The organism is Intestinimonas sp. RTP31139st1_F5_RTP31139_211217, from assembly GCF_040226735.1.
Lineage (GTDB): Bacteria > Bacillota > Clostridia > Oscillospirales > Oscillospiraceae > Intestinimonas > Intestinimonas butyriciproducens.
In genome coordinates, this window is the sequence record NZ_JBCOAQ010000001.1 from 329,460 (window position 1) to 385,047 (window position 55,588).

Below are 55,588 nucleotides of genomic sequence, written 5' to 3' on the forward strand. Positions count from 1 at the left end.
CCCTGGGGCGCCGGGGCGCGGCCGTTCCCCGGCTCACATGCTGGGCCGGGAGGTCGTCCAGAAAGGGGGAGGGCTCCGGGCCGGTGAGCAGAATCAGCTCCTCCCTGGCCCGGGTCATGCCTACGTAGAAGAGCCGGCGCTCCTCCGCCTCATCCGTGGGATGCCGCTCCGACTCCAGCGGAATGGTCCCCTTGTTCGCCCCGCAGAGAAACACCACTGGGAATTCAAGGCCCTTGGAGCCATGGAGCGTCATCAGCGTCACCGCCCCCGACGCATACCCCAGTCCGGCGCTGCGCAGCAGGTCCCGCTCCTGGCCCAACGTCAGATTTTGAAGCAGGTCCGCCATATCCCGATAGAAAACCGCCATATTCAACAGCCTGCGGATTGGTTCCGCCCCATCGCAGCCTGCGCCTTCCGCCCAGTGCTCCAGCAGTCTTCCAGGCTTTTCCCGCCGGAGGCCCGGCAGCGCTTTCAGCGCCAGACGGCTCCAGCTCTCCACCCAGGGAGCCTGGGCGTATCTCTCCCCCAGCGTCTGGACGCGCTCCTCCACGGTCCCCTCCAGCATCGTCCACTGTGTGGGGACGGCCTCCGCCAAGTCCGCCGGGCAGTCCAGCCCCAGCGTCAGGGCGGAACGGAAGGACAGCGTGTCCTCCGGCTCCATCAGGTGGCGAAAAAAACACAGCGCGCCCCGCACCCGTCCGTCGTTCAGGAAATCCTCCCGGCCCGCCACCACACAGGGGATACCGTCCCGACTCAGGCACTGCTCCAGCAGCTCCGCCTGCCGCCGGGTGCGGTAGAGCACGGCGATGTCCCCAAAGGCACGCACCGCCTCCCGGTCCGGCGCACCGCCCCTCTGGGCCGCCAGCATATCCACGCCTCCCACCATGCGCCCGATCTCCTTGGCCACAAAGATGGCTTCGGAGAGGGGACTCTCCGCCGTGAGGACGCGGACAGGCGCGCCTGTGGGCCGGACGGCCTCCAGCACCCTGGGCGCACCGCCGTTTCGTCCGATGACCGTCAACGCACAGCCCACGATCTCCGGCGTAGAGCGGTAATTTTTGACCAGTCGAACGGCGGCCAGGTCTTTCAAATCCTCCTCCACCCGCTGGAAGCACCCCGGGTCGGAGCCACGAAAACCGTAAACAGACTGGTCCGGGTCCCCGATGACAAAAAGGCTCTTTCCCTTCCGCCCCCAAGCGCGGAGCAGCCGGCTCTGCACAGTGTTGCAGTCCTGGAACTCGTCTACCAGCAGGTGCGTGAAGCGCCGCTCCGCCGAGGCCCTGGGGCCGTCCTTCTCCCACAGCTCCAGCGTCTCCAAGAGCAGATCGTCAAAGTCCAGAAGTCTTAACTCCCGCAGATGAGCGCAATAGGCGTCGAATACCTCGTTCTCCAGCTCCGTGTCCAGGCCGTTTTTCCGCCGGGAGACCTCCTGGAGAAGCTTCCCCGGCTTGATATCCACGCCCAGCGCACATCTCACATCCTCCGCCGCCTCCAGCGCCTCATAGCTTCCGATCAGCCTGACGCCCTGGGGCCGTTTGGAGAGAAGGTCCAGACAAATGGCATGGAAGGTCCCGATGGTCATCCCATGGACCGCCCGCCTGCCTCCCAACCGCTCCTCCAGCCGTTCCCGGAGCTCCCCCGCGGCCTGATTGGTAAAGGTCACAGCGGTGATCTCGCCGGGCTTCACGCCCCGCTCCTCTATCAGATAGGCGATGCGGGCCACCAAGGTCTTGGTCTTGCCCGTACCCGGCCCCGCAACTACCTCCACCGCCCGTGCCTGGGCGGTCACGGCTTCCCTCTGTTCCGCGTTGAGGCCTTCGCCGGCGGGCGCTGCGTACACCGGCTCCGGCTCCGCCATCCGCTTGGCCGCTTTGGCCGCCCGGCCTCTGTGGGCCGCAGGCGCCTCCCCCAGGCCAAAAAGGCTCACCTGGCCGTTCAGCGCCTCCCGTTCCGCGGGCTCCAGCAGGCCGATCACGCCATAGGCTCCGTCATAGCCGGGCATCCGGCGTACCTCTCCCTTTCTCAACCGGCGGATCCCCTCTGCCACCAGGGGACCGGCCACCTCACCGATGTCCGCCTCCGGCACCTCCCGCAGGATGTGAAATTCCGGCCCCAGCTCCCGCAACATGCGCTCATACTTACGGTTCACCTTGCCGCCGGCGGCTGAGCCCCCTTCCGAGGCGGCAATGACCTCCGGCAGAGGCACCAGGCTCTCAAAACTCTTGGCATCCGGCTTCACATAGTCCTCCGCCCGGTCTGCCAGCTCTTCGACCCGATGTAGAACACCGATGGTCAGCTTTTTCCCGCATATCGGACAGCGTCCCCCGGCGGCCTCCGTCTCCTGTGGAGACAGGCACATCCGACAGCTCCGGTGCCCGTCCAGATGATATTTCCCCTCCTCCGGGAAGAACTCGATGGTGCCCGCCAGGCCCTCTCCCGTCTCCAGCGCTTTTGCCAGTTCCGGATAGGAAGGCCGGATGTCCAGCAGGTTGGCCTCCCGCCCCAGCTTGGCCGGGGAGTGCGCATCTGAATTGGAGACCAGCTGATATTTGTCTAGGGCGGAGAGCCGCCAGTTCATGGGCGGGTCGGAGGAGAGCCCCGTCTCCAGGGCATGGATGCAGGGCGTCAAATCTTCGAAGCAGTCTTCTATGGCGTCAAATCCGGAGAAGGCTCCGAACAGGGAGAAATGGGGCGTCCAGATATGGGCCGGAATAAAGACGGCCTCTGGGCAGGACTCCAGCGTGATCTCCAGCAGGTCCCGGGTATCCAGGCCCAGAATGGGTCTCCCGTCGGAATGGATGTTTCCGATGGCCTCCAGCTTCCGCGCCAGGACATCGGCCGCCTCCAGGGAGGGCAGCAGGATCAGGCTGTGGACCTTCCGCGTTCTGCCGTTTTTCTTATAGATGGTACTGATCTCCCCCGTGGCCACAAAGCGCGGCTGGACCTCCGGGGCAGTGTCCTCCCGAAAACGGACGTCCTCCCGCAGCGTATAGAGCCCCTCCTCCGCCGGGACCAGCTTCTCCATGAGCTCGGCCCGCCAAGCCGGGTGGGTGAAATCCCCGGTCCCCACCAGAGAAATGCCCTTCCGTCTGGCCCAGAAATCCAGGTATTCCGGCACACAGTCCCGGCTGGTGGCTCTGGAGTATTTGGAGTGGATATGCAGATCGGCGATCAGCATGGCGACCATCCTCCTCATGGGAGTTTTTTCTCATCATACCCTTTTTTCGCCTTTCCTGCAAGGGCTGGACAGCGCGAGGTGGGTGTGGCATAATAAGGGGCAATACATCCGCTCGGAGCGGCGTGTCAAAAAATCTTTCCATCCAATGACACGCCCTCTCAGCAGAAGATCGTGGGGGATCGCGATGGATCGGATTCGTATGACAGACCCTGAGAGCCCTTATTATAGGCAAGCCATGGAGCTGTACGCCGCCGGCTTTCCCCTCCATGAGCAGCGCAGGCCGGAGGAGCAGATTCAGGCCATGAAGGATCCCGCCTTCCACTGCGATGCGCTGGTGGAAAGTGGGACTTTCATCGGGCTTCTCTTCTATTGGGAGGCAGTGGGCGTCACCTATGTGGAACATTTTGCCGTGGTGGAGGCCCTGCGGAGCTCCGGCGCCGGCTCCCGTGCCTTGGCCGCGTTCTGTCCCGCCCACGCCCCCGTGGTATTGGAGATCGATCCGCCTGAGGACGCCGTCTCCACCCGTCGGAAAGGCTTTTATCAGCGGCTGGGCTTCGCCGAAAACTCCTATGCACACCGCCGTCCGCCCTATCGTACGGGATTCGCGCCCCACCCGCTGGTCGTCATGTCCTGGCCCGAGGCCCTTTCGCCAGAGGCTTACAGCACCTTTTCCCGTATGCTCTCTCACCGAGTCATGCGGTATGCCCAGGTGGGAATCAGCCAGCTTGCAGTAACCTAACCCAGGGCCACATCCAGCACCATCATAACAAGGAAGCCCGCCATAACGCCCAGCGTGCCCACATTGGAGTGCTCGCCCAGATGGGCCTCCGGGATGAGCTCCTCCACCACCACATACATCATGGCGCCGGCGGCAAATGCCAGCAGCCAAGGCATCACCGGCGCAATACCGCCCGCCACAAGAACGGCCAGGACGCCGAAAATCGGCTCGACCACGCCGGAGAGGCTCCCGCAGAGGAACGCCTTGAAGCGTCCCATCCCCTCCTGCCGCAGCGGCAGGGATATGGCGGCCCCCTCCGGGAAGTTCTGAATACCGATCCCGATGGCCAAAGCCATCGCCGCGGTATAGAGGGCCGCGTCCCCTCCGTGCTGGGCCGCCAGGGCGAAACTGAGTCCCACCGCCATGCCCTCCGGGATGTTGTGCAGGGTGACGGCAAAGACCAGAAGCGTGGTCCGCTTCAGATCCGTTCTGGCCCCCTCCGGGTCTTTGGCGCCGGGGTGCAGATGGGGCAGCAGCCCGTCCAGCAGCATGAGAAACGCCACGCCCAACACAAAGCCGCCCGCCGCCGGGATCCACCCCGGCCAGCCCGCCGCCTCCGCCTCTTCTATAGCAGGGATGAGCAGGGACCAGACCGAGGCCGCCGTCATCACACCCGCCGCAAAGCCCAGAAAGATACGCTGCATCCCCGCTGTGGTCCCCTTCTTGAAGAATAAAACGACAGAAGCGCCCAAGGTGGTCATCAGAAAGGTGAATCCTGTGCCGCCCGCCGCCCAATAGACAGATTCCATTGTTCTGCCTCCTTTCTTCTCACAGTATAACAGAATCGCCGGGGGGCGGAAAGCTCCGACTCCCGGCGATTCCATACCTGTCTGGGCTCTTTTCCATCATGCCCCGGACGCCTGCAGAATAATCGGTTCCCGGGCCTCCTTCTGAAGGGCCCTGCAACAGATGTGTTCGATGCTCTCCTCCGAGAGCGCGAACAGGCAGGACACCGCGTCCCGGCGGGCGATCTGATCGTCTACACCCAGCTCCTGAAGGAAAAATGCCTCTAACAGCGCCGCTTTTGTATAGAGCCGGTTTGCCGTCCGAATCCCTTCCCCGGTGAGCTGGACCTGTCCATAGCGGCGCTTCCGGACAAAGCCGCCCTGAGACAGCACGCCCATCATATGGACCACGCTGGCCGGAGAGACCTCCATCATCCGCGCAATGTCCACGGAGCGCACAGCGCTTCCACCGTCGCTCAACTCATAAACCGCAACCAGATAGCGCAGGGCCGCATTGGAAAATTCCATCTCAGGACCGTCCTTTCTCAGAATCCGGCGAACCCGCCGCCGAAGCTTCTGCACTGCTCCAGGCCGGCGTCGTCCGGGGTCTCATTGATGATCAGCCCCTCGTCGCCGTACAGCTTGGCGCCATCCTTCCCCGCGCGGTCCCACCAGTCCCGCATCCACTGCCCGTCGCCCCAGCCATAGGAGCCGAAGAGGGCCACCTTCTTCCCCGAGAGGCTTCCCTCGATACTCTCGAAGAAGGGCTCGAACTCGGACTCCTCCAGCACTTCGGCGCCCATGGCCGGACATCCCAGGGCCAGCAGGTCGCAGTCCTGCACATCGCTCCCCGAGGCCTGAGAGACCTCCAGCACCTTCACCTCCGCGCCGGCGGCCTGAGCGCCCTCCGCGACGGCGCGGGCCATGGCCTCGGTGTTACCGGTCTGGGACCAGTAGATAACAGACATCTTGCTCATAACATTACCCTCCACAATATATTGTTCATCTTGGGAAACTCACATTTTTTCAGGCCGCCAGAAATACCTCGGACAGGGTCATGCCCCGGGCAACCCGCCTGCACAGAACCTCCCGGCATCGGTCATAGAGCCGGAAAAGCACCCGCGCCCGGTCCACATCGGAATAGACCTTCCAGTATCCGCACAGCTTGCAGTTTTGCCCCCGGTAGCGCTGGAAGCCCAGCACATCTTCCGGCGGATAACCCAGAAACAGCCCGATCTCGTGGGGAAATTCCTTCCCCATCCGCAGCCGTGTACTCAGCAGCTCCAGCAGGCGTTCCACGTCCGCTCCCTCGGGATATCCATCCCTCCGCAGCAGCTCTGCCGCCAGCGGCTCCCTGAGCTGCCGTGCAAGCTGCTCCTCCCGATACACCAGGAGCAGCGCCCGTTTCCCGCACCCGCACAGCAGCCGGAATGATACGCCCTTTCCCTGAAACAGCCTGTTGTACTTCGCCGCCGTCTCCCGCAGCTCCGGAAACTCTTCCAGGGAAAGGGAGACGAGATTTGCCGCCTTCACTCCCGCCAGCGCGGGCCCGCAGTGATAGGCCAATACCTGGTCCAATTCTCTGTACATTCTGTTCCCTCATTTCTATTTCCACATCAGTTAGTCGAAGCTAACCAATGTGGAAATATAGAAGGGATTAAAATCCCCTTTGGTTAGCTTTTGCTAACTTGCATATATGCTACCATGTCGCTGGGTCATTGTCAAGAGAATTTTTGCGCGGGAGGGCGCCTCCTCCTCACACTTTGCCCCGCAGTCCATTCCGGACGCTATCTCTTCCTCAGCTTGCTGAGGGGGCGCCGCCGTCAGGCGCCGCCCCCTTTTCCCTCATTTTTTGCGATGTGTTCCTTCAGCCTCAGAAAGGTCTCTTCGCTGATATCATGTTCGATCCGGCAGGCGTCCTCAGCCGCCACCTCCGGCGAGACGCCCAGCTCGGAGAGCCACTGGGTGAGCAGCCTGTGGCGCTCATAAATCCGGGAAGCGATGGTCATGCCCGCCTCTGTCAGGGTCAGAAAGCCCTCCTTGTCCATCTCCACATAGCCGTTTTCACGCAGCAGGCTCATCGCCCGGCTCACACTGGGTTTGGAATATCCCATATGATGCACCACATCGATGGAGCGCACCAAGCCTTTTTTCTCCTTCAAGATCAAGATAGACTCCAGATAGTCCTCGGCGGATTCCTGCACCTTCACGGACTTCCCTCCATTCTTTCCAAAAATATACGCCTGATGGGCGACTGCTTTTTTTGCTATTTTAGCACAAAAAACGGGGATACACAAGGGGCCCGTTTTTTGCCAAATGGGGATTGACAGAAATGGTTAGCCGTGGTAAACTACCAACGTAAGAGGGGTTAGAAATAGCTAACCCCATATTATACGGGCACTGGTTAGCATTTTCTAACTTTCCTGCCCTGCTATTTTTTAAGAGAGGTGGTCGTTATCATGCCGTTGACTATGGCGCCTTCCGGGACTGTAACCACGGTAAAAAAAATCCACGGGAAGGACGAAACCCGCCGCTTCTTGGAAAGCCTGGGTTTTGTAGAGGGCGGAAAGGTCACCGTCGTGTCCGAAATGGGCGGGAACCTTATCGTCAACATCAAGGACGCCCGCATCGCCCTGAGCAAGAGCATGGCCGGTCGCATTATGGTCTGACCGGCCTGGAAAGGAGGAAGGAATCGATGAGCACACTGCGAAATGCAAAGATCGGACAAACCGTCACAGTCACCCGCCTGAACGGCGAGGGGGCGCTGCGCCGCCGCATCATGGATATGGGGATCACCAAAGGCACCCCCATTTACGTCCGCAAGGTCGCTCCCCTGGGGGATCCCGTGGAGGTCACGGTCCGCGGCTACGAGCTCTCCATCCGTAAGGGTGACGCCGAGAGCATCGAGGTCCAGTGATGGTTTCTTTGCAGCCAAGAGTTAGCCTAAAATAACCAGCCTTCAAAGACTGATTTTTGTCAGCGGGACCTCCATCCCGCAGAGGAGGAAATGAAAAAATGTCCATAACCATTGCCCTTGCGGGCAACCCGAACTGTGGCAAGACCACCATGTTCAACGCCCTCACCGGGTCCAATCAGTTTGTCGGAAACTGGCCCGGCGTTACAGTGGAAAAAAAGGAAGGCCGTTTGAAGGGGCACAAGGATGTCTCCATCATGGATCTTCCCGGTATCTACTCCCTGTCCCCCTACACCCTGGAAGAGGTCGTGGCCCGGAACTATCTGCTGCATGAAAGTCCCGATGTCATCTTGAACCTGGTGGACGCCTCCAACATCGAGCGGAACCTGTACCTCACTACACAGCTTCTGGAGCTGGGGCTTCCGGTCGTGATCGCCCTCAACATGATGGATGTGGTGAAGAAAAACGGCGACAAGATCGATACCGCCAAGCTCTCGGCCTCCTTGGGCTGCCCGGTGGTGGAGACCTCCGCCGTGAGGGGTGAAGGCTGCATCGCCGCGGCCGAAAAGGCTGCGGAGCTGGCCCGTTCCGGAAAGAACTCCGTTCCCCTGCATACCTTCTGCCAGAGCGTGGAGACCGCCCTCTCCACCATTGGGGATCTGGTAAAGGACGTGGTTCCTCAGGAGTCCGCCCGGTGGTTCGCCATCAAGCTCTTTGAACGGGACGAAAAGGTGATGGAGGGCTTTACCCTCTCCGCAGATGTAAAGGATCGTCTGGAATCCGCCATCCGCGTCTGTGAAGAGACAATGGACGACGACAGTGAAGGCATTATCACCGGTGAGCGCTATGAGTACATCTCTAAGTTGGTGGGCCACTGCGTCCGGAAGGGCAAGACAGGGCTTTCCACCTCGGATAAGATCGACCGCATCGTCACCAACCGCTGGCTGGCGCTTCCCATCTTTGCCGTGGTCATGACGCTGGTTTATTACATCTCTGTCTCCACCATCGGCGACATCGTCACCGGCTTTACCAACGACACCTTCTTCGGCGAGTGGATCTCCCCTGCCGTCGAAAATTTCCTGGTCGGCATCGGCTGCGCTGACTGGCTCACCGGCCTCATTGTAGAAGGCATCGTGGGCGGCGTGGGTGCTGTCATCGGCTTCGTGCCCCAGATGTTGGTTCTCTTCCTCATGCTGTGCATCCTGGAGGACTGCGGCTACATGGCCCGCGTTGCTTTCATCATGGACCGCATCTTCCGCCGTTTCGGCCTCTCCGGCAAGAGCTTCATCCCCATGCTCATCGGCTCCGGCTGCGGCGTCCCCGGCATTATGGCCTCCCGCACCATCGAGCAGGACCGCGACCGCAAGATGACCATTATGACCACCACCTTTATTCCCTGCGGCGCCAAGATGCCCATTGTGGCGCTGATCGCCGGCGCCTTCTTCGGCGGCGAGTGGTGGGTGGCCCCCTCCGCATACTTCATTGGCGTGGCCGCCATCGTGGTCTCCGGTATTCTGCTGAAAAAGACCAAGCGATTTGCCGGTGAGCCCGCCCCCTTCGTCATGGAGCTGCCCCCCTATCATGCCCCCAAAGCCGTCAATATCCTCCGCGGCACCTGGGAGAGGGGCTGGTCCTTCATCAAGCGCGCCGGCACCGTCATTGTCCTGGCCTCTATCTTTGTCTGGTTCACCTCCAGCTTCGGCTTTGTGGACGGCCATTTCACCATTCTTACAGAAGATGCTCTGGCCGCCATCAACCCCACACTTCTGGACGACACCACCGATTTTATGGATCTGTCCATCCTGGCCACCATTGGCTCCGCCATCGCCATTATCTTCCAGCCCTTGGGCTTCGGCAACTGGCAGGCCAGCGTGGCGACTTTCTTGGGCCTGGTGGCCAAGGAAGAGGTTGTTGGCTGCTTCGGTACACTGTTCGGCGTGGCCGGAGACGCGCTGGAGCTGGTGGATGCCGGTGAATTCGAGGCGCTTACCCCCATCGCAGCGGCTTTTGGCGGTTCTTCTCTGGCCGCTTACTCCTTCCTGGTCTTCAATCTGCTCTGCGCTCCCTGTTTCGCCGCCATCGGCGCCATCAAGCGGGAGATGAACAACGCCGGCTGGACGCTCTTCGCCATTGCCTATCAGTGCGTCTTTGCCTATGCCTGCTCCCTCATGGTCTTCCAGTTTGGCAGCCTCTTCCTTGGCGGAGGGTTCACCGTCGGTACCGTGGCCGCCATCATCGTTCTGGTCGCCATGCTCTATCTCCTGTTCCGCAAAGGATATCAGGGCGAGGGCTCCAAGCTCCGTGCCGTGGACGCTGTCCACGCGTAAGAAAGGAAATCACCCCATATGGCAACTTACATCGTCGGCGGCATTCTGCTGGTCGTGGTGGCGCTCATTGTCTACCATCAGTGGAAGAGCCGGAAAAAAGGCGGCTGCTCCGCCTGCGGCGGCGGCTGCGATCACTGCAGCGGCGGCTGTCACTGACCCTTCAACTGAAATTGCCCCTCCTTTCAAAGGAGGGGCAATTTTTCATGCTTGCCGGATGCGCTAAGTCTCCCGTTCCTCCCGCTCCACAGCGGACATGGCGTTTTCTGCGATCCGGTTCAGCAGCGTCCGCGCCATTTCGGCCTCTTCCGGCGTCATGCCGCGGGTCAGGTACTCGTTCCACTGTTTTCTCGCCTCATTCACCGCCTTGGCGATGGGCTCCACCATATCGGTGGTATACAGCCGCCGCACCCGTTTGTCCCGTTCATCCGGTACACAGCGTACATATCCCTGTTCTTCCAGCTTCTGAACGGCCCGTGTGACGGTCCCTTTGTCGAACCGCCCCATCCGGGCCAGGTCGTACATACTGATCCCCTGGTTCTCATAGATTCTCAGGAGGAAGAACTGTTGTCCGCAGCCGATTTGATAGGGCGAGAGCACCCGGTCATAAAACCGGTTGCTCAGACGATAGGCGATGGAAATATTTCGCCCCAAATATGTGGACTCGCTCATGACCGTCCGCCTCCTTACGATCCGATGTTTTTTGTATTTTGGGGACCTGCTTGAAAATTTCCGGCCCCTAGAATACCACAGTATGCTGGGATGGGTCAACCAAAATGTGGGGCTCTCCGACCATCCCCTACCCCGAATGCTCCGCGAAATAAATCAGATTGTGCTGGTAAGCGGGGTCCTCCGGCTTGTACTGTCCAGCCCGCAGGTTATACGCCTCGGCCAACTCCCGCCGGCCCAGACGATCGTAGCAGACACACAGCTGAATACAGGGCAGATAGCCGTAGCAGTCCGGCTGGACGAAGGCCCCGCTCCTGTCCTCCCGTTCCCTGGTAAGGGCCAGCTCATACCAGAACGCCGCGCGGCGGTATTCTTCCCGGTCGAGAAAGTGTTTCCCCAGGTCACAGCAGGTCTCCGCCCGGGGATCATCGAAGCGGAAGCTCTCCAGCAGAGCCTGGAGCGCCTCATCCTGTTTTCCCATCTGATATGCGCAGTAGGCCAAGAACCGGCAGGCCTCGATCTCATTCTCTACCCAGCCTCCGCCCTCGTCCAGAAAGGTGCGAAGCTCCCGTTCCGCCGCCTCATACCGGCCATGGTAGTAGAGCTCCCGGGCATAGTAAAACCGCTCTCTCGGCTCCGGATGGAGCCCTGCGGCCCGTCGCGCCTCAAAGATGCGCAGATTCCGGTCCGGGTCACCGGCGCCCTCCTTTTTGTGGGTCACCGCTACATCGGACCAGACCACCTGGCCAAAGGGCGGAATCACTTCATGGACCGCTCCCACCCACATGGGCCGTCCCGTATTTCGGATGATGCGCTCCCGATAATAAGAAAACGTAGGATTCCCGGCCCTGTCGAAAGCGGTGTGATACTTCATCATGACCACGTCCACAGAGGCCGGGAGAGATCGCTTCAGGTCCAGAAACTTTTCCCGGTCCTGCATCAGCAGTACATCGTCGGCATCCAGCCACATGCAGTATTCCATGCTCGCCTGGGCGAAAGCAAAGTTCCGCGCCGCCGCGAAGTCGTCTATCCAGGCAAACTCGCATACCCGGTCCGCATATCGCGTCGCGATCTCACGGGTGGCGTCGGTGCTCCCCGTATCCACCACCACAATCTCGTCTACCAGCCCCGCAGCGCTGTCTAGGCATCGCCCCAGTACCGCCTCTTCGTTTTTGACGATCATACACAGGCTGATCGTAGCCATCCGGCACTCCCCCTTTTCCGCCATCCTATGTGTGGGAGAGGTCGGATGTGAAAGGACCGCGCCCAGACAGGGGCACGGTCCTTCTGTCTTTTACCGTTCCATACGGGAGAGGCCTATGACCTCATCCACCGGCAGAGAGAAGAGCACGCCGTGGCTCTCGGTGGCGATCCCCGCCTCGCGGTTCACCGCCTCCATAATGGGCTGGCGCAGTTCTCTGGGGGCCAGGATCGCCACGATATCTTTTTCAGGCCGGACGCCGCTGCCGCCAGGCTTCTCACCTTCCGCCCCCAGTCTGCGGCCGTGGAGGATCGTGCCCCCCCTGGCCCCTGCGGACTTGGCGGCGGACATCACTGCGTCATCGCATCCGCTATTGACCACGACCACGATCAGGTCGTCTTTTTCCTTCTGCTGCATCGGCTCCTCCTTTTCCGCTCCGGTCCTCTGGACCTCTCGGTTCACAATTTGGGCGACCGCCCCACTCACCGCGGACAGGGGCATTGTAAAGAGTATCCCCTTGCCGGGCGTTGCCAGTTCCAGCTCCTTCCCCGCCGCCGCAAGCAGGGGCGGGACGGCATGCTCGGGCAGGAGGGTAAGGAGCACGTCTTTTTCCGTCTCCCCCAGACCCAGATAGTCCAATATATCCGAATTGGCGGTCCCCCTGCCCGGCGTGGCGTAATGCTGCCGGATTCCTGCGCCCGCAAAGAGTTCCACCGCCCGTGCGCCCCGGCCCCGGTCCAGGATGGTGACCATCAGCTTGATTCTCGACTGTTCTTTCATCAGGCGTCCTCCAGGCGGACTGTCTCCTGGTCCGCGTCGTCATAGATGATGATCTCGTCCGCTTCCACCGCGGTCAAAAGGGCGCGCTCCGCCTCCAGGGCGGATTTCTTCTGGTAGACCAGACCCAGGACCTGGATGGCTACCAGAGGGGTCATGGCTACCATGGCCACGATGCCGAAAGCATCGGTCAGCACGTTGCCCCCCAGCGCCTCACAGGCGCCCATGGCGAAGGGCAGCAGAAAGGTCGCCGTCATGGGGCCGGAGGCCACGCCGCCGGAGTCGAAGGCAATGGCGGTAAAGACCTTGGGCACCTGAAAGGAGAGGCTCAGGGCCAGCACATATCCGGGGACCAGGAACCAGAGGATGGAGATCCCTGTCAGCACCCGCACCATGGCCAGGCCCAGCGCCGCCGCCATACCCAGGGAGAGGGCCAGCCCCATGGCCTTTTGAGACACGGCACCGCCGGTGAGGTCCTCCACCTGCTGGTTCAGCACGTGGACGGCGGGCTCCGCCGCCACAATAAAGTAACCCACCACCATCCCGATGGGGATGAGGACCCAGTGATAGGGCAGCTTGGCGATCTGCGCGCCCAGGAAATGCCCCGCGGGCATGAAGCCCACGTTGACCCCCGTGAGGAAAAGCACCAATCCCACATATGTATAAAGCATCCCCACGATGATCTTGATGAGCTGCCGCTGGCGCAGATGGAGAGAAACGATCTGAAACACGGTGAAAAAGGCGACGATGGGCAGCAGCCCCAAGGCCACCTCCTTAATATAGGTAGGGAACCCAGATGCAAAATAGGCCCCCACATCGGCGGTGGTCTCCAGGTCCGGGATGGAAAAGGGTGTATAACTCAAGTCCGGGGCGTTGTAGCACAGTCCCAGGATCATAACAGCCAGAATGGGCCCGATGCTGCACAGCGCCACCACGCCGAAGCTGTCCGCCTCCGAGTCCTTATGGCTGCGCAGGGCGGTCAGCCCGGCACCCATGGCCATAATAAAGGGCACGGTAATCGGCCCCGTGGTAACGCCGCCGGAATCAAAAGCCACGGCCAAAAATTCCTTGGGCACCAGAAAGGCCAGCAGAAAAACCAGAGCGTAAAAGCCAATTAGCAGCTTATTGAGGGGCCACCCGAAGCGGGAACGCAGCAGCGCCACCGCCAGGAAAATGCCCACGCCCGCCGCCACGGTAAGGATGATCACCATGTCCGGCACAGCGGGAACCTGGTGGGCCAGCACTTGGAGGTCCGGCTCCGCAATGGTGACAAACACCCCGATGACAAAACACAACGGCACCATGGCCCACAATTTGCTCCCTCTGGCCACCTGCTCACCGATCCCATCTCCGATGGGCATCATCGCCATGTCCACGCCCAGAGAAAAAAAACCTACTCCCACAATGAGGAGCAGGGCCCCGACCAGGAAAAGGATCAGAGAGGCCACAGGCATGGGCGCCATCGTAAAGCTGAGCAGCAGGACGATGGCTGTGATCGGTACGACCGAGGAGAGGGCTTCCATTACTTTTTCCTTCAGTTTCTTATTCATTGACGCCTCCTTCAAAAAGTATATTATTTTCCCGTTTTATTTTACCAGATTTTTGCTGAGCTGTAAATCTATTTTTCGCTAAGAATACGCTAAGAATGTGAAAAGCATGTGGAAGAAGCCAGCCTCTCCCACATGCTTTTCACATCTCTCTTCCCGTATTCACCTCAGCGGCCGGCCGCACGGTCCTCCTGGATCAACCGCTTCAGGGCCTCCACCCCCACCTCGATGGCAGCGGCGAGGTCATGGCTCTCCTTCTGGTCCAGCCCTGCCGCCTCCCGCTCCTGGTTCCAAATGACATGGAAGCAAGAGCCGCATCGGACCCCCAGAGCGCTGGCGCAGCAGAAGAGCGCGGCAGATTCCATTTCGGAGGCCAGGACCCCCAGACGTTTCCATGCCTCCCACTTGTTCTGAAGCTCATAGCTCACCGGCATCCGCCTCGGGTCATGCTGTCCGTAAAAAGAGTCCTTGCATTGGACGACACCCGCGTGCCACGGCTTTCCCAGCGCCTTTGCCGCAGCCACAAGCGCCTCCTGTACATGGTAATCCGACACCGCCGGAAATTCGATGGGAGCATATTCCCGGCTGGCCCCCTCATGTCGGACCGCTCCGGTGGCGATCACCACATCGTCGCTCTGGACCTGCAATGCGATACCGCCGCAGGTCCCCACCCGAATAAAGGTATCCGCCCCTATGGCGGCAAGCTCCTCCATGGCGATGACGGCGGAGGGCCCGCCGATCCCGGTGGAGCAGACCGAAACCTTTTCCCCAAGCAGCGTCCCTGTATAGGTGGTGTATTCCCGATTGGACTGCACCTTCACGGGATCGTCAAAGTAGGCGGCAATCTTCTCGCACCGCCCCGGATCGCCGGGGAGGATGCAGTACCGCCCTACATCGCCCTCTTTACATTTGATATGGAATTGCAATTCATGCTTCTGCATTGGCTCACCTCCAAAATAACCGATAGCCATTTTTTATTATAGCGCCTCTTCAGGCTTTTTGCAAGGAATCCGGCATATCTTGGTTTGTAACCATTTGTTCTTGCAATTTGTATTGCCCTTGAGTAGAATAGCTACAGATCAGGCTCTGATTTGGAAAGGAGGCGGCCATGAAAAAAAATGCACCGCTCTGTGTCCTCTGCCTGCTGCTGGGCTGCCTCGCCGGTCTCGCGCTCAACTTCTCCCTCTGGGACGGTGGCGGACTGTTCTCCGCTTACATTCCCTCCGGGGCCGCTGTCCCCGGCGCGGAGGCCCCGTCCCCGGAGTCATCCACGGATACCTGTGACCCCACCGACAACGCTCCCCTGCTGGAGGCCGGAGACGCCGTGCTGGAGGCCCTCAAAAGAGGGGATATCCAAGTCCTTGCCTCTCTCATCGACACAGAGCGCGGGGTGACCTTTACTCCCTACTCCACCGTGAACCCCCGCAGCGATCTCACCTTTTTGCCCGACCAGTTCACCGAGGCCGGCATCAACGGCACACGCTATGTCTGGGGCGCCACCCAGGGAAAGGGGGACCCCATCGAGCTCACACTTCCCGAATATCTGAAACGCTATGTCTATAACGCGGAATATACCCGGGCTCCGGTCATCGGCGTGGATCATGTGTTCTCCTCCGGAAATTCTCTGGAGAATGTGGCCGAGGCCTATCCCGACGCCCGCTTCCTGGAGTATTATTTCCCCGGGGTGGATCCGTCCAACAACGGCTTTGACTGGTGTGCGCTCAAACTGGTCTTTCTCCCCAGAGACGAGGGGTATCGACTGGTCGGTATCATCCACAGCGAATGGACCATATAGAGATTTCAGGCATCATCCCCACGCCCCGGTGGAGCCGGTGATGTTATGCGCTCATGCCAACCAAAAGAAATCTCGGCAAATTTCAGTAGGCCCTTGTCGATGCTGCCTCCGGTAGACATCCAAAATTTCCGGCCCGCATCCTGCTCCCGGGAACCCAGGCGTTTTCGAGAGCGTAGAGGGGTGACGGGAGATACGGGATCGAGTGTGTTTGACAAAAAAGGCGTGGCCCATTTTTGAGCATAAATATGCGGGGCATCCATAAGCGGATACTCAGATCCTCTATAAAGGACGCTCCGCGGTAAACACAGCGAGACTGAATGTGGCGAACGCAGTCATTTCAAGGCTTCAGACAGGGTGTTGTTCAATGAGAGCAACACCCTGTTCTATTGCTTTTTAGGCTCATTCTGGTATATCAGAAGTGTGTCCTATTAAGCTTCACGAACAATACTATTATCAGTTGCAGAACGATAAATAGATTTACCATACACCACAATACTTAATATCTCATTTGTTGTTGGAATCTGATTCCCAATAATTAGTTGAAAGGCTTTGAACTCCATCGTAACTCCTTCCACGCCATACATTTCCATGGTATCTATTTTAGCAGTTCATCAAACGATGTATCCAATAATTCTTTAATTGCTTTTAATTGAGTAGCGTAAATATGTTGGACTCCACGTTCAATCTTTACAAGGGTTTCTCGTGTCATTGTAATACCCCTGAGTTGGATTTTTCGAACGAGTTCCGTTTGTCCCATTCCCTTAGATATTCTTATTTCCCTAATATTTTTTCCAATGCAGATTTGATCCTGCTTTATCTTTGTATCCATCATACGTTCTCCAATCGCCGGACCAATTTCGGTCCATTTTTTACTTTATTTTACGATTGAAGTGTGATACAATGGGACCAGTATCGGTCCATATGTGAATTCGGATGCACAATATGTAATGGAGGCATAGGTAATGAAACAAAGCGGAATAGCTAGAAAATTGGATAAGCTTGGGCGAATTGTTGTACCTATTGAAGCTCGTAGAGTATTAGGGTGGGAAGATACTACACCTATTGAAATTAGTCTCTTTGGACATTACATTCTTTTGCATAAGTATGAAGATAGTAGTGCTGCATCCATTGAATTAAAACAAGGTGGACCTATATTAAGCGAATTATACGAAGCACTAAACAACCTTTCAGACAAAGACGCACTGATGGTATTAGAACTTTTGAGGCGATTCACGACGCCAAAAAACAATAATTAAAATAAGCGAAGTCCAAACTGGACCAAGTTGCAATGATACATCTCAAATTGAGACATATTTCGCCAACGTGTCCCAACTTAGGACGCAATTCGATGGTCAAAGATTACAACGGGGGAGCCTGCCGGATGGCAGGCTCCCCCGTTACCCGCCGCCACAAGGACGGCGCAAGCTGTTGTTTGAGGTAAATGGCGTGGGACGCTGTATTTTGCGTCCCGCCCAAGTCAGACAGCAAAACGCGGTCGGAAATCTGTTTGCCGTCCCTCTGCGGACCTCAGGAAGGTTACCGGTGCGCTCTAAAACCATTCAGCAACAGATTTGCAGTAGCATGATTTTCAGCAAGATTTTAAAAGCCAAGATAAAATAAAAAGTGCTGAGAAATTTGAAAAACTCCAAATTTCTCAGCACTTTTTGGTCCGAGTATCACTAAATAACCTGGAAAAATACATTAAAACAGTGCTTTGCCAGCAGCAAGAGGTTTTTATCCAGAAAAAGAAAGTCGAAAAGCTGCCGCTTATAAAAACTTGCGGATGTCTACAGCAAGCTGCTCTTCCAAATTGATGAGCCGTTTCGCAATATCCTTTGAAACTTCATCTGCTGCCTCATATTGGTTCAGATACTTGTTCAGCGATTTGACACCCATATTACAGCCGTCCGTCATCAGGTCTGCAATAGTCTGATCGGAGTTATCCATGCCCATTTTCATGTTGGTTTTAATCCAAGACATCCCCTTGGCAATGGGGGTTGGCTCTTTTCCATCATCATGGTATTTTTCCAGTAGGGTCTGAATCTCATTCTTTAGCTGTTCATGTTTCTTTTTGCACTCCGTCAGATATTGATTAAGCGCTCTACTGTGCACTTGATCAAGAACATCGTCAATGGACGCGACCCCCATTTTAACGCCTGCGTCACATTCTCGAAGCAGTTTTATCGTGTCCTGTTCAATCATAGAAATTCGCCCCCTTTAATAAGGTAAAGTTAGTCTGCACAGTTTTGCATTTCTTATTCTCTGACCCAACACCCAAGCTAGAACCATATTGACACCCATTTCTTGGTTAGACACCACACAGAGCATTGGACGTACAAAAAGTAAACCCCTTAGGGACGGTGTAGCAGGTAGCACGATAGAATTGAGATAGAGTTCTGGCCCGGGTCCTACTCCCGGAGATACAAGCCTTTTTCGAGAGCGAGGAGGGACAGCGGGAGTTTGCCGAGCGGAAAGCACGGCGGGACGCTGACGAGGCCAAACAAGAATAATGTGAAGGCGGGGACATCTTAAATGATGTTCCCGCCTTTGTTTGCAAGTGCGCATTATACCCAAGAAGGCGTAGTAGATCAACCTGACAACCTGAATTGTCACTTGAAATAATCATTGCAGGCGTCTCGCAAGGCAAAGCAAAACGCTCTCAGTTCGGTTTGGTCTATGCTGTTCTCAAATTCAAGTGTATGTTCATTGCCAGCTCTGTTCCCGCCATGTAAAAGGCCTTTGACGGAAATATGACCTTTTCCATCGCCTATAAATTGCAGATACATATGCAAACCATATGGTTCTTCAATCCTCGCCTCGCCGGACAGCGTATCATATACCTGGCACAATTTTTCAGAAAATACAGCTAGTTCCCTTATATCTATATCCATTGATGTGCTTGCACAAAATCCGTCACTATAGACGTTCACACCCATTATTGTATTAGTTGGATATGTTATATCCTCAATATAAAAATCCGGTGACAATTTGAGTTCAAGGTTTTCTGTAAGCAATTCAAATTCCATTTTTAGCACCTTACAAACCGAATTTTAACTAGTACGCATTTTTCTGTCTAAGCGTACCACGCTCTGCTTGTCAAGTAAATTATATCATTATTCCAGAAAGCAGGTAAGGGCAGGAACTCACGTTCCCGCCCTTGCTTGCTAAAGCACATTTTCAATAGAAATGATAAATCCGAACACATTACCCACCTGGATAATGTAGTTCGGATTATCATTGTTTGGTCCGAGTGACTGGATTCGAACCAGCGGCCTCTTGAACCCCATTCAAGCGCGATACCAAACTTCGCCACACCCGGATGTCGTCTTGCTTCAGGCGACTCATATATATTAGCATAGATAGCACGCCAAAGCAAGTATTTTCTTCATATTTTTTGCAAAATTTTTTCTCATTCACTGTTTATGAATCTCTCGCTTTCATCAAAAAGTGGGAGGGCAAGTATTGCCCTCCCACTTCTCAGTACTCGTTCCCTTATGCCTTTCCGTCGCAGCCCAACACATCCACGATTTTGTGGGCCACCAGCTTCTTGATGTTTTCACGGGCGGGCTTCAGATACTGGCGGGGGTCAAAGTCCGCAGGATGGTCATTGAAATACTTCCGAATGGTTCCGGTCATCGCCAGACGCAGGTCGGAGTCAATGTTGATCTTACAGACCGCCATAGATGCGGCCTTGCGGAGCTGGTCCTCCGGTACGCCAATGGCGCCGGGCATGTTCCCGCCATTTTCATTGACCATCTTTACATACTCCTGGGGCACGGAAGAAGAGCCATGGAGCACAATGGGGAATCCGGGCAAGCGCTTGGAGACCTCTTCCAGAATATCAAAGCGGAGCTGAGGCTTCGTACCGGGCTTGAACTTATAGGCGCCGTGACTGGTGCCGATGGCGATCGCCAGAGAGTCGCATCCGGTCTTGGTCACAAACTCCTCGACCTCCTCGGGTCTGGTATAGGAGGAATCCTCGGCATTGACCTTTACCTCGTCTTCAACGCCGGCCAGAGTGCCCAGCTCGGCCTCCACTACCACGCCGTGGTCATGCGCATAGGCCACGACCTGCTTGGTGATCTCAATATTCTCGGCAAAAGGCTTGGAACTGGCATCGATCATCACGGAAGTAAAGCCGCCGTCAATACAGCTCTTGCAGAGCTCATAGGAGTCGCCATGGTCCAGATGCAGAACAATGGGAAGTCCGGTCTCCTCCACCGCAGCCTGAACCAGATGGATCAGGTAGGTATGGTTTGCATAGGCACGGGCGCCCTTGGAAACCTGGAGGATTAGGGGGGCATTGAGGTCCTTGGCGGCCTCGGTAATACCCTGGACGATCTCCATATTGTTGACATTGAATGCGCCAATGGCGTATCCGCCCTGATAGGCCTTTTCAAACATTTCCTTCGATGTGACCAGAGGCATACGTCTCACTCCTTATTAAATATTGAACAAGGAAAGCGGAAAGAAGTCCCCTTCTCTTTTCACTCTTGATTTTAACAGCAATAGTTGATAAATGCAAGAGGCTATGATATTATATTTGGGCAATAATCGCTTTCACACGAAAGTCAAAAAATTGTGAATGGAGGACCAATCATGAGCGAACTTCGAGGAGCATGTATCATCGGTCAGTCCGGCGGCCCCACTTCCGTCATCAATGCCAGCGCCCAAGGCGCCATCCAGGCGGCGCTGAAAGCTGATTGTATCACCCGCGTACTGGGCGCCGCCCACGGGATCAAGGGCGTGCTGGAGGACAAGCTGTATGATATGGGCCAGGAATCCCCCGAGGAGTTGGAGCTTCTCCAGAACACCCCCTCCTCTGCACTGGGCTCCTGCCGGTATAAGCTTGCCGACCCTGACCAAGACGATACGGACTATCAGCGCATTTTGGAGATCTTCCAAAAATATGATGTGCGTTATTTCTTCTATAACGGCGGCAACGACTCCATGGATACCTGCAACAAGATCTCCAAGTATATGCAGAAGGTGGGCTACGAGTGCCGCATCATGGGCATCCCCAAGACCATCGACAACGACCTCAACGGCACAGACCACTGCCCCGGCTTTGCCAGCGCCGCCAAGTATATCGCCACCTCCTGTATGGAGGTCTGGCATGACGCCCACGTCTATGACACTGGCATGGTGACCGTCATCGAGATCATGGGCCGGCATGCCGGCTGGCTGGCCGGTTCCGCCGCTCTGGCCACCTGGGCCGGATTCGGCCCCGATCTGGTCTACCTGCCCGAGGTGGATTTCGACATGGAGAAGTTCATCGCCGATGTGCAGGCAATCTATGACAAGACCGGCAAGTGCATGGTCGCGGTGTCGGAGGGCATCCACTACGCCGACGGCTCCTTTGTCTCCGAGGCCAAGACCTCCGCCACCGATGGCTTCGGCCATGCCCAACTGGGCGGACTTGCCACCATGCTTGCCGAGGTCATCAAGCAGAAGACCGGCGCCAAGGTCCGCGGTATCGAGCTCTCCCTCCTTCAGCGCTGCGGTGCGCACCTTGCCTCTCACACTGATATTGAAGAGGCAAAGATGGCCGGGCGTGTGGCGGTGGAGGCCGCCGTGGCGGGAAACACCGACAAGATGGTGGCCTTCCAGTGCACCAGGGACGGCGGAAAGTACGAGTGCAAAACCGTGCTGGAGCCCCTGGATATCGTGGCGAACTTTGAAAAGAAGGTTCCCCGGGAGTGGATCAACGCGGAAGGGAACGGCGTCGAACAGGCCTTTATCGACTATGTGCTGCCCCTGATCCAGGGAGAGCCCGAGCGCCCCAAGGAGCATGCCCTTCCCCGCTTTGCAAAACTGAACAAGGTGCTTACCACCGATCTGTAATCAATCGCCAAAAAGCCGCCGGATAAGAATGTATCCGGCGGCTTTTCTTCTATCTCTGCTCCACTCCGGTCAGTGCCCGCATGACCGTATAGGTCTGTTCATCCAGCCCCTTCTTCATCTTCAGGGCCTCGGTGATATCGTAGTCCACATAGGTGTCCCCCTGCACGCAGACCACGCGGTTGCTCTTGCCTTCGGCCAGCAGGCGCACCGCCTCATACCCCATGTAAGTGGCCGCTACCCGGTCCCGGGCCGTAGGTGCGCCGCCCCGCTGGACATGGCCCAGCACAGTGACGCGGGTATCCAGCGATGTAGCCTCCGTGATCTTTTTGGCCACATCATAGGCGCTGCCCACGCCCTCGGCCACAATGACCATAAAGTGGGTGCGGCCACCCAGCCGGGCCCGGCGGATCGGCTCCACCACATCCGCTTCAAAGTCCACGGGGCGCTCCGGAACCAAGACGCAGGTGGCCCCGCAGGCCACGCCCACATAGAGGGCCAGATGCCCCGCGTGCCGCCCCATGACCTCTACCACGGAGCACCGTTCATGGGACTGCATGGTGTCCCTCAGCTTGTCGATGGAATCCAGCGCCGTATTGCAGGCGGTGTCGAACCCGATTGTATACGTGGAACAGGCGATGTCATTGTCAATGGTCCCCGGGAGCCCGACCACCGCCACTCCACGGCGGGAAAGCTCCAGCAGGCCGCGGAACGTGCCGTCGCCGCCGATCCCCACTACGCCTTCCAGCCCCAGCAGTTTGCAGGTTGCCACGGCCTTCTCCTGCCCTGCCTCGCCGCGGAAATCCTCGCTTCGGGCAGAATAGAGCATCGTGCCGCCCCGGCGGCTCAGGCCGCTCACGCTTTCAAAATCCAGTGGAATGAAATCGCCGTTTACGAGCCCGTTATAGCCTCTCCGGATCCCGATGCACTCGATCCCCATATGAAGCGACGTCCGCACAACAGAGCGGATCGCGGCGTTCATCCCCGGCGCATCTCCTCCGCTGGTAAAGACCCCGATGCGGCGCACTGCGTTCGCCATAGAACCTAATCCCCTTTCGATCAGACTTTGAGTTCCACATCTTTTCCCCTCAGCGCCTGAGGGTATTTTTCAAACACGGGCCGGACCGCCCCCTCCAAGAATTCCTCCACCTGCTCCGGGCACCGCCCAATATAGCGGGATGCCTCCAAGTGAGCGGTCAGTTCTTCTCTGGTCATCCCAAACATGGGATCTGCGGCCATGAGATCGATGAGATTATTGGTGAGGCCCAAATCCTTTACATTTTGTCCCGCCTCCTGGGAGAGCACGCGGATACGCTCATGGAGCTGCTGGCGGTCTCCCCCCCGTTTCACCGCATCCATCATGATATTCTCCGAGGCCATAAAGGGGAGCTCTTCTTGGATGTGGCGGTCGATGACCTTCTCATGGACCACCAGTCCGGCACACACATTCTCATAAATATTGAGGATGGCATTGACCGAGAGGAATGCCTCGGGCACAGAGATACGCTTGTTAGCGGAATCATCCAGCGTCCGCTCAAACCACTGCGTAGCGGCTGTGATCGCTGGATTCTGCGCGTCGGCGATCACATAGCGCGCCAGAGAGCAAATGCGCTCACAGCGCATGGGATTGCGCTTATAAGGCATGGCGGAAGAACCGATCTGGTTCTTCTCAAAGGGCTCCTCCACCTCCTTCAGATGACACAGCAGCCGCAGATCCGTCGCAAATTTGCTGGCGGACTGTGCAATGCCGGAGAGGGTCGCCAGCACATTGGCGTCCACTTTACGCGAATAGGTCTGCCCCGACACGGGCACCACCTCTGTAAAGCCCATCTCCTTGGCGATCTTCTCCTCCAGCAGTTTGACCTTTTCATGGTCGCCTTCAAAGAGCTCCAGGAAGCTGGCCTGGGTACCGGTCGTTCCCTTGGACCCCAGCAGCTTTAAAGTGGAGATCCGGTGCTCCACCTCCTCCAGATCCATCAGCAGCTCATTCATCCATAGCGTGGCTCTCTTCCCCACCGTCACCAGCTGCGCTGGTTGAAAATGGGTAAAGCCCAGGGTCGGGAGCGCCCGATAGGTTTCGGCAAAGCGGGCAAGGGTGTGGAGGACGCGGACCAGTTGATCCCGAATCAGGATCAAGCCCTCCCGCATCAGTATAATGTCTGTGTTGTCCCCCACATAGCAGCTTGTGGCGCCCAGATGGATGATGGGCATCGCCTTGGGGCACTGTGCGCCGTAGGCGTGAACATGAGCCATGACGTCGTGGCGCAGCTTCTTCTCTTCTTTCGCCGCCACCTCGTAGTTGATATCGTCTATGTGGGCCTCCAGCTCCTCCACCTGCTCCTTCGTAACAGGCAGACCAAGCTCCATCTCCGCCCGCGCAAGAGCCACCCACAGCCTGCGCCAGGTCGTAAACTTTTTGTCGGGTGAAAATAGATAGAGCATCTCGTCGCTGGCGTATCGAGAGGACAGCGGACTCTCATAGATATTTGTATTACTCATGTTCGACCTCCCACACAATCTTTCGATTGAAAGCATCATACCACAAAAAGGGAGCGGACACAAGGTCCGCTCCGCAAGTGTTGCTCACTCTGCCAAGAATTTTTCCAGCCGGTCCAGCCCCGCATCGATGTTCTCCATAGAGGTGGCATAGGACCAGCGCACAAATTCCGGCGCGCCGAACCCATTCCCGGGCACGACGGCTACCAGCCCCTGTTTGAGGAACACGTCGGCAAAATCGTCGGCATCGTGGATCGGAGTTCCGTGTAGCGTTTTGCCAAGCAGCTCTCTGAGATTCATCATCACGTAAAAAGCCCCCTCCGGCTTGAGGCAGCTTACGCCTGGAATACGGTTCATCCGTTCCACAAGGTGATTCCGTCGCGTCTCAAATGCCTTCCGCATGGCCTCCACAGTATCCTGGGGACCATTCAGCGCCTCCACGGCGGCCTTCTGCGCAATCGAGCAGGGCGCTGCGGTGGAGTGACTCAGATAATTGGCCATGATCCTCGCGATCTGCTCCGGCGCCGCAGCATATCCGATCCTCCAGCCGGTCATAGCGTAGGATTTGGACACACCGTTAATTACGATGGTCCGTTCCTTTACATCCTTCCCCAAGCTGGCGATGCTGGTAAAGCTCCGACCGTCGTAAACCAGGCGATAATAAATCTCATCCGCAATAATATAGATATCCTTTTCAACGCACACAGCCGCCAACGCTTGGAGTTCCTCCCTGCTGTACACCATGCCCGTGGGGTTGGAGGGATTGTTTAAAAGGATGGCTTTGGTCTTGGGCGTCACGGATGCGGCAAGCCGTTCCGGTGTGAGCTTAAAGTGTTCGGACTCATCGGCGGAGACAATGACGGGAATCCCCCCCATCATACGGACCATTTCAAAATAAGTGACCCAGAAAGGGGCAGGAACAATGATTTCATCTCCCGGATTCACCAGCGCATGGAGCGCGGCATAGAGAGCATGCTTGGCACCGCTGGCCACCACAATCTGGGCCGGCACATAATCGAGACCGCAGTCTGCCTTCAGTCTGGCACAGACCGCCTGACGCAGTTCCGGAATACCAGGCGTCGGCGTATAACGGGTAAAATTCTCCCGGATCGCGGTGATTCCCGCCTCTTTGATGTTATCCGGGGTAGGAAAGTCCGGCTCTCCGGCGCCAAATCCGATTACATCCACGCCGTCCGCCTTCATCTGCTTGAACATAGCATCAATTGCCAGGGTGGTCGAGGCGCGGACCGCCGAAGCAATTTGGGATAGCTCCTTCATTGCGACTCCTCCAAACGCAGTTTTCCTCACAACTTGCTTCATTATATGATTTCACCTGTCAAAATGCAAGTGCCCGCCGGTACAAATTCGCGGTTTTTGAGAGAAATCAGGCGCTTGGGCTGGGAGGCGTCGAAAAGCGATTCTTGAGGCTTCCCCGCAGGGTCTTTCCATGGAATCAGACCTCTTGTTTGGAGAGCATCCTTTTACGGATTATCATTCCTTTAGAAACGGAACACTCTCTTTCAGTATATTCAGTATTACTGCTAACTGATTATCTGAACAGGTATCTAATATTTCATTTATTTCCTGTAAATATATGTTGTTTTCTCTATCCATTCTTTCCGTTGTATTGTGAATTGGAATAATATCATTTGCAGTAATACCAAAGTATTCTATTAAGTCTATTAACTTATCAAGGCTAAAACGACGCTCTCCACGCTCACATTGACCTAAATAATTTGTTTCTGTTTCTAATACTTCTGCTAATTTTTCAAGCGTTAGTCCCTTTAGTTTCCTATACTTTCTTATATTCTTTCCAATTTCAAAAGATAAGTTATCCATAATATCATCACCTTTTTATTTTACATAATATAGCGATGATATAGTTTTAACGAGTCACGCAATGCAATTCAAAGCATTGCAAAATGCAATGAAATTTGTTGACACAGCAATTTGCTTGTTATATAATTGCACAAAGCGCACATTGAAACAAAACACAAGGGGGACAAGAAAAACAATGAAAAAGCTACTAATTCTCATGCTCGCGGCGGTTCTTGCGCTTTCACTTGCGGCCTGTGGCGGCGGGAACGATACGCCAAGCGGCGAAAATCCCAGTACATCAAGCGGGAGCAGTGGACATACCCATACTGAGGAAGTACTTCCAGCGGTAGAAGCAACTTGCACAGAAAGCGGTTTAACTGAGGGAAAGCGTTGTTCTGAATGTGAAGAAATCATCGTTGCCCAAGAAACGGTTGCCGCATTAGGACATACAACGGATACAGGCACTTGCGAGAGGTGCGGACAATCTTTAGGTATCTGGCAAACAGCCTATTATGTTGATGACTTTAATCAGCCTACGGAAGATTGGTATGTTGTTAACAATACACAGTTTATTGGGACTTTCAGTAATAGTGCCGTAACTGACGCCGCATTAACAGCTGATGTTGTCATCGATTGTGAAAAAGACATTGCTATTTTCCTCTATGAATATGGAAGAAGTCCGGTCAAGAATGCTTCTGAAAGTTATGTCGATGAATATAGCATTACCATGAGAACGGAAGATGGAGCAGACCATAATATGACTGGAACGCTTTACTGTGGTGGTGACAGAATTTATATTGATGATAAGTATATAGATGAAGTATTAACAGCATTGCAAGGAGAGGGAAAGGTTTTATTCCGCATTGTTAATGCAGAGAGAACTGTTGAGAGTTATTTGCTACCTGTCATAACATCTAATTTTGCGGATGAGTATGCTGCTGTAACAGAAAATTAAATGTTTAAAGGAAAAGCGGCGGGTAATACCGCCGTTTTTTCTATTTCACCTGAATTGTTCCGCATTTCGTGCCCTCACCGTACCGCAGATATTCCGCAAATTCAATTCTATGTGAAAAATGTAAAAACCCGCAAACCCCTTAATATTAAAGGGCTTGCGGGTTCGGTTTTTAGGATTTTCCCTAAATATTACTCCCACTCAATGGTCCCCGTGGGCTTCGGCGTCAGGTCGAAAAGGACGCGGTTGACGCCCTTCACCTCGTCGGTGATTCGCTGGGTGATATGCTGAAGCAGGTCAAATGGCACGTTCTCCACAGTGGCGGTCATGGCATCCACAGTGTTGACGGCGCGGATGATGACACACCACTCGTCGGCCCGCTTATTATCCCGGACGCCGACGGACTTGATGTCGGGGATGGCGGTGAAGTATTGCCACACCTTGCCCTCCAGGCCGTTCTTGGCGAACTCCTCCCGGAGGATGGCGTCAGACTCCCGGACGGCCTCCAGCCGGTCCCGGGTGATGGCGCCCAGGCAGCGCACACCCAAGCCGGGTCCGGGGAACGGCTGCCGGTACACCATACTGTCCGGCAGGCCCAACGCCTTGCCGCATGCGCGCACTTCGTCCTTAAAGAGCATTTTCAGTGGCTCCACCAGCTGGAATCCCAGGTCCTCAGGAAGACCGCCCACGTTATGATGGGATTTGACCGCCTTCACCGTCTTGGTCCCGGATTCAATGATGTCAGGATAAATCGTCCCCTGCGCGAGGAAGTCGATCCCCTCCAGCTTTCGGGCCTCCTCCTCAAAGACACGGATGAATTCCGCCCCGATGATCTTCCGCTTCTGCTCCGGATCATCTACTCCGGCCAGCTTGTCCAGGAAGCGGTCCACGGCATCAACATAGACCAGATTGGCATCCATCTGGTGCCGGAATACTTCCACCACCTGCTCCGGCTCACCTTTCCGTAGCAGTCCGTGGTTCACGTGGACACAGGTGAGCTGTTTCCCGATCGCCTTGATCAGGAGGGCCGCCACCACGGAGGAGTCCACCCCGCCGGAAAGCGCCAGCAGGACCTGCTTATCCCCTACCTGCTGCCGAATCAGCTCTATCTGGTCAGCAATGAAATTGTCCATGTTCCAGTTGGGCTGGGCACCGCAGATGCCAAAAACAAAGTTGGAAAGCGCTTCTTTCCTCTCCTGCACATCCTCCGGCCAGGGCTTGTCCCCCTTGTGATCGGCCAGGAGGACGGGCACCTCATAGTTATAGATATCCTTGCTGACGTCGATCTCTACCCCATCCACCACACGGTTTGCCCCGCCGTTGAGGATGATTCCCCTCACATTTGGGAGGGCTTTGAGCTCCTCCAGTGTGATGTCATGGGGGTGGATCTCGCTATAAACGCCCAGAGCGCGAATCTCCCGGGCCAAACGGGGGTTCTCCTCGCTGCCCAAATCCAACACCAGGATCATATCCTGCCTCATTGCAGTTCCTCCTCATCTTTGAAATATACGTCCAAACGACGCGCCCCCTCCCTGTATCGGACACACTGCGGCGCGTCATCTTTTCTCCTATGGTAACATATGTGCCGCACTTTCCGCAACACTCAAAGCGTGACCGGGGCCCACGCTGCATTTCTCAGCGGACTGCGGCGGGCGGCATAACCGCTCCAGATTGTGAGTGAGTCCCAAATGCGGGTCCGGTCTGCCGTTCCCGCGCCCCTGTCTACCGGATCCAGGTGACCGAATTTCCTTTCCTTCTCAGCGGTGTGCGCGGCGGAAGGCCGTCCTCTGTATCTGCATATCCAATCGCCACAGAGCCGCAGACAGTCTCCGCCTCCCCAATCTGGAAGTTCTTCAAAAATGTCCGGAGCGCAGCGTTTTCATCCAACCACCGGAGCTGATTGATCCAGCAGCTTCCCAGGTCCAGGCCGTTTGCCATCAGCATCATATTCTCTATCGCACAGGCGCTGTCCGCCACCGCGTTTCCATAGCCCTTTTGATTGGTGACGATGATCAGCAGCGGCGCATGGTAATGAAAAGTATAGTTTCCCTGTTTCGATCTCTGGATAGAAGTCACCAGGGACGCATAGGTGTGTGCATCGTATTCCATGCCGCTGAATTCCCTCTGGACCAGTTCAGCAAGTTCGTTGAGCTTCTCCCCGTCCTCTACCACAACAAAGTGACAGCTCTGGTTGTTTCCCCCGCTGGGCGCATATCGGCCCGCTTCGATAATGGCGTCTATTTTTTCCTCTTCCACCGGTCTGCTCAGGAATTTTCTTGTTGACCGGCGGGATTTTATCAGTTCCAACATATCCATATCACATCTCTCCCTTCTCTTGCCCTGCTCACTTTCATCAGGCCCGTTTGATCAGGCTCAGCAGGGTCGCGCACCGCGCGCGCATGTCGGTCGGCTTGGCGGCGTGCGCATTCATTCCGGCCTCCAGCGCGGCTTGAACGTCTTCCGCAAAGGCGTTGGCCGTCATAGCGACAATGGGGATGGTCCTCCAGTTGAATACGCACCTTCTCCAGGATCTCCGCAAAATTCGCCGCATCGATCACGGCGGACATCTGGTTGCCCATGGCTGTGAATTCCTCACGGGTGTAGCCCGTGAATTCAAAAAACTTGTCGTTTGCGTCAATCGCGGAAAAGTCAGCGTCATAGCGGCAGCGGAACACCGCGCCCGGGATATTGTTGTAAAGATGAAGCACCTCGTCCTGTGCCTCCCGCTGGGCGGTGATGTCGATGCACACGGAGGAGATCGCCGCTCTGCCGTTTTCGGTTGAGCAGTTCCTGCCTTTGCCGGGCAATGCTCTCCATCACCAGCGTCTGTGGATAATGCTCTTCGCCACGCTGGCTGCTGCCCGGTTCCGCCACATGGAGGCTTCTGATCTGCCACCCTCCTCCCGGGTCAGCACGATGGAGTTCTTCAGCGTCAGGGATACCGCCAGAGAATGTGCGCACGCCGCAATAGAAAGCTCGTGGATCGTCTCCATCCGGCATACAAAGGGCTCGGCAAGCTCAGAAATATCCTGCCTCACGGGCGGCCATGCCGGGCTTTCCCCGGACAAACTCATCCTCGCCGGTCCCGACAAAGGTGATATCCTCCGCTAAAAATGCAATCACTTCATCCAGGTCCAGCTTTTCGAACCAAGCCCTGCAAAACTCCCGCGCAGTTTCCACCGCGCTCATACTCACGTTCACTTCTCTCACTCTTTCCATAGCTGACAAGTGCCCTTGGCGCTGTTCTTCGCACGATAGAGCGCCTGGTCTGCTCGTCCAATCATCTCATATACGGATTTTGATGCCTCGCACAACACGACTCCCGCCGTACACGTTACAGTGGTATGCTCTGCAAACACAGCCTCCCGGAATGCGCGACAGATCTTCTCCCCTTTTTCCAGGGCGCTCTCCTCTCCGCGCATCTGACGCATGACGACCACAAATTCATCTCCGCCGAACCGCGCCACGATATCGCTGGCCCGTGTGTGGGCGCGAAGCAGCGCCCCAAATTGCCGGATCATCCTGTCTCCCTCCATGTGACCCAGCATATCGTTGATCCGTTTCAGGTCATCCAGATCAAAGAGGTAGAGCGCTGCCGGCATGTCTCCCTCGCACAGCCCCTGCACAGCGTCGAGCAACCCGCGGCGGTTAAGCAGCCCGGTCAGATAATCCTGATGGGCCTCCTGCCGCAAAAGATGCTCCCGCGCTTGTGAGGAGGCGCTTTTTACAGCCCGAATGGTCCGCAGCAGGAGCTTCTTCTGGGAGTGGGGTTTCCCGATGAATTCGTCCGCGCCCATTTCCAGCGCCGTCTCCTCCATCGGGTCGTCTGCGGGGGCGGTGGCAATAATGGGCACATCCCAAAACTTCTTTTCTCTTTGGAGGGCTTTCAGCACGGGAAAGTCCCCAGGCCCCGGAAGCGTCAGGCTTAAAATGACGGCGGCCAACCTTCCCTCATACCGCTCGATATCCTCCAAGGCCGCATCGCTGTCGGCCGCCTCTGCGATCCGATATCGCCCATCAAATGTCCTTCGGACCTGCGTTCTGTACGCCGGGTCCTCATCCGCCACCAGAAGGATCTGCTCGGCGGGCTCACACACACCGTCCAGCGGGCCAGCCTCCCGTTCCGGTCTCCATTGCCAGCGCTGAAGCATCTGTTCGAATTCACCGCAGGGGGAGGGCCTGGCAAAATAATAGCCCTGCACGTAGTCGCATCCGATCTCCCGCAGGCGTTCGAGCTGTTCCCTCGTCTCCACGCCCTCGGCCACCACGCTCAGCTTCATCCATCGGGCCAAATCGATGATAAAGCGCAGGATACCGCCCTTGAGCCGCTTGGCGGTCTCATTCTGGATGAACTTCATGTCCAGTTTCAGCACATCGATCGGCATTTTGCTGATCATGTTCAGCGAGGAGTATCCGCTTCCAAAGTCGTCCATCTCAACAACAAAGCCCAAATCACGGAGATCTCCGACGGTTTGGATCAGTTGCTCCGGATTTTCCGTATATGCGCTCTCCGTGATCTCCAGGTGAAGCCGTTCCGGAGAGAGGCCATACCGTTTTACCGTCTTTGTCAGCAGGTCCGTGATGTCTGCCTGATAGATGTCGGCCCTGGATACATTGACAGAAATCGAGATGGGAGGATACCCCTTGTCGTCCCATTCCCGCAGGCAGGCGCAGGCTCTGTTCCAGACAAACTGGTCCAGCTTGGTGATAAAGCCGTTTTGTTCAAACAAGGGGATGAACTCCGCCGGCGACTGCATTCCCCACTCCGGATGGTTCCAGCGGACCAATGCCTCCGCACCGGCCAGTTTCTCGTCCCGGATGCTGTACTTGGGCTGCAGATAGATCTCAAACTGCCCCTCTGCAAGGGCATCCTCCATCACATCTGTAATGGCCTGACGCCGGAGCAGCCCTCTGCGCAGATTATCGTCGTAGGCGGCAAAGTGTTTCCCGTATTGGCCCTTGATGCTCGTGGCCGCCAGAAACGCCCGGTCACACATCTGCTCTATGGGGATGGTGCGGTCGTCGATGGAATAGATCCCCCATTTCATGACGGCGTTTTTAATATTGGAGCCGTTGCTGATCTGGATGTCGACCTGTCGGAACATTTCGTCCGTATACTCCCACTGATGTTCCAGAAGACACACGAACTGATCCGCCTGGAATCGGCTGCAGACGCCTCGCTCCCCAGCCTTGCGCGTATACATTTTTGCAATTTCACACAGCAGCCGGTCTCCTGCCGGTACACCGAAAACGTCGTTGATCAGTTTAAAATTTTCAATATCCGAGCAGATGATATCATAGTCCTGCTCCGGGCGTCCCGCCAGTATCTCTTTCACCTGCCGGTAGAAAAACTCCTTGCTGTAGAGGCCCGTGAGCCTGTCATACCGAAACTGATTGACCATGGCCGCGTTTTCCCGCAGGCTGATGATATTGGCCACCCGGTGCAGGATCACCTGCGGCTTATAGGGCTTGGCTACAAAGTCCGCGGCCCCCTGAGCCAGAGCTGAAACCTCATCGGACTCACTGTCGCTCTGGGTGGTCACAATCACCGGGACGGCAGCGTATACCGGGTTGGTCTTTATTGCGGCGAGGAACGCATACCCATCCATAATGGGCATGCAGATATCCAGGAGAATCAGGGATATCTCTCCCCCGTGCTCTTTCAGCACGGAGAGGGCCTCCCGACCATTCTCCGCCTCCAAGACCGCATACTCTGGAGAGAGTATTTCCGTCAGCATCGCTCTGTTGATCGCGTTGTCCTCAACGATCAGGACACATTTCTGAGCCGTTCGCCACTTTGTGCCCTTTCCCATCTTCACCACGCCGGCCAAAGGCAATCACGCTTCCTTTTCCAGAACTTGTTTGAAAATGGGGACTCCCCCGCATGGAATCTTGCTTACCGGTCGGCCCCCTCTCCCCATCGCTCCGACGGGCATCCGGTGGAAGGCGGCACCACCTAAGGACCACAGAGCCCGCTGCCTAGGCGTGAAACAATTTTCAAACAATTCTTTGTTTCAAGTCCATAACTATGGTATTGTATAGTTTATCATAATAGCATATCTGCCGCAATCCATTTGTTCCATATTTCGTGTTTCAAGTCACATTTCACCTCAAAATATAGTGCCGTCCCCTTATTGGGTGACAAAGTGTCAAAAATATCCCCGCCGCCCCTCTGAGATGCGGCGGGGATATACTTTGAATCCGTCCTTTGGTGAGATGGATGCGCTCAGCACGAGTTCCGTCCGGTACCTCCCAACCATTTGCTCATGACCTCGTTCAGGCACCTCAGGTCCAGCGGCTTTGCGACGTGTTGTCCATACCGGAGTTCCTGGCAGCCTGTATATCCTCTGCCGTGCCGCCAACACCGTCTTCACCCTGAAACCGGAGAATACTGTCCACGGTTCGGCGGTAATCCGCTGTTACCGATTGCAGCAGGCGGTCCGCCTCCGCCCGCGCTCCGTTCCGCAGCGCCTCGGTCAGCGCCGAAGCGGATGCACACAGCCCGCCGAAGCCCAGGCTCTGCGTGATCCCCTTGAGCGTATGCGCCGCAAGGAATGCCTCCTCCAATCTGCCTCCGGACATCGCCCGGCAAAGTGCGTCATAACTGGGGTCATCCGGGAACCGCAGGACATATCTCCGGATGAGTCGTTCATCCCTCAAGCGCTCCAGCACCTCCACATAATCGGCTCCCATCTCCGCGTAGCATACCTCTAAGGTCATCATGTCCCACTCCTTTCTGCACGCTCACCTGCCACCCGCCGGCGCGCCGCGCCTCTTTGTCTTTGCCGCATACATTCGTTGATCCGCCCTTTTCACTGCCTCCACCATGAGACGGACGGAATGAACGCCCCCAATGCTGATGGAAAGTCCAAGTCCCGGATATTCCTTTACTACTGTCCGCTCCACAGCCTTCCGGACCTCCTCCGCCTTGGAGGCGAAAAACTGTGTCTTTTCCCGTTCCTGTTCGGCCAGACGCAAAGCGCGCCCGGAAATCCCCAGATCTTTTTGTTTCAGCAGTTCCTCCACTACGTTATACACCTGCATCTCACTCTGCCTGCGCGCTTTTCTCGGCCGGAGCTCCGCCGGAATCCGCTCCGCGATTTCTGTCAGGCACTCTATCAGGAGCGGGTGAAACGCGCCGCACGCTCCATCCAGAATCATCCGTACCGCCTTTTCATGCGGAAGCGCCGCCTTATAGCACCGCTCGCTGGTCAGCGCGTCATAGACGTCCGCCAGGGATACAATCTGGGCGGAGATCGGAATGTCTTCGCCCCGCAGGCCATCGGGATAGCCCCGCCCGTCATACCTCTATGGTGCCAGCGACAGATTTCATAGGCCACCTTGACCAGCGCCTCGTCCTGATAGGCCGGGAGCGCCTTCAGCATGGCGGCTCCTACCGTGGCATGGGTCTTCATCACCTCAAACTCTTCCGGCATCAGCTTCTGTTTGGCATAGAGCATAAGGGTGTTGACCACCCGCCGGCGTACGATCAGCGCGTCAAAGGGACGGCTGATGTAATCGCTCACGCCAAGCTCATAGGCGCGTTCCACAAAGGAGGTGCCGCTCTCCGCCGATATCATGATGACCGGAATACTTACGATCCAGCGCCACTGGTTCATGGCTTCCAGGACTTTAAATCCGTCCAGCTCCGGCATTATGATGTCCAACAGCATCAGGTCAATCTCCATGTTCCGCTCCCGGATGGTTTCCAAAGCCCGCATACCGTTCACGGCCTCGATGATCTCACATTCCTTTCCCAGCATGTCCGCCGGAATGGCGCGTTTTATCTCAGAGTCATCGGCGATCAGGATGGTCTATCTGTCCGGCGGCCGCCTTTTTGTCATCTTCTTCAGTCCTTATTCTGTATCTACTTTTAAATCCCCGATGCGCAAGGAGGGTCACGGTTTGGCGGCTCGACGGCTGCGCCGCCGTTTTTTATGGTATTTATTTTATAATTATAAAAGATCGGCCCTCAGGATACAACCCATTTCTCTTCCCCTCCAAGCTGTCCCCCATATACCGCGGACATACAGACCGATCCCCGCCGCCAATTCTTTTGAAAATGAGGACGCACGACGTTTCCCAGCCCCATGCATCGCCTAATGTGTCTCATGGAGCCAGACCCCTTCTGCCCGACTACCGCTCACAGACGCCAAACGCAGCCGCCGCAATGAAACTTTTGTGCACATCAGCGTGTGGAATCCGCGCTTTACTTCATTTTAGCACACTGATAGAATCATTTTACAGACCATACAGGACCTGTTCAAAAGCGGGGTGAACGTCGCTTCTTCCCCCTCAAGGAAAGGATGTTTTTCAATGAAACTGCTGACTTATCAATACAAATTCTTTGGTCCTCGGGCCGGTATGAAGTTGGACGACGAGGTGCTTGATCTGACGGTTCTGCTGAACTGCTGCTCCAGTCCGATCTCAGACATCGGCGCGCTGCTCCGCCGTTTTGACGACCCCGTTGCCGCCATCCAGGCAGCTCTGCACAGCGGAGCAAAGCAGGAAACCCTGCCGCTGTGTGAGGTCTCTCTCTGCCCGCCCATTCTGCATCCGGCATCCCTCCGGGACTCCAGCCTGTTTGAGGCCCATTCCAACGGCACCAGCAAAAGCAACGGCCACACCACTCCCCCCATCTGGTATGAGCGGCCCATTTACTTCTATGAAAATCCCAATGACCTCACCGGGCCTGAGGCTGTCATCTCTCGTAAAGCCGGTTCCGTCACCCTGGACTACGAAGCTGAGCTGGCTCTGGTGGTAGGAAAGTCCGGCCGCAACGTCACCACAGAGCACACGTTGGAGCATCTGTTCGGCGTCACCGTGTACAACGACTGGACAGATCGGGCAGTGGGCGGCCAGGAAGTGGGTTTCCTGGGGATGCATAAGAGCAAAGACTTTGCCGCAGGACTCGGTCCATGGATCGTCACCATGGACGAAGTCATGGACCGGTGGAACGACGGCCGGCTGGACCTGAAGGTGGATGTCTTTGTCAATGGAAAGCAGACCACGGATTCTTCCACAGGAACGATGTACTGGACCATCCCTCAGCTGTTTGAAGTGATAACCCAGGACTGCACCGCAGTCCCAGGCGATGTGATCGGCCTGGGCACCGTGGGCGGCGGCTGCCTGGCTGAGCGCGGGGGCACGCTGCCCTATCTCGCCGACGGGGACACGGTGGAGATCCGAATTGAGCGTATCGGGACCCTGCGCCAGTATGTCAAGAGATAACGAAAAAGCCCACCGGCACGGAAGCTGACGTCCGTGCCGGTGGACTTTCTATTATTGTAAATATCAGTAATATTAGTTTTGCGGCGCGGGACGATATTTGAAATTGGATACCGCCAACAGCACAAAACTGAACGCTGAAATGATCCCCCAAAACAGATAGACCCTGGCGTAGGTCCCGGACAGGGATGCAATGGCGCCGATCAGCAGATAGCATAGGTTCCGGATCAGGCTGGCGCCAGTAAACAGGACGGACCACACGCTGGCATAGTTGGCCCGCCCATACTGGCTGACCAGAGTGGAAGCCATCAGGTTGGCGTTGGCCCCACCACTGGCCATAGCCAGCCAGAGGGGCAACAGGAACAGTTTGTCGATGCCCGTCAGGGCAAAGGCCCCTGAATAGCCTATCACATAGAGCGCGGCAAAAATCAGACTGGCCTTCTTGGTTCCAAGCCTGGTGTCCAGCACCCCCATGATAAAGCTGCCGGCCAATGAAAACAGACTGGTCAGAGACATCAGCCCCACGGCGTCCACCTGAGAATACCCCCGCTCCAACATATAGGGGACAAAAGCGGTAATGCCGCCGGTAGTCGCGATAAACAGCAGACCAAAACCCACGATATAGCACATTCCGTCTTTGGAACCTATCAGGTTCCGTGCCGTCCAGTCCTGGCGGGCCGTCCCGCCGCCGAACTCCTGTTGTTCCCGCTCCGTCAGAGGCATATTGTCCGGCAGGAGGCCGCACTGTTCAGGGGTATCGACGATCCATTTCAGGGATACGACGCCCAGCATGGCAATTACGGCCGCCAGGAAATAGCAGACATTGGTAAATCCAATCTTGGGGCTGTACACCGTGATGAACAGAACAGAGGTAAAGGAGGCCGCCATCATACCGGCGGTGGTGATCCCCATGACCCAGCCCTTTTTTCGGGGGAACCAGTTGGCAATCAGTGCGTTGGTAGCGGTAAAGCTGTAACCGTTATACAGGCCCTGACTGACCACGGACCAGAGGATATAGATTCCCAGGCTCGTCCCATTCCCTAGAATACACAGTCCAACCGCCGTGCCGATGCAGCTAAAGGCGGTGATCCCCCGCACTCCCCTGGCGATGACCCAGCGTCCGATCAGAAAAGTCATTGCCACGGAGAGGAATCCGCCCACGGTGTTGACGGAAGTGACAAGATTGGAGTTCAGTCCGGTCATACCGCAGTACTGCGCAACAAGAACGCTTAGTCCCCCGCCGATCAGGGTGCCATAGATCCAATACATCAAAAAAGAATGGAGCACCATGGAGTAACCGCGGAGAAACGATTTTTCCCCAGCCATAAACAGCATCCTTCCCATATCAAATCTGCGGCGGGGCGCAAGCCCCTGCCGCAGATTTTGATTTTTAGTCTGCGATCTTCTCGGTCCCTTTCAGCTTCTGGGTGGCAATCGCAAAGATGGACAGGGCCGTGCAGATCACCGCGCTCAAGACATAGCGGGTATAGATGGTACCGCCCATCCGCGCCACCGTGGAGGTGATCAGGTAAGGGGTGAGGAAGTTGCCCAGCACATTGGCTGCGTTGAAATAGGAGAAGCCTCTGGACGTGGCTCCCTTTTCCAGGGTGATGGGCAGGAATACAAAGCTGGCCGATTTAAAGATGCCGAAGCCAAATCCGATTACTGCAGTGGCCACAAAAATCAGCCACAACAGCGAAACGCTCTTGCAGACGGCAAGCATGAACAGGCCGATGGCCATCAGAACAATACCGCCAGTCATGCAGGGCTTGCCGAACTTGCGGCAGAACACTTTCAGCGTAGTCGCCGCGATCACATTTAGTCCGGCAAAGACAAAGGAGCCATAACTGGCCATCTGTGCGTAGTTTTCAAAGCCAAGGCTCTGGAACAGGGACGAGGCGTTGCTCTGGTACACCATCCAGCACAATCCAGCAAAGAAGGACTCGATCACCCAGCAGATGAGCGCAGGGGACCATACCTTGACCTTTACGGGCTCACTTCCATTCTTCCTGGGGAGGCACTGGATTTCCTCCCGGGGCTGCACGATCACGGTGATGAGCATAACCGGAATAGTCAGGAAAAAGATCCAATAGACGCAGGGCCAGTCGATGGCCACCAGCAGGCCGCCGATCAGCGGAAACACTACGCTGCCGACCGTCGCCGCCACAGAGTTCTGGGCGTTCATTCTTACCAGCTCAGCGCCCTCAAAGTGATTGGCAATATTGATGCCGTTTAGCGGGGTGATGAGCCCCATACCGATGCCAATGAGAACACTGGACAAGAACAGCAAAGGAACACTGGTCTTCGCACAGAAAAAGCCGATGACGCCGCCTGCCAGAACACTTATCAGGGTGAGCATGGACATGCTCTTCAGCGTCATCCTCTTTTCCAGCCAGATACACAGCAGGGAGCCCACCACCGCCATGCCAGTGGTCGTGGAAAAAATCAGTTGTATGGTGGAAACCGGGTACTCCGGATAGGTCTTGATCAGGTCGGCAATAATCAGCGATATTACATTTTTTGACAAAGCAAGCGCGTTCAGAGAGAGGATCGCGATGGCAATCCTGGCCTGAAGCGCAGTCCGTTTTGCTGCAGCGTGCATGTTCAGAATTCCTCCTCGTACCTTATACCTTTTCTCTTTTCCGGCTACGGATTACAGCACGGCGATAGGACGCACCCAGCCCGCACTTCCTCCCTTGATCTTAATCGGGAAGCAAATCACCTGGAATCCGGTGACGGGCAGCAGATCCAGATTTGTCATCTTCTCCATCTGGTAATACTCCATCTCCATACCCGCCAAGTGGCCCTCCCAGATAACGGACGGGTCCTTCGTCTTGGCAAATTCCTTTGCCACCAGAGGCAAAGGAACGTCCCAACTCCAGGCATCGGTTCCCACCACCTTGACGCCCTGCCGCAGCAGCCACAGGGTGGCCTCACGGCCCACACCGCAGCCAGTGATCCCGTATTCCGTCCGGCCATAATTTTTCTGTGCGCCGGTGTGCAGAAGCACGATATCCAGCGGCTTGAGCTGATAATCGATTCTTCTGAAATACTGCTCCAGATCCGCCGCAGTCACCTTATAGCCATCCGGTTTGTCCTGGAAGTGGATACACACACCGTTACCCATACACCACTCCATCGGCATTTCATCGATGGTCCGTGCCCGCTCACCGCCGTTCATAGTGGGCGCATAGTGCCAGGGCGCGTCCATATGCGTCCCGCTGTGATCCGCGCAGGATATCCGCGTATCCGCACAACAGCCTCCGGCCGGCAGGTCCTCCCGACTACAGCCGTAAGTCTTCATCATTTCATCGGCGCCCGTCTCATGGTCGGAATATTGAAAATGCGGGCGCATGATGGGAATATCAGAGAGCGTGTCGGGCTCAAAGAGGACAGATAAGTCAATGAAACTCATGCTATATTGTGTACTCCTCTCATTTGCTGCGATTTGCCGCGAATCGTCCGTGCGCACGAAAGCAATTTGTCGGCTTCACGTACATCATACCGGCAGTCTGCTGCAAAATAAAGGAGCAATTCCGCACGCCTCTGTGCATTCAGTGCACATAGCGTCTAAAATTGACATAACTCTTCTTTTGTGTTATAGTCAAAAAAATAACCGGACAGAGCGCAAGGGGTGTGATGGTGCTATGACGCTGGAGCAGTTGGCGTTTATTTCAGAGGTGGAAGCCGCTGGTACGATCGTTGCCGCGGCAAGGAACCTCTACGTCTCCCACACCACGGTCAGCCGCGCCATTTCCAGTCTGGAGGACGAACTGGGCTTTGCCATTTTTGACCGCTCCAGGCGTGGTTCTACTCTGACCGACAAAGGCGCAGAGGCTATCCGTCTGGCCAGAATCATTTTGGAGAATGCCGAGAATCTCAAGCAGTTGGGTGAGAGCAGGGAAACCGGCGCTCTGCATATCGGAGCTTACCCCATCGGCCCTACTACCTTTTTGCAGGATGTGGTATCCAGATTCAATCATGTCTATCCCGAGTATACGATTTTTCTCAATCACGCGGGTGTAAACGATATTATCGCCGGTGTGCGGGACCTTACCCTGGACTTCGGCCTCATCTGCTGTCTGCCGGAGCTTTGGAGCTCCGTCCGCGCTTCCGTCCAAGTCACAGAGTTGTTTGAATCCAATCTAGTCATCATCTGCAGCCCGGATTCTCCATTGTCCAAGAAACCCTTTGTCACTCCGAATGATCTGAAACATGAGACCTTTATCCTCCAGAGTGAGGAGCAAGTCCTATACATGATGCAGCATGTCTTTTTCCCCGGAGATATGCCGCCAATCTCTATGTTCTCCAACAACAATGAGTTGATCAAAACCACAGTCATGTCCAATCATATGATCGCCACTTATGTTGAGATGGTCATTGCGGATGATCCCCTTGTGAAATCCGGTCGACTGGCCTGTGTCCCCATCAAACTGGGGGCCGAATTATACAAGCTGAAATATCTCTATGTCCGTCCACTAAAAAAGCGGATCAGCGCCGCGGAACGCACTTTTATCCGGCTGATGCCCTTTTAACCCGGAAACTTCCGTTCCAACGCAGAAGTTCGAAACAGCTCTCCGAAAAAAGTTGCCCCAATCGCACATAAGGCGATTGGGGCAACTTCTTTGCTCCGGTTTGAAACCAATATTTTGCGGTAAGTGCTCCCGTCGGATATGTCTGCTTCGGAATCATTCCCACTCAAGTCTTGAGCTTTGATTTAGGGTTATAAAATGCACTCTCGATACGCTTTTCGTCCAAATAATCCACGTATTTCGGGCTGTACATAGGTTCCTTGCGAATTTTGTAGCCGTTTTGTAGCCAACTATTTTATACGTACTAACCGTTCGCAACGACTTGTTTTGAATGATTTGCAGCAGATTTCGATATGATTCCCGCCAATAATCACCCGGAAATTGACCGCCTGATTCACCTCAAAAATCATCTTGGAGGTATGACCATGAGCAAACTTATATCCTATCAATTCAACATAGACACAGCCTGCGTAGAATTGGTTTTTGACGATAGAAGCCAGATTTCCATTGACTTCACCGCCGTTGAAAACGAAGTTGCCGATAACCGCTTTCAGCGGTCAGAGCTGGATTATCTGATCTACAACGACCCGCTTGCTTATGCCGATCTGATTCTGAACAGCAAGCTGAACGTCCTGTTTGAATAAACCGACATGAGCATAAACGACAGCGTCCCGGTTCATAATGATTGGGCCGCTGCTTATTATATCATTGTATTTTGCGAACTCATTCCTCGAACAGATACAGAAGATATCCGTAACCCTCTGCTTTCATCTTTGCGTAAGGCACAAAGCGCAGGGCCGCACTGTTGATGCAGTAGCGCACGCCATTGGGGGACTCCGGATCGCCGGTGAACACATGACCAAGGTGAGAATCTCCGGCACGGCTTCTGACCTCTGTACGGCGCATGCCGTGGCTCAGGTCCTCCAGTTCTACCACGGCAGGCTCTTCAATGGGCTTTGTGAAAGCCGGCCAGCCGCAGCCGCTCTTGTACTTATCCGTGGAGGAAAAGAGCGGCTCGCCGGTGACGACATCCACATAGATGCCCTTTTCAAACTTGTCCCAGAACTCGCCTGTGAAAGCGCGCTCTGTGCCGCTCTCCTGCGTAACACGGTACTGCTCCGCCGTCAGCTTGTCCCGGATGGATTCCGCCGCGGGCTTCTGATAGTCGCCCGGATCGATGCGCAGCCGGGAAAACAGCTCCATCTCCGCGCGCGGGATGTGGCAGTAGCCGTTCGGGTTCTTTTCGAGGTAGTTCTGGTGGTACTCCTCGGCGGGGTAATAGTTCTTGAGTGGGCCTATCTCCACGAAGAACTTTTCACTGCGTCCCCGCTCGATCTCCGCGATGCGCTCCACCGTTTCCTTCGCGCTTTCGTTGGTGTAATAGACACCGGTCTGATACTGGCTGCCCCGGTCGTTGCCCTGCCGGTTCTCCACCGTGGGGTCGATCACATAGAAGTAGACCAGCAGCAGGGCGTCGAGGCTCACCTGCCCGGGGTCATACTCCACCCGCACGGTCTCCCGAAAGCCGGTGTTCCCTTTGCAGACGGTCTTGTAATCGGCGTCCGCCTCGCAGCTGCCGTTGGCGTAGCCGCTCTCAGCATCGAGGACGCCGGGGATGGACTGCATCAGGTGCTCCATGCCCCAGAAGCAGCCGCCCGCCAGATAGATGACATTGTCTGTGGTATCCATATAGGTGATCTCCTCGTCGGACCGGTCAAAAGCCTGTCCGCCCATGTTTGTTTCCTGTCCGCTCTTTTCCTTCGGCACAGTCTGCCGCCCGGCGGCGCAGCCGCTGAGCAGCAGCACTGCGGCGAAAAGCAGGGCCAATACGCTTCGATGCATCGCGTTTCCTCCTTTCAGGGGAAGCTGGGCTCACTCTGCCCCTTGCCCGCCGAGGGCAATGCAATGGCGCGCAGCAGGCACTTTTTAAATCTCGGGTCAGCCCATATCGGCGGCGAGTGCCTTGTCGATTTGGGCTTGCAGCGTCTCCGCCTGCTTCTTTTCCGTGATGGCGCCTACGATGGGGTCACCCACGATATTGCCGTTGCGGTCGACCACATAGGTGGTGGGATAGGCAAAGATGTTGGTGGTAAACTTTCCCGCCTCACCGTCGGAGTCAAAATACACATTCTGATAGGTGGCGCCCTTCTTGGCAAGCACATCCTTCGCCTCGGAAATTGCCGTTTCGTCGCCGTCCAACGTGAAGGTGTTGACGCCGATGAGTGCGCCGCCCTTCTTCGCAAGCTCCTTGTTCAGTGCGTCCAGCTCGGAAAGCTCGCCTACGCAGGGATTGCAGGTGGTGAACCAGAAATTCACCACGGTGACGGCGTTGCTGGCGAACAGCTCCTTGCTCTTCACCGTGTTGCCGTCCAGATCTTTCCCTTCAAAGGCGGGGAACTTCTGCATACTGCCGTCGTCGGGAGGGTTGCTCGTGTCGCTGCCCGCGGGCATGCTCATATCGCCGTCCATGGATTGCTGCACGATCTCAGGGTACTTTTCCTCCAGCGCGGTCAGCTTGTTTTCAATATTGCTGATCTCCGTGGCTGACTCCTTCAGCCACTCATACTCCTTGTCGGTGAACTGCTCTTTAGCAGCCTCAACGGTATCCAGCAGGAAGTCTCCGTAATTTTTCCCGTCCTCCTGCATGGTCATGCCCTTATCGGCCGCCATGAACACCTTCTCCCAGAGCTCGGTATTTTCCGACAGGATCGCGTTCTCCCGCTCCAGCAGCTCCTTGTGCAGGGCGAGCGCCTCCTCGGCGTTTTTCGGCTCGCCAGTCATGGCGGAGCCGTTGCCGCCCATGTCGCCCATCTTGTCATTGTTCTTCGTGCCGCAGGCTGCCAGAGAGAGGGCCAGCACAGCGACCAGCAGCAGTGTTGCCAGTTTCTTTGCGTTCATATACGTTCCTCCTGATTCTTGTCGATATTCTGCTGCGGCATTTCTGCCGCAGCAGGTTTATTTTTACCGTCTCCAAAGCCATAGCGGAAGCGCACGGCATTGGTCGGACAGGCGCGGATGCACATTCCGCAGCGGATGCACTCGGTATGGTTGGGCGTTTTCGTCACATCCACATCCATCTTGCAGGCTCTGGCGCACTTCCCGCAGGAGACGCACTTATTCTTGTCCACCTTCATCTGGAAGAGGGACACCCGGTTGAACAGCGCGTAGAAAGCGCCCAGCGGGCAGAGCCACTTGCAGAAGGGACGGTAGAACAGCACGCTCAGCACGATCACTGCCAGCAGGATGCTGAATTTCCATGTAAACAGCTTGCCCAGCGCCGCCCGGATGCCGGCATTGGCGAGGGACAGCGGGATGGCTCCCTCCAGCACGCCCTGGGGGCAGAGATACTTACAGAAGAACGGGTCTCCCATCCCTACATCATTCACAAGGAACGCCGGCAGCAGGAATACCATCACCAGTAGGACGGCGTATTTCAGGTATGTCAGGGGCTTGAGCTTCTTTGTGGAGAGCTTCTTTGTCGGGATCTTATGCAGCAGCTCCTGAAACCAGCCGAAGGGACAGAGGAAGCCGCAGATAAAGCGCCCCAGCAGCACGCCCAGCAGGATGAGAAAGCCTGTGATATAATAGGAGAAGCTGAACTTGGACGAGCCCACCACTGCCTGAAACGCCCCGATGGGACAGGCTCCGGAAGCCGCCGGACAGGAGTAGCAGTTCAGCCCCGGCACGCAGACAGTCTTCCCCGCGCCCTGATACAGTCCGCCCTTGAGAAAGTTCGGCAGATGCAGGTTGGTCAGCAGCGTCGCCCCCGCCTGAATCCAGCCCCGGAAGCGGGACATGGTCTGTGAAACGCCTGAAAACTTTTTACCCAATGCCCACACACTCCAGACATAATTTGATTGCTTTGCTCAGCACTGTCGCCGCCTCGCCCCGCCAGACACCAAAGCACAGCATGGCGGCTCCGGCCATCAGCAGCACGACCTGCGCCGCAGCCTTTTTTCCGCAGCCCATTTTTCATCACCCTTTCCGATTTTCTGCCCCCATCATAGCGCGGGAGAGTTAAAGTCTCTGTTAAGAACGAAAACTTAACGCAAACCTTATCTGTTTTTGCTATAATGAAAGCAACACAAAAACGAAGAAATAAAAAGGAGGGTTCTCATGCACCTTTTAGTAATTGAAGATGAACGCGCCCTGTGCGAGACCATCGTTCGCAGCCTGCGGCGGCTGGCCTACAGCGTGGACTACTGCTATGACGGCGAAAAGGCGCTGGCGCTTCTGGGCGTGGAACGATACGATCTGGTGCTTCTTGATCTGAATCTGCCGAAAAAGGACGGCATGACGGTGCTGCGCACCCTGCGGCAGACCGACCGGGAGACGCGGGTACTGATCCTCTCCGCCCGCAGCGAGGTGGAGGACAAGGTGCAGGGACTGGACGCCGGGGCCAACGACTATCTGGCAAAGCCCTTCCACTTGGCCGAGCTGGAGGCGCGTATCCGGAGTCTTACCCTGCGCCAATTCACGCAGAAGGATGTGCTGCTCTCCTGCGGCGAGCTGAGCTTTGATACCCGCTCTCGCACCGCCGCCGTCAGCGGACAGACGCTGACGCTGACCCGCAAGGAGGCGGGAATCCTGGAATATTTAATGGTGCATCAGGGGCGCCCGGTGAGTCAGGAGGAGCTGATGGAGCACGTCTGGGACAACAGCGTGGACAGCTTCAGCAATTCCATTCGCGTCCACATCTCCGCCCTGCGCAAAAAGCTCCGCGCCGCGCTGGGCTATGACCCCATCCGCAACCGCATCGGCGAGGGCTATCTGATGGGAGGCGAGGAAGCATGAAGCGTCTTTCTTTGCAGTGGCGCATCACCCTGATGTCCGTCCTGCTCATCGGCATCACCTGCGTGGCCATGAATTTGCTGCTGTGCTCCTCCGGTGTGTACTATATGGACACCATTGCGAACCGCTTACAAGGCGGCGGCACGGTGATCCTGAATGATGGCGGAGCGGCGAGCTTTGACCCGCAGCTCATAGCGCCCAACGAGGAGTTGACCATCGTCGTCGATGGGGTGCAGGGGCGCTTCCGCACCACCAACTGGTACATCACGGCGGCGGTAACGCTGCTCAGCGGCATCCTCGCCTATTTCGTCAGCGGACGCGCTCTCAAGCCCCTGCGCAGCTTTGCCTCGCAGGTGGAGCAGGTGCAGCTGAACAATCTTGCCGATATGAGGATCGATGAAGACGCTATTTCGGAGTTCCGGCAGCTGAGCCGCTCGTTCAACCAGATGCTGGAGCGGCTGAACAACGCCTTTGCCGCCCAGCGGCAGTTCACCGGCAACGCCGCCCACGAGCTGCGCACGCCACTGGCGCTGCTGCAGGCGCAGCTGGAGCTGTTTTCCGCGGAGCATCCTGATGTGCGACCGGAGACGGCGGAGTTCCTCACGCTTTTGCGTGAGCAGACGGAACGGCTGATACAGATGACCAGGACACTGCTGGAGATGAGCAATCTGCGGCAGGTGGCGCGGAACGAGCGGATCCAGCTCGCTCCCATGATCGAGGAGATCTTCACAGATCTTGCGCCGCTCTCAGATAAGCTCGGCGTCACGCTGACGGCGGAGGGCGACGGCATTATGACCGGCAGCGATGCACTGATCTACCGGCTGATCTTCAACCTGACGGAGAACGCCGTCAAATACAACCGGCCGGGCGGCTCGGTACGGGTTTCTGTCACTCAGGAGTTGGAAAAGCTCCTGCTCCGCGTCTCCGACACCGGCTGCGGCATCCCGGAGGTGTATCAGCGCAGTATCTTCCAGCCCTTCTTCCGGGTGGACAAGTCTCGCAGCCGGGAATACGGTGGCGCAGGACTGGGGCTCTCACTGGTATGGGAGATCGCCGACCTCCACGGCGGCTCCGTTTGGGTAGAGAAAAGTTCGGAGAAGGGCACTACCATTGCGGTGGGGTTGCCAACGCAACAATCAACGAAGCCCTAAAACCCTTTTATTCGTTTTTCGCCGCTTCGCTTGCCGCCCTGCGGCGTTCCTCTCTGTATGGGGCGGTCAGCCGGAAAGAGAAGCGTCCCTTTTCAATCTCAAATTCCTTGTAGCCCGTGTCCAGGTCTACGTCCGTCAGCTTGCAGACGGCAGGGTGTTTGCGGCTGTATGCGGTCAGCCTGTTTTTGAGGTCGGTGTTGTGGGTGCGGATGAAGATGGTGGGGTCTTTCTCGTCAAAATAGATTTCGGTGGTCTTTTCCTGCTTGGTAAGTCCAGTTCTCATAGGCTTATCCTTTCTGCGGCTCTGTCACGCAATAGGGGTGTTTTTCGGGGATTTTCTTCGGCTCTTGACTTGGGAAAAATGGCGATTTTCAAACAGGAGCGCGCCGGACGATGTCTGCCCTGTCCGACGCGCTCCCATTCGATAAAATGCGTTTTTTCCGGCTCTACACAGGAATCAGCGAGCTTCGTCCCTCGTGACCGCTTTTTCTCTGCTCAGATATGGACAATTTCGATTATCCCGCCATTGGGCAGAGAATCAAGCAACTCCGAAAACGGAAGGGGCTGAACCAGACCGAACTGGCACAAATGCTGAAAAAATCTCTCCGCACCGTACAGAAGTACGAAACAGGAGAGATTGAAGTGTCGATTGCCGTTGTCAATCAGATTGCCGACCTGTTGGACACGACCTCAACCTATATTCTTGGCTATGAATCCAGCACGACGCAGATCAGGACGCTTGCCGATGTGATGGACTTTCTCTTTAAGCTGGAAACGGTAGAGGGCATCGACTTCAAGATCGACGTGCAGAAGCCACCCCGCAGCAAGCAGTGGGAATGTTCCATTTCCTTTGACGGAAAGAGCATGGCAGAGTTCAACGCCGATATGTGCCTGTTCCTTGAGCAGTGGGAGGACGAACGCAGCGAGCTTCGCGCCTATAACTCCACGCAGGCAGCATATAAGCGCTGGAAGGAGCAGACGCTTGCATACTATGCCGCGAACGCAGTCAAATGCACAGAGCCGGAAGAACTTGACCGTGATGAACTGATTGCAAGACGGACAGAGCTTTTGGAAAAGAAATACGGTAAAAACGAGAGTAATGAGTAAATAACCCCATCAAAGCCTGATTCTTGAGGGAAGGAGGTAAAAATGTCAGTAACAAAAGACGGCGACACCGGTCGCTGGATGTCCCAGATCCGCGTGACGGACTGGACGGGCAAGACCATCCACAAGAAGAAGCGCGGCTTCGCCACCAAAAAGGAAGCCCTGCAATGGGAACGTGACTTCATCAGCCAATCCACAGGCAGCCTCGGTATGACCTTCGGCGACTTCATCGCCCTGTATGTCAAGGATATGGAGCACCGCCTCAAGCCCTCCACCGTTGCCAGCAAGAAATGGCTGATTGACCTGAAGGTAACGCCTTTCTTCAAGAAAATCCCGCTGAACGAGATCAAGCCCACTCATGTGCGCCAATGGCAGAACTCCCTGACCAGCTATCGGGATGAAAACGGCAAGCCTTACGCCCAGACCTATCTCAAGTGCATCAACAACCAGCTCACGGCGATTTTCAACTACGCAGTCAAGTATTACGGGCTGAAAGAAAACCCCTGCCACAAGGCAGGGAGCATGGGCAAGAAGAAAGCCGATGAGATGCTGTTCTGGACAAAGGACGAGTTTCAGACCTTTATCGAGAGCATGAAAGACCGTCCCGCCAGCTACACGGTATTCATGACCATGTACTACACGGGGATTCGGGAGGGAGAGCTGCTGGCGCTCACACCGTCGGACATCGACTTCGAGAAGAAGACCCTGACGGTGAACAAGAGTTATCAGCGCCTCGGCAGAGAGGATATTATCACCACTCCGAAAACACCGAAAAGCATCCGCACTATCCCCATTCCCGACGGTCTTTGCAACTGTTTGCAGGAGTATATGTCCCATTGCTACGGGCTGCAAAAGGACGACCGACTCTTTCCCTACACCAAGAGCTTTCTGTATCACGAAATGGAGTATGGCTGCAAGGTATCAGGGGCAAAGCGCATCCGGGTGCATGACATTCGACACAGCCACGCCAGCCTGCTGGTGGAGATGGGCTTCTCACCGCTGCTGATCGCGGAGCGTCTCGGACACGAGAAGGTGCAGACCACGATGGACACGTACAGCCACCTGTACCCCAACAAGCAGGTGGAGGTAGCCAGACAGCTTGACGGCATCATGCCGTGAGCCTCTGGCTACAAAAATCGCTGCAAATGTAGCCAATTTGTAGCCAGTAAAAAACAAGAATCCCGGAAAACCCTGTAATATCAAGGTTTTCCGGGACTCAAAAGCCTAATTTAATTTATTCCCACTCGATTGTGGCGGGCGGTTTGGACGTGATGTCGTAGACGATGCGGTTGATTCCTTTGACCTCGTTGACAAGTCGGACAGAGATCTTGTCCAGCACCTCGTAGGGGATCCGTGCCCAATCGGCGGTCATAAAATCGCTGGTGGTGACAGCCCGGAGGGCCAGGGTATAGTCATAGGTACGTCCGTCTCCCATAACGCCTACGGAACGGCTGTTGGTGAGGACCGCGAAGTACTGGCTCAGATTTTTGTCCTCACCGGTCTTGGCGATCTCCTCCCGGTAAATGGCGTCGGCCTCCCGCAGGGTATCGGCCTTCTCCTTAGTGACGGCGCCAATGATGCGGATGGCCAGACCAGGGCCGGGGAAGGGCTGGCGCATCACCAGATATTCCGGTAGGCCCAACTCGCGGCCCAAGGCCCGCACCTCATCCTTGAAGAGCAGGTCCAGCGGCTCCAGTACACCCTTGAACCGGGCCACCACCTCGGGTGGCAGCAGGCGGTTATGATGACTCTTGATCACATCAGCGTCTCCCTTGCCGGACTCGATCACGTCGGGATAGATCGTACCCTGCGCCAGGAAATCCTGATCCGTGATCCCAAACTGTTCGGCCTCATCCCGGAACACATAGCCGAACTCCGCGCCGATGATATGTCGCTTTTCCTGCGGGTCCTCCACTCCAGCCAGTTTGGACAGGAACCGCTCCTCCGCGTTTACGCGGACGAACCGGACCTTCCATTTGCTAAAGGCGCTCTCCACTTCGTCTCCCTCATGCTTCCGCATCAGGCCGTGGTCCACAAACACGCAGGTCAAGCGGTCCCCAATAGCCTCGGCCAACAGCGCGGCCAGGACCGAGGAATCCACGCCGCCGGATAAGGCCAGCAGGACACGCCCCCGGGGCCCGATCTCCTCCCGCAGCCGTGCGACCGTGGATTTGCAGTAATTCCCCATGGTCCAGTCCCCGGTGGCTCCGCAGACCTCGAAGAGGAAATTGCGGATCATCCTGGTGCCGTTCTCTGTATGGTTGACCTCCGGGTGAAACTGAACGCCATAAAAGCCCCTGGATGCGTCGGCGATGGCCACATTGGGGCAGTTGTCGCTGTGAGCGGTGAGGGCAAAGCCCGCGGGCACCATGGCCATGTAGTCCCCATGGCTCATCCAGGATGTTCCCTCTGCGGGCAGGCCCTGGAAAATCTTACAGCCGGTGTCGTAGTAGGTACGGGTCTTACCGTACTCCCGGGCGGTGTCCTCCTGGGCCGCGGTAACCTGTCCGCCCAGGGTATGCGCCATGAGCTGGCATCCATAGCAGATCCCCAGGACGGGGATCCCAAGTTCAAAAATCGCGGGGTCCACATGGGGCGCGGCGTCCTCATAGACGCTGTTGGGGCCACCGGTGAAAATGAAACCGATGGGGTCCATGGCCTTCAGCTCAGCAATCGGCGTGGTATAGGGCTTGACCTCGCAGTAAACGCCGCATTCGCGGACACGGCGGGCAATGAGCTGGTTATACTGACCGCCAAAATCCAGTACGATGACAAGTTGATGATTCATATCGTTTCCCTCCTTGAGAGGATCAGAATACAGTCGAAAACATGTCTGCGGCGGGACAGAGCGCTATCGCCTCCGCCCCGCCCACAGACAGCGGCTCTGCCGGCTGCCGGATCGGAGAGAGCCCCAAAGAAGGGCTCTCAGATTTTCGTGATGTCGATGGGCCGCAGGTCGGCGCTTCTCCCCTGCTCCCGGACCGTCAGAATGGCGTGCGCCGTATCGATGGCGGTGACACAGGCCACCGAATGCTCCACCGCAGCGCGGCGGATCTTGAATCCGTCGGTGTCGTGCTTGCGACCCCTGGTGGGGGTATTGATCACCAGGTCCACAGATCCGGAGGCGATCATATCCAGAATATTGGGATGGGCCTGGGAGACGCGGGCCACCTTCCTGGACGGGACTCCGGCGGCGTTGAGGGCATCGCAGGTCCCAGAGGTGGCCAGTATCTCGATCCCCATCTCCTCCAGGCCGCGGGCGATGCCGACCATCTCCCCCTTATCCTCGTCCTTCACGGTGACGATGACACGGCCGCCCTTTTTAGGCACCTTCATGTTGGCACCCTTAAATGCCTTCAGCAGCGCCTGTGGGAAGGATTCCGCGATCCCCAGCACCTCGCCGGTGGACTTCATCTCCGGTCCCAGACCGGTATCCACATCGGTGAGCTTCTCAAAGGAAAACACAGGCATCTTGACCGCAAAATATGGAGCCTCCGGGTAGATGCCGGTGCCAAAGCCCAGATCCCTCAACTTCTCTCCCAGCATGACCTTAGTGGCCAAGTCGATGATGGGCACCCCGGTAACCTTGGAGATATAAGGTATGGTCCGGCTGGAGCGGGGATTCACTTCGATCACATAGACCTGGTCGTTATAGAGGATGAATTGGATGTTGATGAGGCCGATGACCCCCAGCGCCTTGGCCAGTTCATAGGTGTATCTGAGGATGGTCTCTTTGTGCTGATCCTCAATGTGAAGGGGCGGGTAAACGGAAATGGAGTCGCCGGAATGGACCCCGGCCCGCTCCACATGCTCCATGATGCCGGGAATCAGGATATCCTCGCCGTCAAAGACGCCGTCCACTTCCACCTCGCGGCCCATGAGGTATTTGTCTACCAGGATGGGGTGCTCCTGTACCGTCTGGTTGATGATGCGCATAAACTCGGTGATGTTCCGGTCGTGATAGGCGATCTCCATCCCCTGCCCGCCCAGCACATAAGAGGGCCGGACCAGCACGGGATACCCCACTTCATTGGCGGCGGCCAGCGCCTCTTCGGTGGTAAAGACCGTTTTGCCGGCCGCACGGGGAATACCGCACTGCTGGAGGATCTCATCGAAACGCTCCCGGTCCTCCGCCGCGTCCACGCCGTCGGAGGAGGTGCCCAGAATGGGCACTCCCATATCTGTGAGGGCCTTGGCCAGCTTGATGGCGGTCTGCCCGCCGAACTGGACCACCGCGCCCCAAGGCTTTTCCAGCTCCACCACGTTCTCCACATCCTCGGGAGTCAGCGGCTCAAAATAGAGCTTGTCCGCCACATCGAAGTCAGTGGAGACGGTTTCCGGGTTATTATTGATGATGATGGTCTCATAACCCATGCGGCGGAAGGCCCATACAGAGTGAACGGAGCAGTAGTCGAACTCAATGCCCTGTCCGATACGGATGGGGCCGGAGCCCAGCACCAGCACTTTTTTCTTTTCCGGGTCCGGCGCATAGCCATGGGCTTCAGCGGCTCGAAGCGTCTCGCAGACCGGTGCGTCCCCCCACTCATGGGGCTGCGCCGCCTCGTTCTCCGCGTCATAGGTGGAATAGTAGTAAGGGGTCTGCGCCTCGAACTCGGCGGCGCAGGTATCCACCATCTTGAAGGATGGGACAATGCCCAGCTCCCCCCGCAGGGCCTTGATCGCAGCGGCGGTCTTTCCCGAGAGGGCCGCGATCCAGGCGTCGGAGAAGCCCATCTCCTTGGCCAGATACAGAGTGTCCCGATCCAGATGGCCCCGCTCCAGCCGGTCCTCCATGTCCACGATGTTCTGGAAGCGGTCCAGGAACCAGATGTCCATCTGGGTGATCTTGTTGATCTTCTCCGGCGAAAACCCTCGGCGGAGCGCTTCGGCCACGACAAAAAGCCGTTGGTCGTCCACATTGGCGAGACGCTCCTCGATCTCCTCAGTGTAGAGCTCGTCCAGGCCGTCCAAACGCAGGGATTTGACGGGCAGTTCCAGAGAGCGGATGGCCTTCATAAGGGCCCCCTCAAAGGAATTTCCGATGGCCATGACCTCACCTGTGGCCTTCATCTGCGTCCCCAGGGTCCGGCTGGCGGTGGTGAACTTGTCAAAGGGCAGGCGCGGGATCTTCAGCACACAGTAGTCCAGCGTGGGCTCGAAGCAGGCGGTGGTTTTCCCCGTCACCGCATTGGGGATTTCGTCCAGGGTATACCCAAGCGCGATCTTGGCTGCCACCTTGGCAATGGGATAGCCGGTGGCCTTGGATGCCAGCGCGGAGGAGCGGCTCACCCGGGGATTCACCTCGATGACCGCATATTCGTAGGAATCTGGGTTCAGCGCCAGTTGGACATTACAGCCCCCCTCGATCCTCAGGGCGGAGATGATGTCCAGAGAGGCGGTGCGGAGCATTTGATACTCCTTGTTGGCCAGTGTCTGGGTGGGCGCCACCACGATGGAGTCGCCGGTGTGTACGCCCACGGGGTCGATGTTCTCCATGGAGCAGATCTGGATCACATTGCCCGCGGAGTCCCGCATGACCTCGAATTCGATCTCCTTCCACCCGGCGATGGACCGTTCGATCAGGACCTGTCCCACCCGGGACATATGGATGCCCCGGTCCGCGATCTCCCGCAGAGAGGGTTCGTCGTATGCGATGCCGCCGCCGGTGCCGCCCAGCGTATAAGCCGGACGGACGATCACAGGATAACCGATGGAGTTTGCAAAATCCACGGCGTCCTCCACAGACTCCACCACATCGGAAGTCACGCAGGGCTGTCCCAACTCCTCCATGGCGTCCTTGAAACCCTGACGGTCCTCCGCCTTGCGGATAGACTCCGGGGAAGTCCCCAGAAGCCGGACGTTGTACTCCTCTAAAATCCCCTGCTCATGGAGATTCATGGCAAGGTTGAGGCCCGTCTGTCCGCCCAGTGTGGGCAGGATGGAGTCAGGCCGCTCTATCTGAATGACCTGGGTCACCGAAGCGATGTTCAGAGGTTCAATATAGACATGGTCCGCAATGTCCTTATCAGTCATGATGGTGGCCGGGTTTGAGTTGACCAGCACCACCTCCACGCCCTCCTCCTTGAGGGCCCTGCAGGCCTGAGTGCCCGCGTAGTCAAATTCGGCGGCCTGTCCGATCACGATGGGGCCCGAGCCCAGCACCAGTACCTTCTTGATATTTGGGTTCTTCGGCATTACCAGGCGCCTCCTTCCATCCGGCGGATAAATCGGTCAAAGAGGTATTCCGTATCTTTGGGGCCGGGCGAGGCCTCGGGGTGGAACTGGACGGTATAGACATTCCCGTTCTTGTACCGGAGTCCCTCCACACTGCCCTCGTTTACGTTGACGTGAGAGACTGCGGCCACCTCCGGGCTGACGCTCTCGGCGCAGACCACATAGCCGTGGTTCTGAGAGGTGATGAACACCCGGCCGGCGTCCAGGTCCTTCACCGGATGATTGGCGCCCCGGTGGCCGAAGCGCATCTTCCTGGTGGAAGCGCCGGTGGCCAGCGCCATGAGCTGATGTCCTAGACATACGGCGAAAATGGGAATCCCGGCGTCATAGAGGTCCCGAATCTCCTGGATGATGGCCACGTTGTCCGAGGGGTCCCCCGGTCCGTTGGAGAGCATCACGCCGTCGTATCTTCCCGCCAGGATCTCCTGGGCGGTGGTGTGGGCCGGAAACACCGTCACCTCACAGCCACGGCTCTGGAGGCAGCGGATCATATTTTCCTTTACACCGAAATCCATCAGCGCCACCCGCAGTTTCTGGCGGATAAGCGGAGGATAGACCTGCACCGCTTTCCTAGTGACTCTCTCCACCGTACCCTTGACCCGATATGCCTCCACCGTTTTCAAAACATCCTGGATACAAAAATCCTCCGCACAGGTAATCATACCATTCATGGTACCCTGACTGCGGAGAATACGGGTAATAGCGCGCGTATCCACGCCTTGGATGCCCGTGATCCCATGTTCTTTTAAATAATCGTCCAAATCACCTTCGCAGCGGAAATTACTGCCCCGCCGGGAGAGGTGGCGAACGACAAATGCCTCTCCCCAGGGCCGGGAAGACTCGTTGTCCTCGCTGTTCACGCCATAGTTGCCAATGAGCGGATAGGACATCACGACGCCCTGTCCGGCGTAGGAAGGGTCCGTCAAAATTTCCTGGTAGCCCACCATAGAGGTATTGAACACCATCTCACAGACACAGTCCTCTGTAGAGCCGATGCTCTGTCCCTCAAAAATGCTGCCGTTTTCCAGAATGAGGGTGGCCTTCATCTGCAGTATCCCGCCTTTCACCGCATTTTATCTGATAGATTCTATCTCAAATTTTCTCTCCTGACAACATTCTTTTTTTAAAATGGAGAAATATGTGGATTTGGACAAAGATATCCGGTTCATTCTGCCGGCGTCACGTCAATGATGACCAGTTCCGGCGGATTGAAAATGCGCGGGACCCGCGTGGACTCCCTGGCCAGCCCGCGGCTGACCACCAGGTCGGTGTTCTCATCAAGCCGGTACAGCCCGCCCGCATACGCCGGAAAGAATCCCTGGTCCGGGGCCAGCAAGCCGTTGACCAGGCCCGGAAGGCGCCACTGTCCCCCGTGGGCATGGCCCGACAAAACCAGATCAAAGTCGTAGGCCAGGTAGTCCTCCACCCGCTCCGGACGGTGAGAGAGGAGCACGGCAAGGCAGTCCGGGTCCGCCGCCTTCGCCGCTGCGGACAACTGATCGCTCCACATAGACCCGCCGCACTTCGGATCGT

57 protein-coding genes, 1 tRNA gene and 1 pseudogene (1 of these 59 running past the window's edge) are annotated in these 55,588 nt (G+C 56.6%); 16 read left to right on the forward strand and 43 right to left on the reverse strand.

Annotation, left to right across the window (positions count from 1 at the left end; translation table 11 throughout):
• The coding region (locus ABUA09_RS01830; RefSeq protein WP_349949033.1) for a UvrD-helicase domain-containing protein at positions 1-3,178 on the reverse strand (3,178 nt) is incomplete at its 3' end.
• 184 nt (positions 3,179-3,362) lie between these two features.
• Here ABUA09_RS01830 and ABUA09_RS01835 point away from each other — a divergent pair.
• Entirely contained in the window at positions 3,363-3,917 is a 555-nt protein-coding gene (locus ABUA09_RS01835; RefSeq protein WP_279204763.1) for a GNAT family N-acetyltransferase, read from the forward strand.
• Here the strand turns inward: ABUA09_RS01835 and ABUA09_RS01840 are convergent.
• The 5 genes from ABUA09_RS01840 to ABUA09_RS01860 form a co-directional block, all read right to left on the reverse strand.
• Entirely contained in the window at positions 3,914-4,705 is a 792-nt protein-coding gene (locus ABUA09_RS01840) for a ZIP family metal transporter (protein ID WP_033118990.1), read from the reverse strand. The genes ABUA09_RS01835 and ABUA09_RS01840 overlap by 4 nt on opposite strands.
• 96 nt (positions 4,706-4,801) lie before the next feature.
• On the reverse strand, positions 4,802-5,209 hold the full coding sequence (locus ABUA09_RS01845) for a metal-dependent transcriptional regulator (RefSeq protein WP_052082875.1): 408 nt from the start codon (positions 5,207-5,209) through the stop codon (positions 4,802-4,804).
• A gap of 17 nt (positions 5,210-5,226) precedes the next feature.
• The gene (locus ABUA09_RS01850; RefSeq protein ID WP_033118989.1) at positions 5,227-5,658 is read right to left on the reverse strand and encodes a flavodoxin; all 432 of its coding nucleotides are present in this window, start codon (positions 5,656-5,658) and stop codon (positions 5,227-5,229) included.
• A gap of 49 nt (positions 5,659-5,707) precedes the next feature.
• Positions 5,708-6,271, reverse strand: coding sequence for a DUF3793 family protein (locus ABUA09_RS01855; protein WP_033118988.1), 564 nt, complete (start codon positions 6,269-6,271; stop codon positions 5,708-5,710).
• A 233-nt stretch (positions 6,272-6,504) separates the two neighbouring features.
• Complete coding sequence (locus ABUA09_RS01860) at positions 6,505-6,891, reverse strand: metal-dependent transcriptional regulator (protein ID WP_208318472.1); 387 nt, start codon at positions 6,889-6,891, stop codon at positions 6,505-6,507.
• Positions 6,892-7,140: 249 nt separating this feature from the next.
• Here ABUA09_RS01860 and ABUA09_RS01865 point away from each other — a divergent pair, with 249 nt between their 5' ends.
• The 4 genes from ABUA09_RS01865 (at position 7,141) to ABUA09_RS01880 (ending at position 10,078) form a co-directional block, all read left to right on the forward strand.
• Positions 7,141-7,350: a FeoA family protein gene (locus ABUA09_RS01865; RefSeq protein WP_033118986.1), complete on the forward strand. Its 210-nt coding sequence runs from the start codon at positions 7,141-7,143 to the stop codon at positions 7,348-7,350.
• A gap of 26 nt (positions 7,351-7,376) precedes the next feature.
• Positions 7,377-7,598, forward strand: a complete 222-nt coding sequence (locus ABUA09_RS01870) for a FeoA family protein (RefSeq protein ID WP_033118985.1) — start codon at positions 7,377-7,379, stop codon at positions 7,596-7,598.
• A gap of 98 nt (positions 7,599-7,696) precedes the next feature.
• Positions 7,697-9,922 carry a ferrous iron transport protein B gene (feoB, locus tag ABUA09_RS01875; protein WP_349949035.1) on the forward strand — a complete coding sequence of 742 codons (2,226 nt, stop codon included), beginning with the start codon at positions 7,697-7,699 and terminating at the stop codon, positions 9,920-9,922.
• Between the two features lie 18 nt (positions 9,923-9,940).
• Positions 9,941-10,078, forward strand: coding sequence for a FeoB-associated Cys-rich membrane protein (locus tag ABUA09_RS01880; protein ID WP_081959970.1), 138 nt, complete (start codon positions 9,941-9,943; stop codon positions 10,076-10,078).
• A 63-nt stretch (positions 10,079-10,141) separates the two neighbouring features.
• On the opposite strand, the gene ABUA09_RS01885 is transcribed toward ABUA09_RS01880, so the two are convergent.
• The 5 genes from ABUA09_RS01885 to udp all read right to left on the reverse strand — a co-directional run bounded on the left by ABUA09_RS01885 (position 10,142) and on the right by udp (position 15,054).
• Positions 10,142-10,591, reverse strand: a complete 450-nt coding sequence (locus tag ABUA09_RS01885; protein ID WP_208318474.1) for a MarR family winged helix-turn-helix transcriptional regulator — start codon at positions 10,589-10,591, stop codon at positions 10,142-10,144.
• A gap of 127 nt (positions 10,592-10,718) precedes the next feature.
• Positions 10,719-11,792 carry a tetratricopeptide repeat-containing glycosyltransferase gene (locus tag ABUA09_RS01890; protein WP_227152149.1) on the reverse strand — a complete coding sequence of 358 codons (1,074 nt, stop codon included), beginning with the start codon at positions 11,790-11,792 and terminating at the stop codon, positions 10,719-10,721.
• 90 nt (positions 11,793-11,882) lie between these two features.
• The gene (locus ABUA09_RS01895; RefSeq protein WP_058117794.1) at positions 11,883-12,569 is read right to left on the reverse strand and encodes a hypothetical protein; all 687 of its coding nucleotides are present in this window, start codon (positions 12,567-12,569) and stop codon (positions 11,883-11,885) included.
• A complete protein-coding gene (locus ABUA09_RS01900) occupies positions 12,569-14,116 on the reverse strand; it encodes a DUF1538 domain-containing protein (protein ID WP_033118980.1) in 1,548 nt (515 codons plus the stop codon). Before ABUA09_RS01900 ends, ABUA09_RS01895 begins: the two co-directional genes overlap by 1 nt.
• 164 nt (positions 14,117-14,280) lie before the next feature.
• Entirely contained in the window at positions 14,281-15,054 is a 774-nt protein-coding gene (gene udp / locus ABUA09_RS01905) for a uridine phosphorylase (protein ID WP_033118979.1), read from the reverse strand.
• A 167-nt stretch (positions 15,055-15,221) separates the two neighbouring features.
• Between udp and ABUA09_RS01910 the strand changes: the two genes are divergently transcribed.
• On the forward strand, positions 15,222-15,908 hold the full coding sequence (locus ABUA09_RS01910; RefSeq protein WP_279204765.1) for a hypothetical protein: 687 nt from the start codon (positions 15,222-15,224) through the stop codon (positions 15,906-15,908).
• A gap of 428 nt (positions 15,909-16,336) precedes the next feature.
• Here the strand turns inward: ABUA09_RS01910 and ABUA09_RS01915 are convergent, their stop codons facing one another.
• Together ABUA09_RS01915 and ABUA09_RS01920 are read right to left on the reverse strand one after the other, a co-directional pair.
• Positions 16,337-16,468, reverse strand: a complete 132-nt coding sequence (locus tag ABUA09_RS01915) for a hypothetical protein (RefSeq protein ID WP_279204766.1) — start codon at positions 16,466-16,468, stop codon at positions 16,337-16,339.
• 35 nt (positions 16,469-16,503) lie between these two features.
• Entirely contained in the window at positions 16,504-16,737 is a 234-nt protein-coding gene (locus ABUA09_RS01920) for a helix-turn-helix domain-containing protein (protein WP_058117797.1), read from the reverse strand.
• Positions 16,738-16,870: 133 nt separating this feature from the next.
• On the opposite strand from ABUA09_RS01920, the gene ABUA09_RS01925 reads away from it, so the two are divergent.
• Positions 16,871-17,164, forward strand: a complete 294-nt coding sequence (locus ABUA09_RS01925; RefSeq protein WP_075704012.1) for an AbrB/MazE/SpoVT family DNA-binding domain-containing protein — start codon at positions 16,871-16,873, stop codon at positions 17,162-17,164.
• A gap of 511 nt (positions 17,165-17,675) precedes the next feature.
• Here ABUA09_RS01925 and ABUA09_RS01930 read toward each other — a convergent pair.
• The 4 genes from ABUA09_RS01930 to fba all read right to left on the reverse strand — a co-directional run bounded on the left by ABUA09_RS01930 (position 17,676) and on the right by fba (position 20,336).
• The gene (locus ABUA09_RS01930; RefSeq protein WP_075704013.1) at positions 17,676-18,110 is read right to left on the reverse strand and encodes a hypothetical protein; all 435 of its coding nucleotides are present in this window, start codon (positions 18,108-18,110) and stop codon (positions 17,676-17,678) included.
• 407 nt (positions 18,111-18,517) lie between these two features.
• Positions 18,518-18,934 (reverse strand): WapI family immunity protein, encoded by a 417-nt coding sequence (locus tag ABUA09_RS01935; protein ID WP_075704014.1) that lies wholly within the window; start codon positions 18,932-18,934, stop codon positions 18,518-18,520.
• Positions 18,935-19,150: 216 nt separating this feature from the next.
• Positions 19,151-19,227, reverse strand: a tRNA-Pro gene (locus ABUA09_RS01940).
• 173 nt (positions 19,228-19,400) lie between these two features.
• Positions 19,401-20,336, reverse strand: coding sequence for a class II fructose-1,6-bisphosphate aldolase (gene fba / locus ABUA09_RS01945; RefSeq protein WP_058117798.1), 936 nt, complete (start codon positions 20,334-20,336; stop codon positions 19,401-19,403).
• A gap of 171 nt (positions 20,337-20,507) precedes the next feature.
• On the opposite strand from fba, the gene ABUA09_RS01950 reads away from it, so the two are divergent.
• On the forward strand, positions 20,508-21,752 hold the full coding sequence (locus ABUA09_RS01950; RefSeq protein ID WP_058117799.1) for a 6-phosphofructokinase: 1,245 nt from the start codon (positions 20,508-20,510) through the stop codon (positions 21,750-21,752).
• A 49-nt stretch (positions 21,753-21,801) separates the two neighbouring features.
• Here the strand turns inward: ABUA09_RS01950 and pfkA are convergent, their stop codons facing one another.
• From pfkA to ABUA09_RS01970, 4 genes are all read right to left on the reverse strand, one after another.
• Positions 21,802-22,788, reverse strand: a complete 987-nt coding sequence (pfkA, locus tag ABUA09_RS01955) for a 6-phosphofructokinase (RefSeq protein WP_033116536.1) — start codon at positions 22,786-22,788, stop codon at positions 21,802-21,804.
• 20 nt (positions 22,789-22,808) lie between these two features.
• On the reverse strand, positions 22,809-24,248 hold the full coding sequence (gene purB / locus ABUA09_RS01960; RefSeq protein WP_058117800.1) for an adenylosuccinate lyase: 1,440 nt from the start codon (positions 24,246-24,248) through the stop codon (positions 22,809-22,811).
• 84 nt (positions 24,249-24,332) lie between these two features.
• The gene (locus ABUA09_RS01965; protein ID WP_058117801.1) at positions 24,333-25,523 is read right to left on the reverse strand and encodes a pyridoxal phosphate-dependent aminotransferase; all 1,191 of its coding nucleotides are present in this window, start codon (positions 25,521-25,523) and stop codon (positions 24,333-24,335) included.
• Between the two features lie 213 nt (positions 25,524-25,736).
• Positions 25,737-26,084, reverse strand: a complete 348-nt coding sequence (locus ABUA09_RS01970; protein WP_082636043.1) for a helix-turn-helix domain-containing protein — start codon at positions 26,082-26,084, stop codon at positions 25,737-25,739.
• Between the two features lie 61 nt (positions 26,085-26,145).
• Here ABUA09_RS01970 and ABUA09_RS01975 point away from each other — a divergent pair, with 61 nt between their 5' ends.
• Entirely contained in the window at positions 26,146-27,018 is an 873-nt protein-coding gene (locus ABUA09_RS01975; RefSeq protein ID WP_147586134.1) for a hypothetical protein, read from the forward strand.
• Positions 27,019-27,206: 188 nt separating this feature from the next.
• Here ABUA09_RS01975 and guaA (ABUA09_RS01980) read toward each other — a convergent pair whose 3' ends face one another.
• The 10 genes and pseudogenes from guaA (ABUA09_RS01980) to ABUA09_RS02020 all read right to left on the reverse strand — a co-directional run bounded on the left by guaA (ABUA09_RS01980) (position 27,207) and on the right by ABUA09_RS02020 (position 34,778).
• Positions 27,207-28,319, reverse strand: coding sequence for a glutamine-hydrolyzing GMP synthase (gene guaA / locus ABUA09_RS01980; RefSeq protein WP_489504517.1), 1,113 nt, complete (start codon positions 28,317-28,319; stop codon positions 27,207-27,209).
• Positions 28,298-28,496: pseudogene (locus ABUA09_RS18310) on the reverse strand (glutamine amidotransferase-related protein); the annotation flags it as partial. The pseudogene ABUA09_RS18310 and the gene guaA (ABUA09_RS01980), both read right to left, overlap by 22 nt.
• A 241-nt stretch (positions 28,497-28,737) precedes the next feature.
• Positions 28,738-29,331, reverse strand: coding sequence for a nitroreductase family protein (locus tag ABUA09_RS01985; RefSeq protein WP_058117803.1), 594 nt, complete (start codon positions 29,329-29,331; stop codon positions 28,738-28,740).
• Positions 29,313-29,765 (reverse strand): PAS domain-containing protein, encoded by a 453-nt coding sequence (locus tag ABUA09_RS01990; protein ID WP_349949038.1) that lies wholly within the window; start codon positions 29,763-29,765, stop codon positions 29,313-29,315. The genes ABUA09_RS01985 and ABUA09_RS01990 overlap by 19 nt, the downstream gene beginning before the upstream one ends.
• Before the next feature lie 66 nt (positions 29,766-29,831).
• Positions 29,832-30,053, reverse strand: a complete 222-nt coding sequence (locus tag ABUA09_RS01995; protein WP_279204768.1) for a hypothetical protein — start codon at positions 30,051-30,053, stop codon at positions 29,832-29,834.
• A complete protein-coding gene (locus ABUA09_RS02000) occupies positions 30,034-30,204 on the reverse strand; it encodes a nuclear transport factor 2 family protein (protein WP_243284342.1) in 171 nt (56 codons plus the stop codon). Before ABUA09_RS02000 ends, ABUA09_RS01995 begins: the two co-directional genes overlap by 20 nt.
• A gap of 17 nt (positions 30,205-30,221) precedes the next feature.
• Complete coding sequence (locus tag ABUA09_RS02005) at positions 30,222-32,852, reverse strand: EAL domain-containing protein (protein ID WP_502880739.1); 2,631 nt, start codon at positions 32,850-32,852, stop codon at positions 30,222-30,224.
• A 448-nt stretch (positions 32,853-33,300) separates the two neighbouring features.
• On the reverse strand, positions 33,301-33,738 hold the full coding sequence (locus ABUA09_RS02010; protein WP_242857315.1) for an Hpt domain-containing protein: 438 nt from the start codon (positions 33,736-33,738) through the stop codon (positions 33,301-33,303).
• Positions 33,739-33,759: 21 nt separating this feature from the next.
• The gene (locus ABUA09_RS02015) at positions 33,760-34,293 is read right to left on the reverse strand and encodes a hypothetical protein (protein WP_349949054.1); all 534 of its coding nucleotides are present in this window, start codon (positions 34,291-34,293) and stop codon (positions 33,760-33,762) included.
• Positions 34,227-34,778: a response regulator gene (locus ABUA09_RS02020; protein ID WP_058117806.1), complete on the reverse strand. Its 552-nt coding sequence runs from the start codon at positions 34,776-34,778 to the stop codon at positions 34,227-34,229. The genes ABUA09_RS02015 and ABUA09_RS02020 overlap by 67 nt, the downstream gene beginning before the upstream one ends.
• A 553-nt stretch (positions 34,779-35,331) precedes the next feature.
• Here ABUA09_RS02020 and ABUA09_RS02025 point away from each other — a divergent pair.
• Complete coding sequence (locus ABUA09_RS02025; RefSeq protein ID WP_052082452.1) at positions 35,332-36,246, forward strand: fumarylacetoacetate hydrolase family protein; 915 nt, start codon at positions 35,332-35,334, stop codon at positions 36,244-36,246.
• Positions 36,247-36,318: 72 nt separating this feature from the next.
• Here the strand turns inward: ABUA09_RS02025 and ABUA09_RS02030 are convergent, their stop codons facing one another.
• The 3 genes from ABUA09_RS02030 to ABUA09_RS02040 all read right to left on the reverse strand — a co-directional run bounded on the left by ABUA09_RS02030 (position 36,319) and on the right by ABUA09_RS02040 (position 39,658).
• Entirely contained in the window at positions 36,319-37,569 is a 1,251-nt protein-coding gene (locus ABUA09_RS02030) for an MFS transporter (protein ID WP_227151594.1), read from the reverse strand.
• A 64-nt stretch (positions 37,570-37,633) separates the two neighbouring features.
• Entirely contained in the window at positions 37,634-38,845 is a 1,212-nt protein-coding gene (locus ABUA09_RS02035) for an MFS transporter (protein ID WP_195614543.1), read from the reverse strand.
• Positions 38,846-38,896: 51 nt separating this feature from the next.
• The gene (locus tag ABUA09_RS02040; protein WP_058117809.1) at positions 38,897-39,658 is read right to left on the reverse strand and encodes a cyclase family protein; all 762 of its coding nucleotides are present in this window, start codon (positions 39,656-39,658) and stop codon (positions 38,897-38,899) included.
• 232 nt (positions 39,659-39,890) lie between these two features.
• Here ABUA09_RS02040 and ABUA09_RS02045 point away from each other — a divergent pair, with 232 nt between their 5' ends.
• Together ABUA09_RS02045 and ABUA09_RS02050 are read left to right on the forward strand one after the other, a co-directional pair.
• On the forward strand, positions 39,891-40,778 hold the full coding sequence (locus ABUA09_RS02045) for a LysR family transcriptional regulator (protein ID WP_058117810.1): 888 nt from the start codon (positions 39,891-39,893) through the stop codon (positions 40,776-40,778).
• Between the two features lie 422 nt (positions 40,779-41,200).
• On the forward strand, positions 41,201-41,419 hold the full coding sequence (locus ABUA09_RS02050) for a DUF6061 family protein (protein ID WP_058118755.1): 219 nt from the start codon (positions 41,201-41,203) through the stop codon (positions 41,417-41,419).
• Between the two features lie 79 nt (positions 41,420-41,498).
• On the opposite strand, the gene msrB is transcribed toward ABUA09_RS02050, so the two are convergent.
• From msrB to ABUA09_RS02070, 4 genes are all read right to left on the reverse strand, one after another.
• Entirely contained in the window at positions 41,499-42,617 is a 1,119-nt protein-coding gene (msrB, locus tag ABUA09_RS02055; protein ID WP_058117811.1) for a peptide-methionine (R)-S-oxide reductase MsrB, read from the reverse strand.
• 96 nt (positions 42,618-42,713) lie between these two features.
• On the reverse strand, positions 42,714-43,673 hold the full coding sequence (locus ABUA09_RS02060; RefSeq protein WP_349949041.1) for a TlpA disulfide reductase family protein: 960 nt from the start codon (positions 43,671-43,673) through the stop codon (positions 42,714-42,716).
• Positions 43,670-44,572 carry a 4Fe-4S binding protein gene (locus ABUA09_RS02065; protein ID WP_349949056.1) on the reverse strand — a complete coding sequence of 301 codons (903 nt, stop codon included), beginning with the start codon at positions 44,570-44,572 and terminating at the stop codon, positions 43,670-43,672. The genes ABUA09_RS02060 and ABUA09_RS02065 overlap by 4 nt, the downstream gene beginning before the upstream one ends.
• A 25-nt stretch (positions 44,573-44,597) precedes the next feature.
• On the reverse strand, positions 44,598-44,744 hold the full coding sequence (locus tag ABUA09_RS02070; RefSeq protein WP_167546170.1) for a CD1871A family CXXC motif-containing protein: 147 nt from the start codon (positions 44,742-44,744) through the stop codon (positions 44,598-44,600).
• A gap of 147 nt (positions 44,745-44,891) precedes the next feature.
• Between ABUA09_RS02070 and ABUA09_RS02075 the strand changes: the two genes are divergently transcribed.
• Together ABUA09_RS02075 and ABUA09_RS02080 are read left to right on the forward strand one after the other, a co-directional pair.
• Positions 44,892-45,569: a response regulator transcription factor gene (locus tag ABUA09_RS02075; RefSeq protein WP_349949042.1), complete on the forward strand. Its 678-nt coding sequence runs from the start codon at positions 44,892-44,894 to the stop codon at positions 45,567-45,569.
• Complete coding sequence (locus ABUA09_RS02080) at positions 45,566-46,717, forward strand: sensor histidine kinase (protein ID WP_058117815.1); 1,152 nt, start codon at positions 45,566-45,568, stop codon at positions 46,715-46,717. Before ABUA09_RS02075 ends, ABUA09_RS02080 begins: the two co-directional genes overlap by 4 nt.
• 7 nt (positions 46,718-46,724) lie before the next feature.
• Here ABUA09_RS02080 and ABUA09_RS02085 read toward each other — a convergent pair whose 3' ends face one another.
• Positions 46,725-47,000, reverse strand: a complete 276-nt coding sequence (locus ABUA09_RS02085; protein WP_058117816.1) for a hypothetical protein — start codon at positions 46,998-47,000, stop codon at positions 46,725-46,727.
• A gap of 218 nt (positions 47,001-47,218) precedes the next feature.
• On the opposite strand from ABUA09_RS02085, the gene ABUA09_RS02090 reads away from it, so the two are divergent.
• Both ABUA09_RS02090 and ABUA09_RS02095 read left to right on the forward strand, forming a co-directional pair.
• A complete protein-coding gene (locus tag ABUA09_RS02090; protein WP_058117817.1) occupies positions 47,219-47,824 on the forward strand; it encodes a helix-turn-helix domain-containing protein in 606 nt (201 codons plus the stop codon).
• Positions 47,825-47,866: 42 nt separating this feature from the next.
• Positions 47,867-48,940: a site-specific integrase gene (locus tag ABUA09_RS02095; RefSeq protein WP_058117818.1), complete on the forward strand. Its 1,074-nt coding sequence runs from the start codon at positions 47,867-47,869 to the stop codon at positions 48,938-48,940.
• Between the two features lie 115 nt (positions 48,941-49,055).
• Here the strand turns inward: ABUA09_RS02095 and guaA (ABUA09_RS02100) are convergent, their stop codons facing one another.
• From guaA (ABUA09_RS02100) to ABUA09_RS02115, 4 genes are all read right to left on the reverse strand, one after another.
• Positions 49,056-50,609: a glutamine-hydrolyzing GMP synthase gene (guaA, locus tag ABUA09_RS02100; RefSeq protein WP_058117819.1), complete on the reverse strand. Its 1,554-nt coding sequence runs from the start codon at positions 50,607-50,609 to the stop codon at positions 49,056-49,058.
• Positions 50,610-50,746: 137 nt separating this feature from the next.
• A complete protein-coding gene (gene carB / locus ABUA09_RS02105; protein ID WP_058117820.1) occupies positions 50,747-54,016 on the reverse strand; it encodes a carbamoyl-phosphate synthase large subunit in 3,270 nt (1,089 codons plus the stop codon).
• Complete coding sequence (locus ABUA09_RS02110) at positions 54,016-55,101, reverse strand: carbamoyl phosphate synthase small subunit (RefSeq protein ID WP_195607472.1); 1,086 nt, start codon at positions 55,099-55,101, stop codon at positions 54,016-54,018. Before ABUA09_RS02110 ends, carB begins: the two co-directional genes overlap by 1 nt.
• A gap of 119 nt (positions 55,102-55,220) precedes the next feature.
• Positions 55,221-55,588 carry the end of a metallophosphoesterase gene (locus ABUA09_RS02115; RefSeq protein ID WP_033116502.1) on the reverse strand. 472 nt of this gene lie beyond the right edge of the window, so the window shows 368 of its 840 coding nt (coding positions 473-840); its start codon lies off the right edge, out of view — the gene reads right to left on this strand; the stop codon is at positions 55,221-55,223.

Bases quoted from the DNA above. Each gene is read 5' to 3' on its own strand.
- ABUA09_RS02040 (WP_058117809.1), bottom strand. From the start codon at position 39,658: ATGAGTTTCATTGACTTATCTGTCCTCTTTGAGCCCGACACGCTCTCT.
- ABUA09_RS02000 (WP_243284342.1), bottom strand. From the start codon at position 30,204: ATGAGCGCGGTGGAAACTGCGCGGGAGTTTTGCAGGGCTTGGTTCGAA.
- ABUA09_RS02110 (WP_195607472.1), bottom strand. From the start codon at position 55,101: ATGAAGGCCACCCTCATTCTGGAAAACGGCAGCATTTTTGAGGGACAG.
- ABUA09_RS01910 (WP_279204765.1), top strand. From the start codon at position 15,222: ATGAAAAAAAATGCACCGCTCTGTGTCCTCTGCCTGCTGCTGGGCTGC.
- ABUA09_RS01975 (WP_147586134.1), top strand. From the start codon at position 26,146: ATGCAATTCAAAGCATTGCAAAATGCAATGAAATTTGTTGACACAGCA.
- pfkA (WP_033116536.1), bottom strand. From the start codon at position 22,788: ATGGCGAACGCAGTGCGCCGCATCGGGGTCTTTACCAGCGGAGGAGAT.
- ABUA09_RS01985 (WP_058117803.1), bottom strand. From the start codon at position 29,331: ATGGATATGTTGGAACTGATAAAATCCCGCCGGTCAACAAGAAAATTC.
- ABUA09_RS02095 (WP_058117818.1), top strand. From the start codon at position 47,867: ATGTCAGTAACAAAAGACGGCGACACCGGTCGCTGGATGTCCCAGATC.
- purB (WP_058117800.1), bottom strand. From the start codon at position 24,248: ATGAGTAATACAAATATCTATGAGAGTCCGCTGTCCTCTCGATACGCC.
- ABUA09_RS02065 (WP_349949056.1), bottom strand. From the start codon at position 44,572: ATGTCCCGCTTCCGGGGCTGGATTCAGGCGGGGGCGACGCTGCTGACC.
- ABUA09_RS02035 (WP_195614543.1), bottom strand. From the start codon at position 38,845: ATGCACGCTGCAGCAAAACGGACTGCGCTTCAGGCCAGGATTGCCATC.
- ABUA09_RS01895 (WP_058117794.1), bottom strand. From the start codon at position 12,569: ATGAAAGAACAGTCGAGAATCAAGCTGATGGTCACCATCCTGGACCGG.
- ABUA09_RS01885 (WP_208318474.1), bottom strand. From the start codon at position 10,591: ATGAGCGAGTCCACATATTTGGGGCGAAATATTTCCATCGCCTATCGT.
- ABUA09_RS02060 (WP_349949041.1), bottom strand. From the start codon at position 43,673: ATGAACGCAAAGAAACTGGCAACACTGCTGCTGGTCGCTGTGCTGGCC.
- ABUA09_RS02025 (WP_052082452.1), top strand. From the start codon at position 35,332: ATGAAACTGCTGACTTATCAATACAAATTCTTTGGTCCTCGGGCCGGT.
- ABUA09_RS02020 (WP_058117806.1), bottom strand. From the start codon at position 34,778: ATGCTGGGAAAGGAATGTGAGATCATCGAGGCCGTGAACGGTATGCGG.
- ABUA09_RS01915 (WP_279204766.1), bottom strand. From the start codon at position 16,468: ATGGAGTTCAAAGCCTTTCAACTAATTATTGGGAATCAGATTCCAACA.
- ABUA09_RS01920 (WP_058117797.1), bottom strand. From the start codon at position 16,737: ATGGATACAAAGATAAAGCAGGATCAAATCTGCATTGGAAAAAATATT.
- ABUA09_RS01965 (WP_058117801.1), bottom strand. From the start codon at position 25,523: ATGAAGGAGCTATCCCAAATTGCTTCGGCGGTCCGCGCCTCGACCACC.
- ABUA09_RS02050 (WP_058118755.1), top strand. From the start codon at position 41,201: ATGAGCAAACTTATATCCTATCAATTCAACATAGACACAGCCTGCGTA.
- ABUA09_RS01850 (WP_033118989.1), bottom strand. From the start codon at position 5,658: ATGAGCAAGATGTCTGTTATCTACTGGTCCCAGACCGGTAACACCGAG.
- ABUA09_RS01930 (WP_075704013.1), bottom strand. From the start codon at position 18,110: ATGATTGAACAGGACACGATAAAACTGCTTCGAGAATGTGACGCAGGC.
- ABUA09_RS01950 (WP_058117799.1), top strand. From the start codon at position 20,508: ATGAGCGAACTTCGAGGAGCATGTATCATCGGTCAGTCCGGCGGCCCC.
- ABUA09_RS01925 (WP_075704012.1), top strand. From the start codon at position 16,871: ATGAAACAAAGCGGAATAGCTAGAAAATTGGATAAGCTTGGGCGAATT.
- ABUA09_RS01870 (WP_033118985.1), top strand. From the start codon at position 7,377: ATGAGCACACTGCGAAATGCAAAGATCGGACAAACCGTCACAGTCACC.
- carB (WP_058117820.1), bottom strand. From the start codon at position 54,016: ATGCCGAAGAACCCAAATATCAAGAAGGTACTGGTGCTGGGCTCGGGC.
- ABUA09_RS01900 (WP_033118980.1), bottom strand. From the start codon at position 14,116: ATGAATAAGAAACTGAAGGAAAAAGTAATGGAAGCCCTCTCCTCGGTC.
- ABUA09_RS01840 (WP_033118990.1), bottom strand. From the start codon at position 4,705: ATGGAATCTGTCTATTGGGCGGCGGGCGGCACAGGATTCACCTTTCTG.
- ABUA09_RS01835 (WP_279204763.1), top strand. From the start codon at position 3,363: ATGGATCGGATTCGTATGACAGACCCTGAGAGCCCTTATTATAGGCAA.
- fba (WP_058117798.1), bottom strand. From the start codon at position 20,336: ATGCCTCTGGTCACATCGAAGGAAATGTTTGAAAAGGCCTATCAGGGC.
- ABUA09_RS02070 (WP_167546170.1), bottom strand. From the start codon at position 44,744: ATGGGCTGCGGAAAAAAGGCTGCGGCGCAGGTCGTGCTGCTGATGGCC.
- ABUA09_RS02010 (WP_242857315.1), bottom strand. From the start codon at position 33,738: ATGATGACCTTAGAGGTATGCTACGCGGAGATGGGAGCCGATTATGTG.
- ABUA09_RS02030 (WP_227151594.1), bottom strand. From the start codon at position 37,569: ATGGCTGGGGAAAAATCGTTTCTCCGCGGTTACTCCATGGTGCTCCAT.
- udp (WP_033118979.1), bottom strand. From the start codon at position 15,054: ATGCAGAAGCATGAATTGCAATTCCATATCAAATGTAAAGAGGGCGAT.
- ABUA09_RS01855 (WP_033118988.1), bottom strand. From the start codon at position 6,271: ATGTACAGAGAATTGGACCAGGTATTGGCCTATCACTGCGGGCCCGCG.
- ABUA09_RS01845 (WP_052082875.1), bottom strand. From the start codon at position 5,209: ATGGAATTTTCCAATGCGGCCCTGCGCTATCTGGTTGCGGTTTATGAG.
- ABUA09_RS02085 (WP_058117816.1), bottom strand. From the start codon at position 47,000: ATGAGAACTGGACTTACCAAGCAGGAAAAGACCACCGAAATCTATTTT.
- ABUA09_RS01970 (WP_082636043.1), bottom strand. From the start codon at position 26,084: ATGGATAACTTATCTTTTGAAATTGGAAAGAATATAAGAAAGTATAGG.
- feoB (WP_349949035.1), top strand. From the start codon at position 7,697: ATGTCCATAACCATTGCCCTTGCGGGCAACCCGAACTGTGGCAAGACC.
- msrB (WP_058117811.1), bottom strand. From the start codon at position 42,617: ATGCATCGAAGCGTATTGGCCCTGCTTTTCGCCGCAGTGCTGCTGCTC.
- ABUA09_RS01935 (WP_075704014.1), bottom strand. From the start codon at position 18,934: ATGGAATTTGAATTGCTTACAGAAAACCTTGAACTCAAATTGTCACCG.
- ABUA09_RS01865 (WP_033118986.1), top strand. From the start codon at position 7,141: ATGCCGTTGACTATGGCGCCTTCCGGGACTGTAACCACGGTAAAAAAA.
- ABUA09_RS02075 (WP_349949042.1), top strand. From the start codon at position 44,892: ATGCACCTTTTAGTAATTGAAGATGAACGCGCCCTGTGCGAGACCATC.
- ABUA09_RS02090 (WP_058117817.1), top strand. From the start codon at position 47,219: ATGGACAATTTCGATTATCCCGCCATTGGGCAGAGAATCAAGCAACTC.
- ABUA09_RS02080 (WP_058117815.1), top strand. From the start codon at position 45,566: ATGAAGCGTCTTTCTTTGCAGTGGCGCATCACCCTGATGTCCGTCCTG.
- ABUA09_RS01890 (WP_227152149.1), bottom strand. From the start codon at position 11,792: ATGGCTACGATCAGCCTGTGTATGATCGTCAAAAACGAAGAGGCGGTA.
- guaA (WP_058117819.1), bottom strand. From the start codon at position 50,609: ATGAATCATCAACTTGTCATCGTACTGGATTTTGGCGGTCAGTATAAC.
- ABUA09_RS02045 (WP_058117810.1), top strand. From the start codon at position 39,891: ATGACGCTGGAGCAGTTGGCGTTTATTTCAGAGGTGGAAGCCGCTGGT.
- ABUA09_RS01880 (WP_081959970.1), top strand. From the start codon at position 9,941: ATGGCAACTTACATCGTCGGCGGCATTCTGCTGGTCGTGGTGGCGCTC.